The organism is Pseudomonas asuensis (assembly GCF_014646755.1).
Classification (GTDB): domain Bacteria; phylum Pseudomonadota; class Gammaproteobacteria; order Pseudomonadales; family Pseudomonadaceae; genus Chryseomonas; species Chryseomonas asuensis.
Genome location: NZ_BMNW01000013.1, coordinates 1 through 57671, shown reverse-complemented (window position 1 = coordinate 57671; position 57671 = coordinate 1). Strand labels below are relative to the sequence as shown.

The window sequence follows — 57671 nt, the reverse complement described above, 5'->3', positions numbered from 1 at the left end:
GTTGATAAGGGAAAAACACCTGGCCTTACCGCCGAGGAAGAGCAAAACGTCAGTGAGAACCAGCCGCCTCGTGCGGTTGTTCTCCATGAGACGATCAGAAAGCAGGGTGAGCAAGAGCTTGAAAGAAGCAGTAGCGCACTTTTCTGGTCTGCCTTAGGTGCAGGCTTAACCATGGGCCTTTCGCTAATAGCAATGGGTCTCTTGAATTCTCATCTGCCTGAAGGAGAAACGAGCAAAATCATCTCTAGCCTTGGTTATTCGGTAGGCTTCCTGGCTGTCATTCTCGCTCGGCAGCAACTTTTTACTGAAAATACCATTACTGCCGTACTGCCTATAATGACGCAACCGTCATTACATATGTTCAGGCAGTTGCTGAGGTTATGGGGCATTGTATTAACAGGTAACTTGATCGGTACATCGCTGATTTCCTATGTGGTGCTCCACCTCCCGCTATTCGAACCCAGGGTTGACGCTGCTTTTCTGGAAATAGGCCGAAAAGTAATGGAAAACGGTGTGCCTGAAATGTTTTCGAAAGGCATCATTTCCGGCTGGATGATTGCAACCATGGTTTGGATGATTGCTTCGGCAGAACAAGCCAAAATCTGGATTATCATTCTTATTACTTACCTGATGGCCCTAGGCGAGTTTACTCATATTATTGTTGGATCGGCTGAAGTGGCTTATCTGGTGTTTTCTGGGGAGCTTTCATGGGCAGAATTCGGGCTTGTATTCGCTGGACCGACCTTGGCAGGTAATATTGTAGGAGGAACGTTTATTTTTACCCTCCTTAGCCATGCCCAGATACGAAGCGAAACCCCATAAAAAAGGCCCCTCAGGGGCCTTTTTTATTTGTTGTGCTTTTACTCTTCCATCGGAGCCATGGCGGTCGTATTGAAGCCGCCATCGACATATAGAATTTCACCGCTAATACCTGAGGCCAAGTCAGAGCACAGGAAGGCGCCAGCATTACCTACTTCATCAATCGTCACATTACGACGCAGAGGTGTTTGACGCTCATTAGCCGCCAGCATTTTGCGGAAGCTCTTGATGCCCGAGGCCGCCAGCGTGCGAATAGGGCCGGCCGAGATTGCATTGACCCGAGTACCTTCCGGGCCAAGGCTGCCAGCCAGATAACGGACGCCTGCCTCAAGACTGGCCTTGGCCATACCCATAACGTTGTAGTTGGGCATTGTGCGCTCAGCACCCAGGTAAGACAGGGTCAGCAAGCTGCCATTACGGCCTTTCATCATCTCGCGCCCGGCTTTGGCAAGTGCGACAAAGCTATAGGCACTAATGTCGTGAGCGATACGGAAGCCTTCACGGGTAGTCACTTCAGTAAAGTCACCGTCCAGCTGATCGCCCGGCGCAAAGCCAACAGAGTGGACAATGATGTCCAGGCCATCCCACTTCTTGGACAGTTCTGCAAAAACAGCTTCGATGTCTTCGTCTTTGGCAACATCGCAGGGGAAGCACAGATCGGCATTGGAGCCCCAGCCAGCAGCAAACTCTTCAACGCGGGACTTGAGCTTATCGTTCTGATAGGTAAAGGCCAGTTCAGCGCCTTCACGGTGCATCGCAGCAGCGATACCGGAGGCAATGGATAATTTGCTGGCGACGCCTACGATCAGGACGCGCTTACCGGCGAGAAATCCCATGTGTTTTCTTCCTCTTGGTTAATAGGCAGGGGCGGACGATGCAAATGCCGCATCCAATAACTGCCGTGTATACGGGTGCTGAGGTCTTTGGAAGACGTCTTCAGCACTCCCTTGTTCTACAACCTGTCCTGCTTTCATCACCAGTACCTGATGACTTAGCGCTCTTACAACAGCCAGGTCATGGCTGATGAATAGATAGGTCAGATTGTGTTTGGATTGCAGGTCGCGAAGTAGCTCTACGACCTGTCGTTGAACGGTTCGGTCAAGCGCTGAAGTAGGCTCATCCAACAGAATCAACGAGGGTTTTACTATCAGGGCTCGGGCAATGGCGATACGTTGCCGTTGCCCGCCTGAAAATTCGTGAGGATAACGGTGACGGGCCTCGGGATCGAGTCCTACCTCCTGCAATGCCTCGATTATTGCTGCTTCCTGCTCTTGCGCCTTACCAATACGGTGAATCTTAAGGCCTTCTCCTACTATGTCGCCAACAGACATCCGTGGACTCAGACTGCCATAGGGATCCTGAAAAACGACCTGCATCTGACGGCGTAACGGTCGAATTTGGGCAGAGGATAGCTGATCGAGCGCCTGATTGCCGAAGCGTATGCGGCCACGGCTTTCCAATAGACGAAGAATAGCCAGGCCCAGTGTGGTTTTGCCGGACCCGCTTTCACCTACAATACCCAGCGTTTGCCCTTGCCTCACTTCCAGTGAAACATCTTCAACGGCCTTTACATGATCAACCGTTCTACGAAGCAGTCCCTTGCGGATTGGGAACCAGACGCTCAGATGTCCAGTGGCCAATTCTATGGGGGCATGAAGGCTGGGGGCTGGGCTGCCACTCGGTTCTGCTGCCAGCAGTAGTTGTGTGTAAGGGTGCTGAGGATTTTGAAACAGTACCTCGCACGTTTCCTGTTCGACGATGCGCCCGCGCTGCATGACACATATGCGATCGGCGATTTGCCGTACGAGGTTAAGGTCATGACTGATAAGCAGGATGGCCATGCCTAGCCGTTTCTGTAGGTCCTTTAGCAGGTGGAGCACTTTTTGTTGAACAGTGACATCAAGAGCAGTGGTAGGCTCGTCTGCAATAAGCAGATCCGGCTCGCAAGCCAATGCCATGGCGATCATGACGCGTTGGCGTTGACCGCCTGAGAGCTCATGTGGATAGGCCGAAAGACGGCTGGCTGGATCAGGAATTCCCACCAGTTCCAAAAGTTCGACCATCCGTTTGCGTGCAGCGGGACCTCTTAGTCCCTTATGTAACGCCAGTACTTCCCCTATCTGCTTGTCGAGCGTATGAAGAGGGTTGAGCGAGGTCATTGGCTCCTGAAAGATCATGGCAATACGATTTCCCCGTATCCCGTGCAGCTTTCTTTCGGGTAGCTTTAGCAAATCTTCGCCGCCATATAGCGCATGACCGGCGGGGTAGTTGACTATGGACTTTGGCAACAGGCGCAGCAACGAATGGGCAGTTACCGATTTGCCCGAGCCGCTTTCACCCACCAACGCCAATGTTTCGCCAGGATAGATATCAAAAGATACCTGCTCGACTACGCGGGCTGCTTCCTGTCCATTTCTAAACTCAACGCACAGGTCACGTACCTCAAGCAATTTGGTTGTTTGAGCTGAAGGCGCCACGTTATTTTCGGGGATCGAATGCATCGCGTGCTGCCTCACCAATGAATACCAAAAGGCTTAACATCAATGCTAGTGTTGCGAAGGCTGAGATACCTAACCAGGGAGCCTGCAGATTTTCTTTTCCCTGCGCGATCAACTCGCCCAAGGAGGGGGCGCCAGCCGGGAGTCCGAAGCCCAGGAAGTCCAGGGACGTCAAGGTTCCGATCGCTGCCGTAAGCAGAAAGGGGAGAAATGTCATGGTGGCAATCATGGCATTTGGCAGGATGTGATGAAACATGATGGCCGGATCTTTCATGCCGAGCGCGCGTGCAGCCCGCACATACTCTAAATTGCGACCTCGCAGAAACTCCGCCCGAACGACATCCACGAGAGATGTCCACGAAAACAGCAGCATGATGCCTAGCAGCCACCAGAAGTTAGGCTGTACGAAGCTGGACAGGATGATGAGCAGGAATAGAACGGGCAGTCCTGACCATACCTCCAGGAACCGCTGTCCCAGAAGATCGATCCAGCCGCCAAAATACCCTTGCAGTGCACCAACCAGTACTCCGACCAGACTGCTACCGATTGTCAAAATCAGAGCAAACAGGACCGATATACGAAAGCCATAGATGATACGTGCCAGTACGTCTCTTGCCTGATCATCCGTGCCTAGCCAATTTTGCGCTGACGGTGGGGCGGGTGCTGGTACATTGAGATCATAGTTGATGCTGCCATAGCTGAAGGGAATGAGCGGCCATAGTATCCAGGCTGCTTTTTCTTCCATCAGCTTTTCAAAATAGGGGCCCTTATAGTTCGGCTCCAGAGGAAACTCTCCGCCAAAGTCGGTTTCGCTGTAATGGATCATTGCCGGAAAATACCATTGGTCATCAACATGGATGATCAAGGGTTTATCGTTGGCGATAAGCTCGGCGCAAAGACAAAAAGAGAACAGGACGAGAAATAGCCAGAGTGAGTACCAGCCTCGTTTATGGGCTTTGAAACGGCTCCAGCGGCGCTGATTAAGAGGAGAAAGGCGCAGCATCAGTAGTCCCGGCTTTCGAAGTCGATGCGAGGATCGATCAGCATGTACGTAAGGTCGCTAATCAGTTTGGTCACTAACCCGAACAGGGTGAACAGAAAGAGTGTCCCAAATACGACGGGGTAATCCCGATTCATAACCGACTCAAAGCTTAAGAGCCCAAGGCCATCCAGTGAGAAAATCACTTCGATGAGTAGCGAGCCGGTAAAGAATACGCCGAGCAGGGCAGCAGGAACGCCTGATATGACCAAGAGCATGGCATTTCGAAAGACATGCCCATAAAGAACGCGGCGCTCTGTCAGTCCTTTGGCTCGCGCAGTAATGACATACTGCTTATTGATCTCCTCCAGAAAACTGTTCTTGGTCAGTAACGTGAGTGTTGCAAAGCCGCCAATGACGAGGGTGGTTACGGGTAATGCCAAGTGCCAGAAGTAGTCGATGATCTTGCTGCCCAGGCTCAGCTCTTCAAAGTTCGGCGAGGTGAGGCCGCGCAGTGGGAACCATTGCAGATAACTGCCGCCTGCAAACAGTACGATAAGCAGGATGCCGAACAGGAAAGCTGGGATCGCATAGCCGATTACAATGGCTGAGCTGGTCCATACATCGAATGCGCTGCCGTGACGGATAGCTTTGGTAATGCCTAGTGGAATACTGATCAAGTACAGAATCAATGTGCTCCACAAGCCGAGCGAAATCGAGACGGGCAACTTTTCCACGATAAGGTCAGTGACTTTGGCATCTCTGAAAAAGCTTTGACCAAAATCCAGCTGAGCATAGCTTTTTAGCATTAGCCAGAAGCGCTCCGGGGCTGGTTTGTCAAAACCATATTGCTTTTCGAGTTGCTTGATTAGGTCTGCATCCAAGCCTTGAGCACCACGATACTGGGTATTACCGCGCTCTGCAGATTCGCTTCCGCTGCCAGTGATCCGGCTGGTAGCGCCTCCCGCGCTCAGACCCTGCAGGCGTGCCATGGCTTGATCTACGGGGCCACCCGGAGCTGCCTGAATGATGATGAAGTTGATGAGCAAGATGCCGAACAGTGTAGGGATGATCAGCAATAATCGACGCAGGGCATAGGACAGCATCAGGGATTTACCTGCGAAGTTTTGCGGGCAGTATCACTGATTTGCCACCACGTCATCAGCCCGAAATCAGAGTCTGGCTGTTTGGCGGGACGCCCGAAGCGATTCCAATAGGCAACTCGCCAGCGGTTGGTATACCAGTTAGGAACTACGTAGTGTCCCCACAATAGGGCGCGATCTAATGCTTGAGCATGGGTGACAAGCGAGGCGCGGCTATCAGCGCCGATTAGCGCTTCTACAAGGCGATCAATAGCAGGGTCCTTTAACCCGAGCAGGTTTCGGCTTCCTGGATCGTCTGCGCTGACTGAGTGCCAAAAATCACGTTGTTCATTACCAGGAGAGCTGGTTTGTGGCCAGCTGGAAACGGTTATATCGAAGTCGCGTGAGCGAGCACGATTGACGAACTGAGATACATCTACTCGCCGAATATCCATGGTAATGCCGACTTCAGCGAGGTTACGTTTATAGGGTAGTAACACTCTTTCAAAGGCAGGCTGGGCTAGCATGAACTCAAAGCGCAGCGGATTGCCTTGCGCATCGACCATGCGGTCATTTTCAATGTGATAGCCAGCCTCAAGCAGGAGCCGGTAAGCCTCTCTTTGCTGCGGGCGGACAATACCGCTTCCGTCAGTGCGGGAGGGTTCTGGTGCTCTGCTAAATACTTCTGGAGGAAGTTGACTACGCAAGGGTTCCAGGATCTTTAGCTCTTCTGGACTGGGCAGTCCCTTAGCGGCCAGCTCCGAGTTTTCGAAATAACTATTGTTACGGGTATACGCGCCGTAGAACAGCTGACGATTACTCCATTCAAAGTCAAATAATAGGGCGATAGCCTGACGTACCCGCTTGTCTTGAAACATCGGGCGGCGGAGATTGAAGATAAAGGCTTGCATGCCTTGAGGCTGGTGGTTAGGTATTTCTGCCTTGATGATCCTTCCTTCTCGCAAGGCAGGCGTTTCATAGGCTGTTGCCCAGTTCTTCGCAGACATCTCCTGGTTCACATCAAACTGGTTGGCCTTGAAAGCCTCAAGCCCTACATTTTGATCGCGATAATAATCTACAGTGATCGTATCGAAATTGTAGAAACCTTTATTAACAGCAAGATCCTTGCCCCACCAGTCCTTTACTCGCTCCAGACGAAGCGAGCGACCTGCTTGGACACTGGCGATTCGATAGGGGCCACTACCCAACGGGGGCTCTAGGGAGGACTTTCCAAAATCTCGGCTGGTCCACCAGTGCTTAGACAGGACTGGTAGCTGCCCCAGAATGAGGGGCAGCTCTCGATTCTGTGTTGTTGTGAAGTCAAAGCGAACCACTAATGGACTTTCGGCTGTAACGTCTTTCACGTCCGCGTAATAGCTGCGGTAGAGCGGATCGCCTTGGTTGATCAGTGCGTTGAATGTGAATACAACGTCATCAGCAGTAACGGGCGTTCCGTCATTGAAGCGAGCCTGAGGGCGTAGGTAAAAGCGAACATAACTGTTATCAACGGCTCTTTCGATCTTCTCGGCTAATAGCCCATATTCCGTAAAGGCTTCATCCTGAGAGTGAAATGTCAGCGTTTCATAGATCAGGCTGATCTGGCTAGGTGGTGTGCCCTTGTTATTGAAGGGATTTAGCGTATCGAAGCTGCCGAAACCAGAAAGACGCAGGATGCCACCTTTGGGCGCGTCCGGGTTGGTGTAGTCAAAGTGAGTAAAATGCTCTGAGTACTTAGGGGGCTCGCCATACAGCGTTATTGCGTGCTGAGGCGCGCCATACGCAGTACCCAACAGCACCCCTAGCGTGGCAAACAGGAGAGCGCTATAGAACCAGGCGGAAAAACGAAGGGCCATCTTAGCGCTCATTGTTTGTAGTAAGAATTGGCTGGCTTGATCATAAGCTGTACGGCCAGGCAGGACCCTATCTGTAAAGCGTTGGGCCGTAACGGTACCAGTTCGTCTCAGCTTGAAAAAGAGGCGTACGGCAGCCGCCTTTGGCACGCCCAGATCAATCAGTCGAGATACAGGGTCAACGTCTGGCCGGGAGTGAGATTTTTCCCACTCTTGGGATTCCATTGCTGAATATTTTGCAACTGCACATTGAAGTGTTTGGCAATCATATACAGGGAATCACCTGGTTTGACTCGGTAGTACGTTACGTTTTGGCGCGATTTGCTGCTATTGGCCACCTTGGTTGTTTTAATGGGCGCACCGTAGAGCTTGAGCACCTGACCCACCTTGATCCCTTGTTTGCTCAAATCGTTCCAACGTTTCAAATCACTCAGTTGAACCTTGTTATCACGGGCGATGGTCCACAGATTGTCGCCACTTTTAACGCGATAGGTCCGTGTCACTGGCTCTTCAACAAGGGATGCAATGTCTTTTTGGGTGGTTACCGGTGAAATGCTGCCCGTTACACGAGGAATCATTAGCATCTGGCCCGCCACTAAACGACTGGATTTAAGCTTGTTTAGGGACAGAATTTGCTGACTGCTTACGTTGTAACGATTGGCAATAATACCCAGGCTATCACCACGACGTACCTTGTACTCCTGCCATTTTACGATTGCCTCAGAGGATTTGTTTGCTAGATTTTCGAGTAATAACTCGGCCTTTTCGGCTGGAATTAGAAGCTGTTTAGGACCGTCCATGGTAACCCGGCGAGTGTAGGCCGGATTCAGGCGATACAGCTCATCCTCATCAAGGTCAGCGAGTTTTGCGACCTTGGCAAGGTCCAGGTGCTGCTTGATCTTGACGACTTCGAAATACGGTTCGTTGGCAATCGAGTCTAACTGGATACCGTACGATTCCGGGTTCATGATCAGCTGGGAAACAGCTAATAGTTTGGGCACATAGCCCTGTGTTTCCTGTGGCAGTGAGGACAGGTTCCAGTAGTCAGTAGGCAATCCTAGCTTCTGGTTGCGCTCAATAGCACGACCTACAGTGCCTTCACCCGCATTATAAGCCGCCAGTGCAAGCAGCCAGTCCCCATTAAACATGTCGTGCAGCTTGGAAAGATAATCCAGGGCTGCATTGGTGGATGCTGTGATATCTAACCGACCATCGTACCAGCGGGTCTGCTGCAAATTGAAGTAACGGCCTGTAGTTGGAATGAATTGCCAGATCCCGGCCGCTTCGCTGCGCGAAAGAGCAAAAGGATTGAAAGAACTCTCCACAATTGGGAGTAGGGCAAGTTCAAGGGGCATGTGCCGCTCTTCGAGCCTTTCGACGATGTAATGCAGGTATAAACCGCCCCGGTTAGCCGACTTTTCAATGTTGGCCGGGTTACTGACATACCAGAGGCGCTGTTGCTCGATCCGAGGATTTACGCCAATCTCACCCTGTAGCTGAAAACCGCTACGCATGCGATCCCAGATGTCCTTGGGTACCTGATTCTGAGTGCCGAGCTTTATCCACTCTGGCTCTCGCTGCAGGTTAATGTTGCTGCTCAGGCTGTCCTCTGGCAGGTAGCGCTCCTGATCTTTTGGTGCCATTCCCTGACAGCCTGCCAAGAAGACAGCAAGGAAAAGAGCAGAAAGTTTCGCGGTGCGAGCCAGTCCGTCTACGTCGGCATTAAGTGGCGGCTGTGGCGGCATTAGCTGAGTGCATCCCCGGAAAAATTTGCGCGATTCTAGGAATGCCGCTCCGCAGGGTCAAGATTGACTAGTCCTCAGAAATGATCTTTCCAGGCTCGTAACGTCGTGAAAACCTCTACCTCGGAGCGGTTTGGAAAGCCATTTTTTTCATCTGCAGCGCGTTTAACAGAAGGGGTTGAACACCGCATGAATGGGTTGGTGGCAAGCTCTAGCGCAAGGGTAGAGGGGAGCGTCATTTCGCCACGCTCGCGCATGGCCTCAACGTGCTTGTAACGTTCGTTCAGTTCGTTATTGGTCGGTTCTACTGCGCGGGCAAAACGCAAGTTGTTCAGCGTGTATTCATGTGCGCAGTACACTTTTGTATTGGGAGCGAGTTGAGAAAACTTGCGCAATGAGTCATGCATTTGTGCAGGAGTGCCTTCAAATAGTCGGCCACAGCCACCTGCAAACAAGGTATCACCACAGAACAGCAGGGGTTGGGCGCCGGTACGAACGTACGCAATATGCCCCAATGTATGTCCGGGTACGTGTAGAACATGAAAAGGCCTTTCAAAAACCTCCAGGCTGTCACCTTCATTGAGTGCAGTATCAAGGCATGGCACGCCCTCTAATGCCGGGCCATAGACGTGTGCCGAGGTCGCGCTTTTCAACGCCTGTACACCGCCTACATGATCATGGTGATGATGCGTAAGAAGAATGTCTGTAAGCGCCCACTCGGAATGTCGCTCAAGCCATGCCAGGACCGGAGCAGCATCACCTGGATCTACCACTGCACAGCGTTTGGAAGACGGATCCTGCAGCAACCAGATGTAGTTGTCCGAGAAAGCGGGAAGGGCGTCTATCTGTATCATGTGCAGTAACTACCGTTTGATGTGCAAAATTGCATATTAGGCGTTTCTGACTTTCGGATGCGAGTGATAAAACATCGTTGTGCTCTTATCGCTTGTCGGAAGTCTGCAAGCAATCATGAAAAGATACAGTCTTCATGGGTAGAACTGTTTAAAGTCTGCAGATGGCTGTCTGCCGTGAGGAGCGCTTGCTGATTACACCAAGAGCTCTATTTTGGTGCCAGGCCAATATCAAGTAGGCGTTGAAGCTCGGCTGTCTTGAATTCCGGGTGCTCTTGGCAGCGCCTCTGGAGGAAAGCAAATGGTAAATGATGCCTTCGCCCAGGCTGACGAGCGCTGGCTGACGCTGATGCGCTCAGCTCGCCAGTGGCTTGATGGCCCCTTGGGTCAGTTAATGATTGAAGAGGAAGAGCGCCTGCTTTCTGAGGAGTTGAAGCGCCACTTTGGAGGCTATCTGGTCCACTATGGCCCTTCCTTAAGGATTCCTCCGGGCGCTGACCAGTTGCGCCATGGGGTGCGGCTTGGCCCACCGTTGCCGGGTGTCGATATTGCTTGTGAAGAAGGTGCTTGGCCATTGGGTGAGAATGCAGCGGATGTGGTGCTGCTTCAGCATGGGTTGGACTTCTGTTTGTCGCCTCATCGGCTATTGAGGGAAGCGGCCCTTAGTGTAAGGCCTGGGGGGCATCTGCTCATCCTAGGAATCAACCCATGGAGTACGTGGGGGCTCAGGCATTATTTTGCTCGCGATGCGTTTCGTAAGGCGCGCTGCATTGGCGCCAGTCGCGTAGCCGATTGGTTGGCATTGCTTGGATTCGCTTTGGAGAAACGGCGGTTCGGGTGTTATCGTCCGCCGCTTTCTTCGCCTGTCTGGCAGAATCGTTTGTCTTGGTTGGAGCGCAATCGAGAGGGCGAGCCTTTGCCAGGTGCAGGCTTCTATTTATTATCGGCTCGCAAGCTGATGGTAGGGCTACGCCCCTTGCCACAGACCCGTCGTGAACCCCGTGGAAAGCTGATTCCCATGCCGGTTGCCAAGGTGAGCCGTCGCGAAACGAGCGGAACGAATGAGTGACATCGTAGAGATCTACACGGACGGTGCGTGCAAGGGAAACCCCGGCCCTGGTGGATGGGGCGCCTTGCTGGTCTACAAGGGCAACGAGCGTGAGTTATGGGGCGGGGAAGCCGTTACCACTAATAATCGAATGGAACTGATGGCAGCTATTCGGGCCCTTGAAGCGCTCAAGCGCTCTTGTCAGGTGCGAATAGTGACAGACTCCGAGTACGTGATGCGTGGTATCACAGAATGGCTACGCGGCTGGAAAGCGCGTGGCTGGAAGACAGCTGCCAAGCAGCCGGTTAAAAACGCTGATTTGTGGCAGGCACTCGATACCCAGGTGGCTCGACATGAGGTTGAGTGGGAGTGGGTCAGAGGGCATACCGGACATCATGGCAACGAGCGGGCTGACCAGCTGGCTAATCGTGGTGTTGATGAAATCCGCGCCATGCGGACAGTGTGATAGGTGATTAATAGATGCGTAGCGTAGTGCTCGATACGGAAACAACTGGCATGCCCGTTACTGACGGGCATCGGATCATCGAGATTGGTGGGGTCGAGGTTATTGGACGTCGGCTGACGGGTCGCCATTTCCATGTCTATCTAAACCCCGATCGTGAGATTGATGAAGGCGCGATTGCCGTTCACGGTATTACCAGTGAATTCCTGGCAGACAAGCCGCGTTTTCGTGACATCGCAGAAGAGTTCTTCGAATTCATCAAGGGCGCAGAGCTGATCATCCATAACGCTGCGTTCGATATCGGCTTTATTAATAACGAATTCCGCCTCTTGGGTAATCGTCCTGAATGGGCGGAAATTACTGATCACTGTACGGTGCTTGACACCCTCATGATGGCGCGTGGGCGTCACCCAGGGCAGCGTAATAGCCTTGATGCGCTGTGCAAGCGCTACGGTGTCGATAACTCAAACCGTGAGCTGCACGGCGCCTTGCTTGACTCTGAGATCCTGGCGGATGTTTATCTGGCTATGACGGGAGGACAGACTTCCCTTTCATTGGCTGGACAGGGTCAGGAGGGTAGCAGTAATGCCAATGAGGCCAGCCCGATTCGTCGCTTGCCAGCGGACCGCGTCAAGACACGAGTTATCACGGCAAGTGAGGCTGAATTAGCTGATCATGCTGCACGATTGGCGGCTATTGAGAAATCAGCAGGCACACCCGCCTTGTGGGTCCAGATGGAAGAGGGAACCATCGTTCATTGATGACCTCAGGCTCTTGGTGGCTGACACCAGCTACCAAGGCCTATGTCTGGCTTGCTGCACCTTTCACCTGAACAAATCCTGTCAAAAAGCCACTCAGACGTTCAGAAACGGTTGTTTGGCACATCAGTACAAAGATTTCGAATTATCAACTGAACCGTATTGCTTTATGATGTGACTAAAGTCGCAGTATGAGTAGCGGCATATCGCTATTAGGGCAAGGCGGCTTTGTATCCGCTATCTATTGCCGAGAATCGTTCCAGCTTGGAAGAGGAGCAGATGGAAGAGTTCAGCGCGTTCCGTCTTGAGCGTGTCGATAAGGTCGCTCATGTGATTATTAATCGACCCGAAAAGATCAATGCCATGAATGCAGCGTTCTGGCAGGAGATACGTGACCTCTTTCATTGGGCTGATCAGGAACGTTCAGTACGTGCTGTCGTGCTGTCAGGTGCGGGTCCGCATTTTTCCTCTGGTATGGACCTTTCGTTACTTGGCGAGACCGCCGGTCAGCTTGGACGTGACGTAGGCCTCAATTCGGAGTTATTACGCTCCAAGATTCTTGAACTTCAATCGTCCTTCAATGCAGTCGAGCAATGTCGCAAGCCGGTTCTGGCTGCTATCCAGGGGTATTGCCTGGGCGGTGCTGTTGATCTGATAGCTGCATGCGATATGCGCTATGCCACAGCTGAAGCTCAGTTTGCCTTAAAGGAAATTGACCTGGGTATGGTGGCCGATCTAGGTTCCTTGCAACGCCTGCCTCATCTGATTGGTGAAGGTATGTTGCGCGAGCTGGCTTATACAGGACGATCTTTCAGTGGTGAGGAAGCGTTTTCCATGGGGCTGGTCAACCGTGTCTACACGACGGCTGAGCAGATGATGGAAGATGTGTTTCTACTGGCGCAAACGATTGCTGCCAAGTCACCGCTAGCAATACGTGGTACCAAGAAGATGATCGGTTTTATGCGTGATCATCAGGTAGCTGAGGGGTTGGATTACATCGCCACATGGAATGCGGCAATGCTGCAATCAACCGATTTGCGTACCGCATTGGCGGCGCAAATGAGCAGGCAAACTCCGGAGTTTCCGGACTGATGGCAAGCGGATGTAGCGCAGGAGGCGTTTGACGGTATGGTTACCGGAGCTAGAGCATTGAGTCTGGTGCGCGACGAATTGTTCGCGACTATCGATCAGGCGGAACAGAATTTAGAACGTTTCATCATGGAACGGCACTGCAGCAGTCTGCTTCAGCGTGCTGTCGAGTGCATTCATCAGCTTCGTGGCGCCTTGTCCCTTATCGAGTTGGCTGGAGCTGAGCTACTCGCCCACGAAACATTCGAGCTGGTGACAGATATACCGGCGGGTGCTGGCGCAGAACGCGATGATCATCTTATGGCGCTCTGTCATGCCTTGCATGTCTTACGCCGTTATATTGAGCAGTTCCGCAGTCGCTATGAAGAGATGCCGGAATTGTTGCTGCCAGCTATCAATGAGCTGCGGCGCGTGACTGGACAACCAGCGTTACCTGAATGTTATTTCTTTACGGTCCGGCTGGACCTGCCACGCACCCCTGTTTCACAAACAGATGACTTGCCTCTTAAAGAGCAGCAAGGCTTGGCGCGGCGCATGCGACAAATGTATCAGATTGGCCTGTTGGGGTTACTCAAAGAGCAAAATCCGAAGGCAAGCCTCAAGTTGATGGAGCGCGCGCTGGCGCGTCTTGACTATCTGTTGAGTGATCGTGCTGGTGCAAAATTATGCTGGGTTGGCGCAGCTGCCCTCGAAGCCTTCCGCGAAGGCGACCTGCTCCTTCATCGTACTCGAAAGCAATTGTTCTCCCGTCTGGATCGGGAGCTCCGTCAGCTATTGACTGTGCCCGATTACGAGCCACCACGCAGCATTCTCAAAGATCTTTTATATCTCATCGCCTTGTCTGAAAGCACAGGCGTAAGAGCTGAAGAGCTGCGGGAGGCGTTCTCCATTGATACGCTGCCCTATACCGACGCGATGCTTGACAGAGAGTACCGTCGATTGACAGGGCCAAGCCAGGCGGTCATGCATTCCCTGTCGCAAGCGATTCATGAAGAGCTCGCAACCGTTAAAGAGCTGCTGGATCTAGTCGAGCGCCGTGTGGCTGAGCCTGATGCCTATGCCCGGCTCTATATTCAGCTCGGCATCCTCGCGAAGACACTGATCATGGTAGGGCAACCCTCCGCTGGGCAGGCTCTGCAAGCTCACTTGCCCGTGCTTAATCATTGGGCCAGGGGTGAGGATGTGGAACAGGTGCAGCTCGATAATCTGGCCGATGCCATTTTGTATGTAGAAAGCCTGGTTTCCTGCTTTGAACGTGAAACCAGTAAGGAAACGTGCCCAGTGCTTGCATCGCCAGGGCAGGAGGGCGAGTCGTTTGGAAACCATTTGCTAAACGAGGCGCAAGTGCTGCTATTGGCCGAAGCCAAGGCAGGGCTCGCCAACGCAAAGCAATCTATCTCTGCGTATTTGGATGCCAGAGGTGAGGCCATACATCTGGCCAACGTTCCGGCATGCCTGCATAACGTAAGAGGCGCCTTGCTATTCCTTGAGCACACCCGTGCAGCGGAGCTGACGGGTATTTGTGCTCAGTATGTTCAAGCGCATATGGTGAATAATTTGAACATGCCGGCTGCTTCGTTACTCGAAGTACTAGCGGATGCATTAAGCAGTATCGAATTCTTCCTCGAAAGCGGTGCTATGGCATCCCGTTCTGGCCAGCCCGATATTCTCGAGTTGGCTGCCGATAGTGTAAGTGCCCTGGGGTGGAGGCCTGTTGCCGCAGCATGAGTCGTTGGGAGCCGGGTTGCCTGGACCTGTCAGGCAGTGTTGATAGCTTGATTATTATCCATAGTCCAATGGGTTTTCTTACCCGGGAAGAGAGTGTGCTCTTTCCGCAGGACGCTCCTTTTTTAGACAAGCTGACGGCGTCTGGTATTTACGGGCTTGGCTATTTTGATGGGCAAGCCATTGCCCTGCACGAAGTCGAGTCTGCGTCGGACATTCCCGGTCATGAATGGCAGCCTCTCCGCCCTCTGATGCTCAAGTCCGAGTACGACGTATTCAAGATGCTGGGTTATGCCGCACAGATTGGTACGTGGGCAAATGATCATCGTTATTGTGGCCGTTGTGCTACGCCTACTGTAATCATCAAAGGGCAGCGTGGACTTAATTGTCCGGCTTGTGGGTTAACTCAGTATCCTCGCTTATCGCCTAGTATCATTGTGCTGATTACTCGGGACGATGAGGTATTGCTGGCGCGCTCTCCGCGCTTTGCACCAGGCGTCTACAGTACCTTGGCTGGGTTCGTCGAGCCGGGTGAAACCATCGAGGCTTGTGTGGCGCGTGAGGTCAAAGAGGAAGTGGCGGTCGACGTTAAGAACCTTCACTATCTAGGTAGCCAGAGTTGGCCCTTTCCTCACTCGCTGATGCTGGGCTTTCATGCCGAATATGCCGGCGGCGACATTGTTTGCCAGCCGGAAGAAATCGAAGATGCCCAGTGGTTCAGGTTGGATAACCTACCGCAGCTGCCTGCCAAGCAGTCGATCGCGCGTTTTCTTATAGAACTTTATATTGCTCGCAAGCTAGGCATGCCCGAACCAGTGTTGCCAGACTAAACGCGCCGTCAATGCGAGTACTACCAGAATGAATAAGGGGCGAATGAATTTCGCTCCCCCGGCTATGGCTGTATGGGCTCCCAGATAAGCACCAAACATCAGCGAAATGCCCATGGTTAACCCAAGCATCCAGATGACCTGACCAAGACAGATAAAGACTGCCAAGGCTACGCCATTGCTGACAAAGTTCATTGTGCGTGCCACGCCGCTAGCCCTGACCAGGTCAATCCGGTAGAGGATAAGCGTGCTAATGGTCCAGAAGGCCCCCGTACCTGGACCGATCAAGCCATCATAAAACCCTAGGCCCAGCCCCTGTGGCCACTGCCGCTTTTGAAGGATTGGCGCGTCTGCATCAAGCGGAGCATCGGGAAGGCGGCCAAACAGCAGATATATACCGCATCCGAATACGGCGAGGGGTAATAACCGATCCAGCCAGTGAGCCGGAAGATAATGCGCACCAACCGCTCCGATGGCTGCACCTAGCGCTGTAGCGCTCAGCGCATGTTTCCATTTGATGGGAGCAAACAGTTTCTTGCGATAAAACGTGTAAGCCGCTGTTGCGCTGCCAAACGTTGAACTTAGTTTATTGGTGCCCAATACAAGGTGTGGTGGTACGCCCGCCAGCAGTAGGGCAGGAACTGTTAACAGGCCGCCTCCGCCTGCAATGGCATCGATAAAGCCGGCCAGGAATGCAACGGCGGCCAGGACAAGGAGGGTGAGGGGCTCAAGGGCAAAATCATAAGGCATGGTTACAGCTCGACAAGACCGCCGTCTCGGCGGGGCGGGCCGTATAGTGCCTAATAATGGAAAGGTTAGAAAGCCTAACTCGCTAAGCCAGCAAGCCTCCGTCTACGTTAAGAATCGTACCTGTGGTATAGCTTGATGCCTCGCTGGCGAAATAAAGCACTGCGCCAGCCATCTCATCAGGCTGGGCAACACGCTTGAGCGGTATTTGCTGAAGCGCCAGATTAAGGATGGATGGGTTAGTGACCAGTGCTGATGCAAAACGGGTATCGGTAAGACCGGGGAGTAACGCATTGCAGCGAATACCGAACGTGGCACACTCCTTGGCAAAGACTTTAGTCAGGTTGATAACCGCCGCCTTGGTGATTGAGTACACACCCTGCATAAGACCCGGAGAAACGCCATTGACAGAGGCTACATTGATGATGCTTCCACCTTTACCACTCTGGCGCATCAATTTTCCTGCCTCGATAGACATGAATAAATATCCGCGGATATTCACATCGACCGTTTTTTGAAAAGCCTCTGCATCTGTATCGAGAATATGCCCGAACTGCGGATTGATAGCAGCGTTGTTGACGAGGATATCCAGAGAGCCGAAGCGCTCGCCGATCTGGGCGAATGTCTGTTTGATCTGGTCCAGGTTGCCAATGTGACAAGGCATGACGGTTGCTTGGCCGCCTGCCTCGATAATGCTATCTGCAACGGCCTGACAGCCTTCGACTTTACGGCTGGAGATGATGACATGAGCGCCCTGCGCTGCAAGCAAGTGAGCAATGGCTGCGCCAATACCACGGCTTGCGCCAGAGATAAATGCTATCTTGCCGGTAAGATCGAACGCAGCGCTCATATCATTTTCTCCTGCAAGAAAGCCGGAGAATGCTCCGGCTTGATCCCTTAGTTAGGGAACAATTCACTCAGTTTCATAGCCAGCATCATGTTGCCTTCGGCGCGAACCTTACCGGCCATAAACGCCTGCATCCCGTCTGTCTCGCCAGTGACAATACCTTTGAGCGTGTCAGTGTTCATGATAAGGGTGCAGTCTGGTTCGTCAGCATTACCAGCTTTAACGTCACACGTTTGATCTTTCACAATCAGGTGATAATTATCACCATCTTCGATGTCAAACTGATAGGTGAGGTCAAGGCCAGTAGCAGCATCGGGATTGAACTTGTTTTTCAGATTTTCGATGATGTCGGAGCTGCTCATATGCGCAATCCTTAGGGTCGTATGTGAATGCGGACGTGTCCGCGGTTAGCCCAGCCGCTTATCGGCGGCAATGAATCGAGAGTAGGGTGGCCCGTGGTTACTGTCAATGGAAAATCATACGGTTGTTTGAATGCGCTATAGTTGCTTCGGTGTCTTGTTGGCTGGCAAGCGTAGCCATGAGTATGCTTATCGGATCAAGAGTCGTGGATGAGCTAAAGGCTTATCGACAGTAAGGAGAGCACGTGGATTTTTTTGCGGATTACGCCAGTTTTTTAATCAAGACCGTTACAGTTGTCATTGCCATCCTGGCAGTGCTGATTTTTATCGCAGCGCTGCGTAGCAAAGGCAAGCGAGCCTCAGGTGGACACCTTGAGGTGCAAAAGCTGAATGATTTCTACAAGTCATTACGGCTGCGGCTGCAACAAAGCGTCCTTGATAAAGACCGCTTTAAGGCACTGCGTAAAGAAGAAGCCAAGGCTGATAAAGCCAGTCGAAAGAAGGGTGATGCCAAAAACCATGTTTATGTGTTGAATTTCGATGGTGATATTAAGGCATCCGCGACCGAGCAGCTGCGCCATGAGGTGACAGCAATATTGACACTGGCGACATCCAAGGATGAGGTAGTTGTTCGCCTGGAGAGCGGTGGGGGTATGGTACATGGCTACGGGTTGGCTGCTTCACAACTCGCGCGTATTCGCCAGGCCGGTGTTCCACTGACCATTTGTGTAGACAAGGTCGCCGCCAGTGGCGGATACATGATGGCCTGTATTGGCGATCGTATCCTGAGTGCTCCGTTTGCGATCCTCGGCTCTATTGGCGTTGTCGCTCAGCTACCTAATGTCCATAAGTTGCTGAAAAAGCATGACGTCGATTATGAAGTTCTTACGGCAGGTGAGTACAAGCGCACGCTGACTGTATTTGGTGAAAACACCGAAAAAGGCCGTGAGAAATTTCAGGAAGACCTGGAGACCACTCACGAACTCTTCAAGAATTTTGTGAATCGGTATCGGCCACAATTGATCATGGATGAAGTAGCCACTGGTGAAGTATGGCTGGGTGAATCAGCCCTGGGTAAGCGCTTGGTTGATGAGCTTAAAACCAGCGACGAGTATTTGTGTGAACGATCGAAAGTGGCAGAGCTTTTCCAGGTTCGTTTTATTGAAAGAAAGACATTGCCTGAGCGAGTAGGTCTGTTTGCCAGCATAACGATTGATCGTCTGGTGACGACCTGGTGGGGAAAATTCACCCAGCACCGCCCTTGGCAGTAAGGCAAGGGGTCTCTTCTAGCATTACGATAAGGAGAAGGTAGGTGGATACTTTTAAAGCGCTCTGGGTTACGGAAGGTCCTCATGGGGCTTTCCGGCAGGATGTTATCCAGCGCCGTATCGATGAACTGCCCGCTGGCGAGGTGCTGATCAAGGTCTGTTATTCCTCGCTCAACTATAAAGATGCCCTGTCAGCCATTGGTAATCGTGGCGTTACGCGTCGCTATCCTCATACGCCAGGTATCGATGCGGCGGGTATTGTGATTGAGTCACAGGCGGGTGAGCTTAAGGAAGGCGATGAAGTAATTGTGACGGGGTATGACCTCGGCATGAATACGCCAGGCGGCTTTGGGCAGTACATCCGTGTCCCGGCAGCCTGGGCAATCAAGCGGCCTGAGGCGTTGTCACTGCGTGAAGCCATGACGCTAGGGACGGCAGGTCTGACGGCGGGGCTGTGTATCGACAAGCTCGAACGTGTTGGCCTTGTACCTGAGGCGGGCACCATTCTGGTAACAGGTGCCTGTGGTGGTGTAGGCAGTCTTGCCGTTAAGCTGCTTAGTAAGCTCGGATATCGAGTAGCAGCCTCAACAGGAAAACTGGAGCAGGCAGAATTTCTGCATCATCTGGGGGCTCAACAAATTCTGGACCGTGCAACGGTGCTGGACGGCATTGAAAAGCCTCTCTTGAAGGAACAGTGGGCTGGCGCAGTCGATACCGTAGGCGGCGACATACTTTTCAATATTGTGAAGTCTCTAAGCTACGGGGCTAGTGTGGCCTGCTGCGGGCTGACTGCCGGTAGTGGTTTCAAGGCATCAGTCTTTCCGTTCATTCTACGTGGCGTCAATCTACTGGGTGTAGATTCAGTCGAATTGCCCTTATCCGTAAAGGCAGTCATGTGGGAAAAGCTTTCGGCTGAGTGGAGGCTGGAAGGGCTGGATGAGATTACCCGTGAAGTGCCGCTGGATGATTTGCCAAACACCATCAACCAGATGCTGGCAGGCAAGATGATCGGCCGGGCGCTCGTCAATCTGAACTGAGTAATCAATAAAAAGCCCCGCAGATGCGGGGCTTTTGGATCAAGCCAGGCGCCGTCGGAAAAGCGGTTGAGGCTGATCTGCTCCCGTCTGGTATGTAACCGTGAAGTCGTTCAGGCCTGCCAGGGCTGCTTCCGGATCACGGTCTGCCCGGATGACGTAAGCATCAAAGCCGCAGCGCTGCATGAAGTACAACTGATCCTGAAGTACATCGCCAATGGCGCGAATCTCGCCTTTGTAACCGAACCGCTCGCGCAGCAGGCGTGCGTAGCTAAAGCCGCGGCCGTCAGTAAAGGCAGGAAAGTTAATGGCGATTACCTGAAAGTGCTCCAAAGAGTCGGCAATGCTTTCGGGCTCTTCATCACTGTCCAGCCAGACGCCAAGTCTGCCATCGCGTGTCGTCAGGGCATGACCATGCTCAAGCCAGAGCGCAACTGGAATAATGACGTTATCGGTATTCGGGATTTCTTCAAATGTCGTTTCCTTTGGCAGCAGGTGCCAGTTATCGGTAACGATCTCGCGTCCCTTAATGATTTTTTGCATAGACGCGCTCCTTGAAAGGCTCAATGCCGATACGGCGATAGGTATCGATAAAACGTTCATCTTCAGTGCGCTGACCGACATAGACGTTGATGATCTTCTCGATTACATCCGGCATTTCTTCCTGCGCGAAAGAGGGGCCCAGAATCTTGGCCAAGCTCGCGTCACGACCAGCATAGCCGCCGAGCGATACCTGATAGAACTCCTCGCCTTTTTTATCGACGCCCAGAATACCGATGTGGCCTACATGGTGGTGCCCACAGGCGTTCATGCAGCCGGAGATATTCAGGTCGATGTCACCAATGTCAAACAGGTAGTCCAGATCATCGAAGCGGCGCTGAATCGACTCGGCTACTGGAATGGACTTCGCGTTGGCCAATGAGCAGAAGTCACCACCCGGGCAGCAGATCATATCTGTCAGAAGACCCACATTTGGCGTTGCAAACCCGTTTTCGCGTAACTCGTTCCACAGCGTGAACAGTTGGTCCTGCCGGACATCCGCGAGAATGATATTTTGCGTATGGGAGGTGCGCAGCTCGCCAAAGCTATAACGGTCTGCCAAGTCAGCAACGGCATCAAGCTGTTTGTCGGTAATATCGCCGGGCGCTGTTCCGATAGGCTTGAGGGAGAGCGTCACCGCTATATAACCCGGCTTCTTGTGCGGGAAGGTATTGCGGGTTCTCCAACGGGCAAAGCCTGGATGCTCGGCCTCCAGCTTTGCTAAGGCTTCGCTCTGATCTTCCAGTGCTTCATAGGCTGGGTCGACAAAGAACTTCGATACACGCTCGACTTCCGCTTCGATCAGCATGCTCGGGCCGTCCTTCAGGTAAGCCCATTCAGCTTCAACCTTTTCAGCAAAGACGTTTTCTCCCAGCGCCTTGACCAAAATCTTGATGCGTGCCTTGAACTTGTTGTCCCGGCGGCCATAGCGGTTGTAGACGCGAAGAATTGCTTCCAGATAGGTCAGCAGGTGCTGCCAGGGCAGGAAGTCCTTGATGAATGCACCAACGTAGGGAGTACGACCCTGTCCGCCACCTACCAATACACGGAAGCCTAGCTCGCCCGCTTCATTCTTGACGGCTTCAAGACCAATATCATGAACTTCGATGGCTGCACGGTCCATCTTGGCGCCGTTGACCGCAATCTTGAACTTGCGTGGCAGATGAGCGAATTCAGGGTGGAAGGTCGACCACTGACGGATGATTTCACACCAAGGACGTGGATCAACTAGCTCGTCCGCCGCCACACCGGCGAACTGGTCGGTTGTCGTGTTACGAATACAGTTGCCGCTGGTCTGGATTGCGTGCATCTGCACAGTAGCCAGTTCAGCCAGGATGTCCGGTATCTCTTCAAGCTCGGGCCAGTTGAACTGGAAGTTCTGGCGCGTGCTGACATGAGCATAACCCTTGTCATAGTCCCGGGCGATCTGTGCCAGCTTACGAACTTGCTTGGTATTGAGCAGGCCGTATGGTACTGCGATACGCAGCATGGGGGCATAGCGCTGGATGTACAGGCCATTTTGCAGGCGGAGTGGGCGATACTCTTCGCCTGAAAGCTCACCAGCCAGATAGCGGCGGGTCTGATCGCGGAACTGCTTGACGCGTTCCTCGACGATCTTCTGGTCGTATTCGTCGTATACGTACATTAAAAATCCTGCTCAGGCTAAGGCTGTGCGCGCACGACTGCGCGTTCTTATCAGATGTGCCAACGATAACAGTCCCCGTATATGCTTAAAAGTGATGTTTTTTTATATAAAAATCGATTTGGGCGATAAGAGGCTTTTCGAGGGGGCACAGCAAAGCAGCGCCTCTCACGTGTACTGGGATAAGCGCTGCTTTGTAAAAAACGATGGGCTAGTTGAACTGGCTTTTAAACCAGTCCCATACCCCAAAGGAGAAGTTGGGGAAGATGTCGATATTCAGTGCTGACTTGATGAGATACAGGACCACCAAGCCTACAGCGAGGCTAAACAGCAGAAAAACAGCAATCACAAAAGCTTTAGCCATCTGCGACAGCTCATGCTGACGCCGGGACAGATCACGGCGGTTACGGCCGACCAGAAATACGCAATAGTAACGCCACCGCCACATCTTGAACGTGGCGCGAAGATCAACCGCGTGTTTTCCCCATTGACGGGCCCCAAATGCAACCTTGAGCGCCTGAAGCTGCTCCTCGGTAAATGACTCTTTCAGGTCGCTGGGCAAGCGCTCCTTCAGGCCTTGAACGAAGGGGTCTTGATGGATATCGATATCCGGCATCGTACAGATCCTTTTTGCGTCTGCAGCGCCAAGGGCGGCAGAGGCCTTATGAGCTAACAGGTTTCCTTCCTGCGCAGGACGCGTACATGTCTATCTCATCATGCCGGCTGATGAAGCGCTTTGCCTGGAACGACCGCCGTCTTATATGGCCCTGTCGTAATAGGTGTGCGTTCCGGTAAGTGCTGCTATGGCCTGAATGTAATGGCTTACATGGGCCGGAATAACCAAGCCCTTGACCATTGTCAGGTTACGCAATGTCGGATAGATCAGTACATCGTCCCAGCTAAGGGTGTTACCGTTGTCGGCCGGTAGGGGCAGAACCTTTAGCCCTGCAAGCATTTTTTCTACGGCTTTCTTGTGGAGGAGCGTTTCTCCAAGAGCCTGCTCGAATAAGCGTTCAATCATCTTTTCCTTGCGTACCCGAAAATAGTCGCGCGCCGATTGGGTTGCGAATTCTGGTAGGCCAATGGCTATGCTGCGTAGAAACAGCAGGCAATACGGCGAGGCATGCGCTGTCGATGCATTCGAGAGTGGCGGTAATGTCGGTTTTAGGGCGGAGGACCTGCTCTGGGCTACCAAGCTCATCCAGCTTTTGAGCAATATCGAGACTTTCACCCATGCGGCTACCATCTTCGAGCTGGAGGATAGGTACCCTCTTTGCACCGATCAGTTCGAAGTAGGTAGCCTCGTCGTCATTAGGCAAATAGACCTTCTTATGCTCGACTTGCTTGCAATTGGCAACCATGTCGGCACGGACGCAAAAAGGGCATGACAGAGTTTCATGGGCATCCTTGTTATTGAGGGTCTGCCTGAGGTAGGCAGGCCTCAGGCAAAGGAGGTCCATGTGTAAAACGGTACGATAATGCCGTCAAGGACAGGGATTAGCGCACCCGCTTGATAAGTCGCTTGCTATCAAGGGGCTGTACGGCGCGCGCCCTAAGTTGGCCGCACCCACCCTCGATATCCTGTCCGGCAGAATTACGCACCTTGGTCAATACACCGCGACTGTGCAGATAGCGGACGATTTCAACGATACAGTCGCCGTTTGGGCGCTGGTAATCGTCGTCGTCCAGGCTGTTATAGGGAATCATATTCATGACGGCATACTTGCCCTTCAGCAAGCGCAGAATACCCTCCAGTTCGTCCTGGTTATCATTGATGCCAGCCAGAAGCGTCCATTGATACTGAATGGGGTAGCCAATTTGGCGAGCATAGGCTTCGCCAAGCTCTACCAGCTCCTCTGGATCTATACGGGGCGCTTTGGGTAGCAGCTGCTGCCTGAGGTCGGCACGAGTGGTATGCAGCGAAAGGGCTAGAGCTGGCCGTACGGTTTGCTGAGGCAGGCGCTCAAATACGCGCATGTCTCCAACGGTTGAAAAGACGAGATTCTTGTGACCGATACCGCCATCTGTACCGAGCAGGTCAATCGCTTCCAGTACGTTATCCAGATTATGGGCCGGTTCGCCCATGCCCATGAAAACCACTTTTTTCACCGGCCGAAAACGACGTGCCAATGCTACTTGGGCCACGATTTCGGCACTGCCTACCTGACGCAGTAGGCCGCTCTTACCCGTCATGCAGAATACGCAGCCGACTGCGCAACCCACTTGTGTCGAGACGCACAAGCCGTCCCGAGGCAACAGTACGCTTTCCACCATCTGTCCATCGGCCAGCTCTACCAGCAGGCGAGCCGAGCCATCGGCAGCAGGGTGCTCCGACTTCAATCGAGCAAGCCCTTCAAGTGTATGGGCAAGCTCAGGTAGGCCTTCACGAACGGTCAGCGGCAGGAAGTTTTCCGTTTGCTGGTGTCGAGTACCGGTGTCGAGTGGCAGGCCTCTCAGCCAGGCACGGCTGACCCGTCCGATATGCATGGGTTTAGCGCCGAGATCGGCAAGGCGGTTTTGAACGTCGTGAATTCGCATGGATAGACTAATGGTTTGTAAGGGGAGTACGGTCCTGTGGGCTTATCAGCCTCTGAGCCGCAACGTCAGACCCTTCAGGAAATTTCTTAATAACTGGTCGCCACAGGTGCGGTAGTTGCTGTGTCCAAACTTGCGAAATACGGCATTGAGTTCTGGCTTGGTGATGATGAAATTAACAGACTGCAATATCTGCAGAATGTCTTCTTCCCGCAGCTCAAATGCGACACGCAGCTTTTTCATCACCAGGTTATTGGTGACTGGCAGCTCAAGTGGAAGAGCGGGGCGGTTGTCATCTTTGCCCCGCAGATGGAAAACCAGACCATCCAGAAAACTGGCCATCAGCGCGTCAGGACAGAGCTCGAACCCGGCTTCATCGTCTCGCTTGAGAAAGGCTGCGATTTCATGGAGACCAACAGTTCTGCCAGCCAGTTGAAAGATATCCGCAACCTCTTGGTCGCTGATGTCTAGCATGTAGCGAACACTACGTAATACATCATTATTGAGCATGCAGGTGACCCCGAAAGCAAGCGTAAGGAGAATACATTAAAGGGCTGTCAGAAGCGTTCCTGAGTGGAGAGGTAGCGCCATTGGCCCTGGGGCAACTTACCCATCGAAACGCCGCCTATTCGTAGCCGCTTCATGCTTACTACCTTTAGCCCAACGCTTTCACAGAGACGCTGAATGATCCCTGGCGCAGGATTCTTCATGGCGAAGCGCAGGCGTGTTTCGTTCTGCCAGCTGACCTTGCAGGCAGGAAGTGTCTGGCCTTTATGGGTATGGCCACGCTTGAGTCTTTCCAGTCCATTCTGAGCCAGGTCACCGCTGACTTCTACGACATATTCCTGCTCAAGCTTGGCGGCATCGTCTGTCAGTTTGCGCAACGTCCGCCAGTCCTGGCTGTAAACGGCCAGCCCCTCGGCGCCGGGCTGTAGCGCAAGCCCTGCTTTCAACCGAGCGAAATGCCCCTTGAGTACGGGACGTTCCGCTGGGTCTTCCGCCCAGTGCGTTTCACGGCTAAGCAGGTGTCTGTCAGCGTCAGGCATGCTGCCCGCGGGTTGATACACCAGAAACGTCACCGGCTCCAGTGGCGTAGCGGAGGCACCAGGTAACAGCGCAACAGTTTCTGAGTGAACCTGGAATTGCGGCTCATCGACAACGTTGCCATCGACTGTAACCCACCCCCCCTCGATATACAGCTCTGCCTCACGGCGCGAGCAGCCCAGCAGTTCAATGAGGCGTTTGGAAAGGCGAATGGAGTCAGTCATGAGGGAGGCAAACGTCAGAAAAGAAGACTAGTTTACCTGGGATGCACGAAAAGGGCGGGACTTATCCGACCCGCCCTGATCTTATGCCGCTATCTGGTAAACGGCTGCCCGTTGATGGTGACATTCTGTGCAGTCAGACCCTCGACGTGCTCAAGCACCCCAATGCCATCTGCTTTCTGGAAGTGAACATCCACCAGTCGCAGGTCTTTTATGGGGGCCCGCTCAAAGCCACGAACCTGAAAGACCTGATCGGCACGCTGGCAGACAAGATTGCGAATCTCGATATCGCGCACTGTGGGGTCGAACTTACCGGCGTCGCCTTCCTCGTAGTGGAAGTCTATAACGATCGCATTTTGGACCTCACCGATGGTGATATCCCGGTAGCGAATATGCTCGATTACTCCGCCGCGTATGGAGTTGGTCTTGAAGCGGATACCGCGCTCCAGATCAGGGCTGCTCATGCTGCAGTGCTCGACAAAGATGTTGCGCGCGCCACCCGAGATCTCACTGCCAATCACGACGCCGCCATGTCCTGCCTCCATCTTGCAGTTAGCAATGACGATATTCTCGGCAGGCCGGTTGATGCGGCGTCCATCCGCATTGCGGCCGGACTTGATGGCAATGCAGTCATCACCCGTATTGAAGAAGCAGTTCTCGATCACCACGTTGCGGCAGGACTCAGGGTCACAGCCATCCGAGTTTGGCCCCAGGCTTTCCAGATGTACGCCACGGACGGTCACGTTTTCGCACAGTACAGGATTCAGGAGCCAGAAGGGCGCACGTACGATACGCACATCTTCAATCAGCACGTTCTCGCACAGATAAGGCTGCACGAAGGGTGGGCGGAAGTAATACCCCTCGGCATACATTCGCTGCTCAGGCGGTACGCCAGCTTCCACATCTCTCATAAGTGCGTTACGGCCAGCATCCTGGGAAGGATAGCCCTCAACACCCCATTCCTTGTTGCCTTTCCAGGGCCACCATGTAGTACGGTCGGCTTGGCCGTCCAGCTCACCTTTACCGGTAATGGCAATGTTCTTCTGACGGTATGCGTAGATCAGAGGGGAGTAACCCATCAGCTCCATGCCTTCCCAGCGGGTGAACACCGCAGGCAAATAAGCCTTGGGATCGGTGATGAAGCGAATCTTCGCGCCTTCCTCAATATGCAGGTTGATGTTGGACTTGAGGTGAATAGGCCCGGTCAGATAATCGCCCGCAGTCACCAGAACCCGGCCACCACCGGCAGCGGAACAGGCTTCTATTGCCGCTGCAAAGGCCTTGGAGTTATCGGTTCGACCATCACCTACCGCGCCATAACGGCGGATATCAAAGTCTACCTTTGGAAAGCGGGGGATGGTGGTCTTGCGGCGGATCGCATCGGCCATGGCCCAGTCATTGTTCTGGCTAGACCCTCCTGACCCAAACAATGAACACCCTTGAAGATTGATCAGCGCGAGGCCAGCAGCCCCTCCTGCCATGGACGTCAAGACATGACGACGACTAAACATGCTCACTCAGCAATTCCTTATTCGAGTTGTTTGCTCTAGGTGATGCCGCAGCGTGCGGCCCTTCCACTATAGACGCAATCGAAGCGGCGCGAGACCATAAGGCTACTAAGGTCGGTAGTGAAATGGGCGCATGGTTTGCCAGGCGAGCCAAGTGAGTACAAGACCAGCCTTGCAAATTACTCAGGCAAAAAAGGTATGTCGTGCAGGTTTTATCCTCGCTGCACAACATGCTTAAAGTTAAGCGTCGGTAAGGAAAGCGATTCACGCAAAAAGGCAGGGCGCAGATCTAAATCATGAAGGGCTGCCCTGGGAAACCATCGAAACTCCAGCCGAGCTCCAGCCTCAATGCTGTTATGGCTACGTGATGTATCAAGAAGGGCAGAGTGGCTATGAGGCTGTGCCCGGAAGTACAAGCCGATTTCATGATTTGGCTGGTTTAGGTCATCAAAGAAATTTTCAACCAAATAAAGTAGCTCACCACAGACGACAGGCTCATCAAGCTCCTCCATCATTTCGCGAACAAGTGTGGCTTGGGCGTTTTCGCCTGGCTCAACCCGCCCTCCAGGTAAGGTCCAGAATGAGTCGCTCTCGGCTCGGTGTAGCAGAATATAGCCATCGTGCTCCAGCACAGCCGCTGCGCGTACTTGGAAGCGGTAGCCGTCAATATCGACAGAGATCATGAGTCATCGCTTTTATCGGGTAAGAGCAAGGCATGGTATCTGGTAACAGTAAGCAGTTCAGGCTTGACCCAGCTGTTTGGCTGCTTTGGCCATAGGAGCCAGAGCTGTCACCTGCTGATGAGGCTTGAGAATCTTGTTTGCAGCTATCAGGTTCTTGGCTGGAAGAGTCAATCCTGACTCAAAAGGGCTCAGCACAAACGTCGTGATCAATGCGGTCATCAGCCCGACCGTACGCGCCTTGGGATCAAGGCTACGGCAGAGCTTGTGAACGCGCACGGTGTAGAGCAACACAGGTGGAAGCGTGACAAGTGTAAGCAGAACTGACGCCTGCATATCGTGCTTTTCCCACTGCAACGTGAAGAACACACACATAACCACAAACCACACAACATGCATCACATAGGTATGAATCAGGCCGGTACGGGCCTTGGCAAGGTCAAGAACAAGCTGATCTTTCGAAGGGGGCATCAGCGCTCCTTGTCATCTTGGCTCTCCTATTGAGGCGGAGCGTTTCCTGGGCGATATAAAGCCTGAGTGAAGGAGAGGGCTTCGATGCCTCTTGCCATGAACACGACCTGGAGGCGCGCTGCTTAGTAGGTTTACGGTATAGGGTATGGATGACAGATTTTTAAACGTTCAGCCAGCAAGGCATCTAGCGTACGGTTTTGAGCGTCCGTGGCGATACGGGTCAGAATGGCCATCCCGCACGATAGGCCCCTAAAGGCCGGATTTACTTCCACAGCGCCCATTCTTACGATGACCCGCTTCGGATATGATGCGCGCCCCTCAACGCTGTACTCAAATCAGGTCATCATGCCCGGCAACGCCCTCTATACCGACCTGTCGGGTTACTACGATCTCATGTGCGCCGATATCAACTATCAGGCGCAAAGCCACTGTGTTCATCGGTTGCATCAGTTATTCGGGAATGGCGGACACAGGCACCTCGACCTTGCCTGCGGAACAGGGCCGCATGTTCGGCATTTTATTGATGCTGGCTATCAAAGTGCGGGGCTCGACATCAATCAGCCCATGCTGGATAGAGCATCCACTCGCTGCCCCGAAGCTCAGTTTTCCTTGCAAGACATGTGCGGCTTCACGATAGAGGAGCCGGTCGACCTCATTACCTGCTTTTTGTATTCCATTCATTACAGCGCAAGTGTTGAAAGGCTGAAGGCCTGTATTGCCAGCGTATATAGTGCACTGGCCAATCATGGCATCTTCTGCTTCAACGCGGTCGACAAGAACACCATCGATAACAACTCATTTGTATCGCACACCGCCAATCACCCTGAAGGTTTATTCAACTTCAGTTCGTGCTGGAATTATGGTGGGGAGGGCGAGCGACAGTCGTTGAAACTTTGCATTGAAAAAACGACAGCACATGAGCGCCAGGTATGGCACGACGAACACCCTATGGTGGCTGTAAGTTTTGACGAGTTACAGACGCTATTGCAGCCGTATTTTGAGGTTCATGTTCTGGAACATGATTATGAGAAGATCATCCCTTGGGATGGGGCTTCTGGGAATGCGATTTTTGTTTGTGTAAAGACTTAACGATGTATGAGATAGCGGCCATTCATGACAGGGAATTGTTGTGTGGTTGAGACAGTACAAAAGCCTATGCTTTTGCTCAGCGTTAGCGGTTAGATGCTAACTTTATTCAAATCTGAATAGCCTAAGAGATGGGCTTTAGCCCGCGCAGTGAGCGAAGCGAACGATTGAACCAATTGTTATGCTCTGCACCATAGTTAAAACCAATGTTTCTTCATGGCAGAAAGAAACTCGTTGCTGATCTGAAAGCCAGAAGCAGACCCGATTACCGAGTCAATTCCGCAGCTAGGACATAAAGCCGTACCCCCATCATCTATCCAGTCTTCAATGTTCCTGTAGTCGAAGATATCAAGGCAGTAAAAGCAGCCGCAAACCCTGCTATCTCTAAGCTCCTCACGATGATGGATGGAATGCTTATGGGCTTCCTTTATATCCAGTAAATTAAACATGTTTGGCTGAAATGGGGCATAGTTCTACGGAATGGTTAGGCATCGTTGCTTGGCCTAAAGAGGGTGCCGCCATTGCTATGACGCTCGGGTAGACCGAAGAGGCGACGGTCAAAGAATTGAGGAAAACGTTCTTCAGCCTTCGTAAAGTGGTGCTCATCAACAATCACACCTCCTAGATGAAGCCTGTACGCTGCCTTCATTAACAGTTCCTCTCTATACTGTTCATCTGCATTAACGACGACGCTTCCCATAAGTAGAAGGTCGACTTCGTTTCTACGCCACATCGACACCTTGACTCGAGCTTGTTTAACCGGTTCGTGCTCGAAAAGGTAGAGAAGAAAAGCAGGCTCGCCTTCCTCTGAAAGAGGTAACTCAACTTCGATTTCTGACGCACTGGCCTCACGGAGGTCAAGTTCGAACGAATGTGTGCAGATCCTCGGCTCCCACTCACTCCTGACCGTTGACCTCATGCGGCTGAGCTGAGAGCTCTATGCTCCACGAAACCCGCCAACTGTCCTGACCACTGCCGATGTAAGCAGTTAGATTCGCCTCGGCGATAGGGAAAACTTGGTCCGCGATCTGAATGATATCCATGCTTGAGATCCTTGATGCCTAACGCTTAGCTAACCGGCGAAATAAGAGCGTAGCGAGTGTCTTATCCGATAGAGCTATTTGTTAGTCGCATTTGAGAAGTCATTTAGCAGTCCTTGAAAATCTCCCCACTCTTTGTCTTGGTAGAATTTAATTTCAATTGGGTAACGAGGGTGGTTATTTAAAGCCTGATTAAATGCTTCCAAAAATTGTTCTTGATCATGAATATAGTAAACCAACTCTTTGAGATTGTTTCCGGTTCGGCTGTAAGCGTGTTGAAGAATTCCAGCTCGTTCAATTCTGTCCTCGATTGTATCTTCGAGAGCGATCATTTTTTGATTTTCAGCTTCTAGTGGCATTCCATGGTTCGAGCTGCCGTCATATTTCCATGAAATAACAGTCAGCCATCCGAGTTGACTTCGTATCCTCTCGGCAGGTAGCTCATTAATGAATTTATATATAACAGGGAAACCTTTTTCATAGACTCTACCAATGATTCCCTTTTCTTCTTCTTTCCCAACACTTGCAGCCATGAGTAATAGTAATCCTAAAAATGAGGTCTGATATTTTTGTGTGTCTAATGTTTGGTTAAGGTGCGGGCTTAAATCGTACCAGTTCGCGAGGCGAATGGTTTGAACCATTTGTTAACCTACTGTTACTTCTCATTGACTGATAATGCAATAAGAAATGAGGCAAAGACGGTAAGCAAAAGCATTAATAAGGCGGCCCATTCAAAACGATTAAAATTCTTAAATGGAAAAAATAGCCCTGGCCGCTTATTCCCAACCCTTCGGAAATGGTAACCAATAAGAAGATTCACACCTGCGATCCATATAACCGCAGCAAAGACTAAAATAGCTAAACTAACCGGAGAATTTGCACTAATAATTTTTTCTAGCAAGGGTAATACATCAAGTTCAGAGGTTTGCGCCATAGAAGAGTTAGCCTAACGGACAGGTTAAGGCGCGCGCGGGCGCGCCAGAGTAAACGAAGCGAACGAACTTGAACCGTTTGTTAGGTTTCATTGTAAGCCTCGCTTTGACCCTATGTGCTTTGCCCCTGTGTCTATCAAGAAGAACGCAGAAATAGGTAGCGATAGCCAAAATAGAATTGGGCCCCAGCACATGCCGAAACCTAGCCAAGGTAGAAGATCAAAGCCACCTACAGAGCACGGGGCTAGGTTTTTGATGTTTCCTTGGCAGTCAAAGTGATGGTAGAAGAAAATTCCTAGCTTCCAAAGTGCAAAGAAAATTACCGGTGGTGTTGCTGCAGCGATATATTTGGACATCCATGTCATTTTGAGACCTAACGTTTGGTTAAGGGGCGGGCTTTAGCCCTTCCCAGTGAGCGAAGCGAACGATTTGAACCACTAGTTAGACGTTACACTTCTACTTGGACGAACGGGAAATAAGTTCGAAACTCAGTAAGAATTGCATGGTTATCATGTAGTGAATTCAAAGCTCGATCCCTGCTCGGGCCGTCAAATACTTCACGATTGCGGAGATATGCAATTCCGAAGATTGCTTCATCCTCCTGCTTTGTAAAGCTACGACCAGGGCTGAAGCCTATTGAGTTGTAGATATGAAAGCGAGGTGCGTCAAAAGTTGTTAGTTCCGCTATGTAGTCTGGATATGATTCTGCTGACTTCAGAACCATGAAAGCCCACTGCTGCAATTCTTCAGTGTTGATTGCATCACTAAAATAACAATTCAAGACAAAGGCGATAGTCGATGAATTATCGCGTGTAAGTCCATTCATGATCTAGGTCTAACGTTTGGTTAGGGGGCGGGCTTTAGCCCGTCCCAGTGAGCGAAGCGAACGACTTGAACCGCTTGTTAGGCCATTGCATGACGCATAACGCTAAGTAGCGCTGGAACGAGAATGGATTTTGCAATGGCAATGTAACCGAAAACTAACATGTAGGCAGCAAAACGCCCAAGCACGCCCCAACTTGAAAATAAGGGCCGATTTTTGCTGGGGAGGACGATGATCAACAGCATAGGAAGGCCAACGATGCTAGACGCAAAAAACACTATCGCGAAATCAACATTAAAAAACGCTGCTGCGACCGTAAAGGCAATGCAGCCTGCAATAATCCAGTGAGTCAGATAATTTTTTCTTTCGAGTGGAATATTAAGTTTCAGAGGACCTGTGTTCATGGTACTAGCCTAACGTTTGGTTAAGGGGCTGGCTTTAGCCAGTCCCAGCGAACGAAGTAAGCGGCTTGAACCGCTTGTTAGGTGCTATTTTTTCTTGGCCGCTGCGAGTATGAGACCGCTAATTACAGTGCCTGCAAACGTTAGTACCGTTTTTCCAATAACTTTCAGTCCGTCTGTAGCTGTTTCTGTGCACGACGGGCATAGTTCGTGATCGTATACCTGTGTTCCTTTTGCATAATCTTGGCAGCCCGGAGATCGGCACAGAAATACAAATTCATGGCATTGCGGGCACCGGCACTTGTCTCGCCTAACTGTATTATCTTCTACTAATATTGCTGCCACGTTTTCTTTGCAAAACGGGCACGTTCCTTTCTGCTTTGTTTTAGCGTCCAATACCGATTCCATTTTCATTCCTGACTGCTGGATGGCCTAACTATTATTAGATGTCATGTGACGGATAACACGCTGGACGCGTTTGACGGATAACCTTCCTTGTTATCTTCATTCTTCCTGTCTAGGGTGGACGTTTCCGAGGAGCACTGACTGTATAAAGGAGTTATACGTCATGGAAGGGAAGCCACGACTGCTGGATCAAGTGCGAGAGCAAATCAGGCTCAAACATTACTCGATCCGAACAGAGCGCGTCTATTGCGAGTGGGTCAAGCGATTCATTCGTTTTCATGGTTATCGACATCCGGTCGAAATGGGAGCACCGGAGGTTGAGTCGTTTTTATCTCATCTGGCTGTCAATAAAGATGTGGCTGCGTCGACCCAGAATCAGACGCTGGCTGCGCTTCTGTTTCTTTATAAAGAAGTATTACGGCAGGACTTGCCCTGGCTGGGTAAAGTTGTGCGAGCTAAAAAGCCAAGTCGTTTACCTGTAGTGTTATCAATAGAAGAAATGCAGAAGATTCTGGCGAATCTGAAGGACGAGCCGTGGCTTATTTCAAGCTTGCTGTATGGCACAGGGATGCGGTTGATGGAGGCCGTCAGGCTGCGCGTCAAGGACATCGATTTTGGTCGGCGCGAAATTCTTATCCGTGATGGAAAAGGCCAGAAGGACAGGGTTGCAGTGTTACCCCTGCGCTTGATTGAGCCGCTCAAGGCGCAACGTTCTCATGTGAGACATCTTCATCAGCATGAGGTGATACAAGGACGCGGTGATGTGTATCTGCCCGATGCCTTGGCGCGCATACCCTAAAGCACCTTGGGAGTGGGGCTGGCAATACGTGTTTCCGGCTTCTGGCTTATCGGTTGATCCCCGCAGTGGCGCCGTTAGACGTCATCACTTCAATGAGCAGAGACTTCAGCGTGGCTTCAAGCGTGCTGTTCAGGTGGCAGGCATTGTTAAGCTGGCTACGCCCCATACATTGCGGCACAGTTTCGCAACGCATCTGCTGGAGAGTGGCCAGGATATTCGGACGGTGCAGGAGCTGCTGGGCCACGCCGATGTAAAAACCACCATGATTTATACCCACGTGCTTAATCGCGGTGGGCTGGCCGTCTTGAGTCCATTGGATCGGGTTTAAAAGATTCCTTTATTCGTCTTCTGCGTCAACGCCAACGGCTTCGAAACAGACGAGACGATGCTCTTCTATCAGCCAGCTGTTTGTTGCCGCGTCGTGCTCGGCCTCCATTACGCTGTTGTAGCTGAACTGCCAGCGCTTGCGTTCACGTCCGTCCAGCGCCTCGATGTTCAGGACGATCTCTTCGCTTTCAAAGGACTCGTCCGCTTCGGCGGCAGCATCGGCCTGGTCGAGAAGGTCATCGTTCAGGGTGAAGTTGGCTGCATGAAGCCCGTCGATTTCGAGCATGTCAGCGAGTTCGAGTTGGTCGAGCAGGTAGGGCGTTTCGGTGGTCATGGGCAGGTACGAGTGTCAAAAAAGAGAAGGGGGTGGGTTAGCCAGCGGCATAACCCACCTTATAGGGTCGTTAATTATCGTAGCCCAGATTAGGGGCTAGCCAACGTTCGGTTACGGCAAGATCCTGGCCTTTACGCTGGGTGTAGCTTTCCACCTGATCCTTGTCGATCTTGCCAACGGCAAAGTACTGCGCTTCAGGGTGGGCGAAGTACCAGCCGCTCACTGCGGCGGCGGGGAACATGGCGTAGTGTTCGGTCAGAAACACACCGCTGCGGCCCGCCTGGTTGAACTGCGCTTCGGGGTCGAGCAGGGCGAAGAGCGTGGCTTTTTCGGTGTGGTCCGGGCAGGCCGGGTAGCCAGGAGCAGGACGGATGCCCTTGTAGCGCTCCTTGATGAGTTCCTCGTTAGAGAGTTGCTCGTCACTGGCGTAACCCCAATGCTCTTTACGCACACGCTCGTGCAGCCACTCGGCGCAGGCTTCGGCCAGGCGGTCGGCCAGCGCCTTAACCATGATGGCGTTGTAATCGTCACCCTTGGCTTCGTAGCTCTTTGCCAATTCTTCTGCGCCGATACCGGCGGTAGTAATAAAGCCGCCCATATAGTCGGTTACGCCGCTTTCCTTGGGCGCCACGAAGTCAGCCAGGGAGAAGTTGGGCTTGCCGTCCGGCTTGATGGTCTGCTGGCGCAGATGATGCAGTGTTGCCAGAGTTTCACCGGAGTCGTTGTAGACTTCCAGATCATCATGATGGACCTGATTGGCCGGCCAGAAGCCGAACACGGCGCGTGCCTTGATGAGCTTTTCATCAATCAGCTTTTTCAGCATGGCTTGGGCGTCATTGAACAACGCGGTAGCGGCTTCGCCCACGATTTCGTCTGTCAGGATGCGCGGATATTTACCGGCGAGATCCCAGGAGATGAAGAAGGGCGTCCAGTCGATGTATTCGGCAAGCACAGCAAGGTCGATATCATCCAGCACCTTGACCCCGGTAAAGCTAGGTTTGGGTGCCTGATAGCCTAGCCAGTTGAATTGCGGCTTGTTGGCGACTGACTTCTCATAGCTCAGGCGCTCAATGCGTGCGCTGCGGTTGGCGGTGCGTTCACGGACTTCAGCATAGTCGATGCGAGTTTTCTCGACAAAGCCCGCCTTGAGCTCCTTGGAAAGTAGCTGGGTGGCTACACCCACGGCACGGGACGCGTCGGTCACATAGACCACGGCGTCATTCTTGTACTGCGGCTCGATCTTGACGGCCGTATGGGCTTTGGATGTTGTGGCGCCGCCAATCATCAGTGGGAGTTTGAAGCCCTGTCGCTGCATCTCCTTGGCAACATGAACCATCTCATCCAGCGATGGCGTAATTAGGCCGGAGAGGCCAATAATGTCGCACTTTTGCTCGATAGCGGTTTGCAGGATCTTCTCTGCTGGCACCATCACGCCCAGGTCAACAATGTCGTAGCCGTTACAGCCCAGCACCACGCCTACGATGTTCTTGCCGATATCGTGAACGTCGCCTTTTACCGTAGCCATGAGGATTTTGCCTTTGGCTTCAGGTTTGTCACCTTTTTCCGCTTCGATGAAAGGGATCAGGTGTGCTACGGCCTGCTTCATCACGCGGGCGGACTTGACCACCTGGGGCAGGAACATTTTGCCAGAGCCGAATAGATCACCAACGACGTTCATGCCAGACATCAGCGGGCCTTCGATCACTTCGATAGGGCGTGTGCACTGCTGGCGGGCTTCCTCGGTGTCTTCGACGATAAAGGTGGTGATGCCTTTGACCAGGGCATGTTCAAGGCGCTTGTCTACCGGGTAGCTGCGCCATTCTTCGGTTTCGACTTCCTTGACTGAGCCGTCACCCTTGTACTTATCCGCAATGGCTAGTAGAGCCTCTGTACCATTGGGGGTGCGATTGAGAACGACATCCTCAACTTTGTCGCGCAGCTCCTTGGGGATTTCGTCGTAGATTTCCAGCTGACCGGCGTTAACGATACCCATCGTCAGGCCATTTTTGATGGCGTAATACAGGAAGACAGAGTGGATGGCTTCGCGCACCGGGTTGTTACCGCGGAACGAGAAGGAGACGTTGGATACACCGCCGGATGTAAGTGCGTAGGGCAGATTGTCTCGAATGAAGGCACACGCGTTGATAAAGTCTACGGCGTAGTTGTTGTGCTCTTCGATGCCGGTTGCGACCGCAAAAATATTTGGGTCGAAAATGATGTCTTCCGGCGGGAAGCCTACCTGATTGACCAGGATATCGTAGGAGCGTGCACAGATCTCGTTCTTGCGTGCTTCGGTATCAGCCTGACCATCCTCATCAAAGGCCATCACAACCACGGCCGCGCCGTAGCGCTTGCACAGCGTAGCGTGATGGATAAACGCGTCGACACCTTCTTTCATGGAGATGGAGTTGACGATGCCTTTGCCTTGGATGCACTTGAGACCCGCCTCGATCACTTCCCATTTGGAGGAGTCGATCATGATCGGCACACGGGAGATATCCGGCTCGGAGGCAATCAGATTCAGAAAGGTGACCATGGCCGCCTTTGAGTCCAGCATCCCTTCATCCATGTTGATGTCGATTACCTGAGCGCCAGCTTCTACCTGCTGGCGGGCAACATCCAGAGCTTCTGCGTAGTTCTCTTCACGGATCAGGCGGGCAAATTTGGCAGACCCGGTGATGTTGGTTCGCTCGCCCACGTTTACAAAGAGGGAGCTGCGGTCGATGGTGAACGGCTCAAGGCCGGACAGGCGGCACGCGCGCGGAATATCTGGAAGGGCTCGCGGCGGATATTTTGCTACGGCTTCGGCAATCGCCTGAATATGGCCCGGCGTGGTGCCGCAGCAGCCACCCACAATGTTCAGGAAGCCGCTGGCGGCGAACTCTTCAACGACTGCCGCCATTTGCGCAGGAGTTTCATCATATTCACCAAACGCATTGGGCAAGCCCGCATTCGGATGTGCTGAAACGTGGGTTTCAGCTTTGGCGGCCAGCTCTTCTAGATAGGGGCGGAGTTCTTTCGCGCCTAGCGCGCAGTTGAGGCCGACCGAGATAGGCTTGGCATGGCGGACCGAGTTCCAGAAGGCTTCGGTGGTCTGGCCGGACAGGGTACGGCCAGAAGCATCGGTAATTGTGCCGGAGATCATGATCGGCAATTCAAAGCCGACCTCCTCGAATACACCTTGTACCGCAAAAATCGCCGCTTTGGCGTTTAGGGTATCAAAGATGGTTTCGATCAGGATCAGATCGGCGCCGCCTTCGATGAGCCCACGGGTAGCCTCGGTATAGTTCTCTACCAGCTCGTCAAACGTTACGTTCCGGTAGCCGGGGTTGTTTACATCTGGGGAAATAGAGCAGGTACGGCTGGTTGGACCAAGAACGCCTGCGACAAAACGTGGTTTATCTGGCGTTTCAGCGGTCTTTGCGTCAGCAACTTGACGTGCTAGTCGTGCACCCTCGACGTTTAGTTCATAAACCAGTGCTTCCATGCCGTAGTCAGCCTGGGAAACACGTGTGGCATTGAACGTGTTGGTTTCAAGGATATCGGCTCCGGCATCCAGGTAGGCCTTTTCAATCGCCTGGATGACATCAGGGCGGCTCAGGAGCAGCAGGTCATTATTGCCTTTGACATCACTTGGCCAGTCCGCAAAGCGCTGCCCCCGGTAATCGGCTTCTTCCAGCCGGTAACTCTGGATCATAGTACCCATACCGCCGTCCAGAATAAGAATGCGCTCCTTGAGTGCGGTTTGCAGAGCAGAGAGGCGTGCGGCGCGATCGATCATGGGCAGGTATCCAGATTACAGCGACAAAAAACTGATGATAGCAAAGCTGTCAGGTGGCACGAAGGCTGCTTTAGTCATCTGATATATGAGCTATCTTCAAGTAATGACGCTTCCCTTTTTAATGAGTATCGATTGTGACTGCGACCCCGCTACTGGTTTGTGATGATTCTGCCATGGCACGAAAGCAGCTGATTCGTGCATTGCCTTCTGAATGGTCTGTCGACATAACACAGGCGACTAATGGGAGCGAGGCACTCAGTGTGCTGCGTCAGGGGCAGGTCAAGGTGATGTTGTTGGACCTGACCATGCCGGTCATGGATGGTTATCAGACATTGCAGGCGATGCGGGCTGAAAATATCAACTGCAGCGTGATTGTGGTCTCGGGTGACGTTCAGGAAGAGGCCATACGTCGTGTGTTGGAATTGGGAGCGCTTGCTTTTCTGAAGAAGCCAGCCGATGCCGAACAGCTCAAGGCGCTGTTGCTCAAGCATGATTTGCTCACATCTGCACCGAACAGGGACGCTGCTATAGAGGATCGTCCTGATCCGGAGGTCAACTTTCGCGATGCCTTCCGCGAAGTAGTCAACGTTTCCATTGGCCGTGCGGCAGCCCTGTTGGCCAAGGTACTCAACGTTTTCGTGCAGCTCCCGGTTCCCAACGTCAATATTCTGGAGGTCGGTGAATTGCATATGGCGCTGGCTGATGTGCAGCGCGGCAGCCGGGTTACGGCGGTCTGCCAAGGGTTCATTGGTAACGGCATTTCAGGAGAGGCCCTGTTGATCTTCCATGATTCGGAAGTCAAGGACATGGTGACATTGCTCCGTGGTGGCAGTACGCAAAACAATGATCAGATGGAAATGCTACTCGACTTGGCGAGTATTCTGATCGGCGCCTGCTTGAGCGGTCTGTCGGAGCAAATAGACGTTCGTTTCTCTCAGGGTCATCCCATGATCCTTGGGCAGCATACTGCGCTTGAGAGCCTGATCCAGATCAACCGTCAGCGTTGGAAAAAAACCCTGGCTGTTGAGGTGAGCTACAGCCTTGAGGGGCATGATATACATTTTGATTTGCTGCTGCTGTTTACCGAGGACTCGGTCAAGCGGCTTACTAATAAAATCAATTACATGATGGATTGATACATGGCGATCGAACTCGACGATCTTCACTGGATGCTGGATATCGTGCAGCACATCGATGTTGGTGTGTTGGTGATCAATCGCAAGTATGAAGTGGAAGTCTGGAACAGTTTCATGGAAAACCATTCGGGGATCGTTCCGAGTGATGCGCAGGGCAAGCCGGTCTTTTCACTTTTTCCCGAAATGGATGAAGACTGGTTCCGTTACAAGGTAGAAGGCGTGGCCATGTTGGGAACGCCAATGTTTACTATCTGGGAACAGCGGCCCTATCTGGTCAAGTTCAAGACTTACCAGCCCATCACAGGGCTGGAAGACTATATGTACCAGAATGTCACTATTCTGCCTCTGCGCGACACGCGGGGCGGGGTGGGCTACATCGGCATCATTATTTACGACGTGACGCGGGTAGCGACCAATACGCGCCAGCTTCAGTCGGTCAATGGCCAGTTGGAGCAGTTGTCACGAACGGACCGGCTGACCGGGTTGTTTAATCGTGGCTATTGGGATGAATGCCTGAAGCATGAGTTTGCGCGTCATTTGCGTTATCGCTGCAATGTCGGGCTGGTGATTCTTGATATTGATCATTTCAAGAAGATCAATGACACCTATGGTCATCCGGGAGGCGATAAGGTCATCCAGGCGTTGGCCAACCTGATTAATGGTCATATTCGGGCAACTGACAGAGCAGGGCGTTATGGTGGGGAGGAGTTCGTCATTCTGATGCCCGACACGCCTTATAGCGGTGCTCAAATCTTCGCAGAGCGCTTACGCCAGCAGGCAGAGCAGTTGAAGGTAGAGCATGAGGGTAAGGTCATTACCTTTACGATCAGCTTGGGGATTGCTGATTTGAGTCAGCCTGTAGAAAGCCATGAGGTCTTGCTGGAGCGTGCCGATCAGGCGCTTTACCAGTCCAAGCGTAATGGTCGCAATCAGGTAACGGTCTATTCCGGCGCTTGAGTCGAGCAATAAAAAAGCCCGCGGTTCAAGGCGGGCTTTTTGTTAGTGCTTTAATCAATCCAAACCTTGTAGTAACCCTGCCATATCGTCGGCATGTTCTTCTTCCTGGGCAAGAATGTCTTCGAAGATGCGTCGTGTGGTTGGATCTTTATCGCCAATGTATTGCACGATCTCGCGGTAGGTGTCGATGGCGATGCGCTCGGCAATCAGGTCTTCTTTGATCATGTCGCGCAGATCATGGCCTTCGGCATACTGCGCATGGGAGCGGGTAAGCAGGCCTTCCGGGTTGAAATCAGGCTCGCCACCCAATTGTACGATACGCTCGGCCAGGCGATCAGCGTGCTCCTGCTCCTGGGTAGCATGCTCTTGAAATTCGGCCGCTGCAACACTGGCTTTGATGCCAGTAGCCATGAAGTAATGGCGCTTGTAACGCAGCGTGCACACAATCTCGGTGGCAAGTGAGTCATTAAGAAGTTTGATGATGGTATCGCGGTCAGCGCTATACCCTTCAGTTACCGGGCCGTCTTCAATATGTTGGCGGGCCCGTTGGCGAATAGTTTCTATATCAGTTAGAAAAGGTTGGCTGGTCAGCATGGGGCATTCCTCTTAAGCTTCACGGTCCATCTAGGGTGGCCCTCTGGTGGGGCCTGCCCAGATGTGATTCCCCTGCCTGGTAAAAGTTTTGTCCATGATTTGGCGACCAGCCGGACTTGAAAGAATCCGGCAAAGGTGCCATTTATCCTACTAAACTAGTAAGTCTTTAACCGTGACCCGCTCTGGCGTACACTGCGCCCAGGTAAGCGAGGAGTAGAAATGAGCGCTATCACCATTACTGAAGCCGCCCAGGATTACCTGGCTGGCCTGCTTGAAAAGCAAAACACTCCCGGTATCGGCATTCGTGTTTTCATCACGCAGCCGGGAACCCAATACGCCGAGACCTGTATCGCCTACTGCAAGCCAGGCGAGCAGAAGCCGGAAGATACGTCGTTTGACTTGAAAGATTTTACCGCCTGGATCGATGCGATCAGCGAGCCCTTCCTGGAAGATGCAATCGTGGACTATGCGCAGGATCGCATGGGTGGTCAGCTGACCATCAAGGCGCCTAATGCCAAAGTGCCGATGATCAGTGAAGACAGCCCGATCAACGAACGTATCAACTATTACCTCCAGACTGAAATCAATCCCGGCTTGGCCAGCCATGGTGGTATGGTGAGTCTTGTTGATGTAGTGGAAGACGGCATTGCCGTATTGCGTTTTGGCGGTGGTTGCCAGGGTTGCGGTCAGGTTGACCTGACATTGAAGGATGGTGTCGAGCGCACCCTGATTGAGCGCATTCCAGACCTGAAAGGCGTTCGTGACGTAACGGACCATACCAATCGCGAAAACGCCTATTACTGATAGGTTTTTGCGAAAAGAAAAGGCGGCCTATGGGCCGCCTTTTTTGTTTCAGGCTTTGATCAGTGAGGGGCGTAGATCTGATCAAACACGCCGCCATCAGCAAAGTGTGTTTTTTGCACGGTGCGCCAGTCACCAAACAATTGCTCGACCGAGAAAAAGTCTACCTTTGGAAAGCGGTCCTGGTACTGGGCCAGAACTGCAGCATTACGCGGGCGTAGATAGTTATCAGCTGCGATGCGCTGGCCTTCGTCCGACCAGAGATACATGAGATAACCCTCAGCTACTTCGCGTGAGCCTTTCTTGTCGACAACTTTGTCGACTACCGTGACAGGCGGCTCAGCCTCGGCTGATACGCTTGGGTAGATCACTTCGAAATTGCCGCGACCGAATTCACGCGCGATCATTTCTGCTTCGTTTTCAAACGTCAGCAGAACATCACCAATCTGGTTTTGCATGAACGTTGTAGTGGCAGCACGGCCGCCGGTATCCAATACGGGGACATGCTTGAACAGCTCGCCTACGAACGCTTTGGCCTTGGCTTCATCGCCCCCGGTTTTCATTACGTAACCCCAGGCAGAAAGGTAAGAGTAACGTCCATTACCCGTAACCTTGGGGTTTGGGATGATGACTTCAGTGCCGTCCTTGACCAGGTCGGGCCAGTCCTTGATGCCCTTGGGATTACCCTTGCGAACGATAAAGACAGTCGCAGAGGTAAAAGGGGCGCTGTTGTTAGGCAGGCGCTCGGCCCAGTTCTTGGGAATCAACCCGCCATTGTCGGCCAGGGCATTGATATCCGTTGCCTGGTTCATGGTAATGACATCTGCCGGTAAGCCATCGATCACCGCGCGAGCCTGTTTGCTTGAGCCACCATGAGACATCTGAATGGTTATGTTCTGGTCATGCGTTTCCTTCCAGTGCTTCTGGAAGGCAGGGTTATATTCCTTATAAAAATCACGCATCACGTCATAGGAAACGTTTAGCAAGGGCGCCGCCTGCGCTGCGCCTCCCAGGAATAGACCTGCAGCCAGCAGTGGAGCGAACAGATGTTTCTTCATGGTATTTCTCTTATCGATTGTTAGCAGAGCGTCCCGCTCTAAAAGGCGTGCATTATTCCGGTATTACGGCTCGTTTATAAAGCGAGTTTCCACAACGGCTGCAAAATGAGGCCTGGGCTTCATGAAGCTCCTTGCCGCAGGTTCCGCATGGTTTAAGAATGCTGTTCTCGCCCCGAATGGCATTGGAAAGCTCAGCGGTAAAGATACCGGTGGGTACTGCAATGATCGAGTAGCCACTGATCATGACGATGCTGGCGATGGCCTGACCTAGAGCAGTTTGCGGAACCATGTCGCCAAATCCTACGGTTGTCAGCGTCACGATCGCCCAATAGATACTTTTGGGAATGCTGGTGTAGCCATTTTCCGGTCCTTCCACTACGTACATCAGTGAGCCGAATAGCGTCACCATCGTCAGAACACTGAGCAGGAAGACAATGATCTTTTGCCGACTACCTCTTAATGCCGTCACCAGAAAGTTGGCCTGATTCAGGTACTGACGCAACTTTAGAATCCTGAATATCCTGAGCAGGCGCAGGATACGGATCACCAGCAAGTATTGAGCGCTAGGCACAAAGAGCGCAATAAAGCTGGGCAGTATCGCCAGCAAGTCCACTATGCCGAAAAAGCTGAAGGCATACTTCGCAGGCTTTCGTGCGCTGTATAGCCTTAACAGGTATTCGATGGTGAACAGGAAGGTAAACGCCCATTCACACAGGGACAATATTTCGTCGTATTTAGCATGGATCTCCGCCACGCTATCAAGCATGACCACCACCAGGCTGGCCAGGATGGTAAACAGGAGGGCTTCATCGAACCAGCGTCCCGGAACGGTATTGGAATGGAAGATGATAATCTCCAGACGTCGGCGCAGGCGCTGAGCGTCGGCCATGGCATAGACTCCTTCTAATGTTAAAATCACGCCCTTGTGTCTTCTCGCCATGCGGGTAATGAAGGCACGCGAAGGAAGGGCACATGCGGCTAAAATCCATCAAGTTAGCGGGCTTCAAATCATTTGTAGACCCAACAACCGTTAATTTCCCCAGCAATATGTCGGCAGTTATAGGGCCGAACGGATGCGGCAAATCGAACATTATCGATGCCGTGCGCTGGGTCATGGGCGAAAGCTCAGCAAAGAACCTGCGCGGCGAGTCGATGACGGATGTCATCTTTAACGGCTCGAACAGCCGTAAACCGGTTACTCAAGCCTCGATCGAGTTAGTTTTCGATAATTCGGACAATTCTCTGGTCGGTGAGTATGCCAGCTACGCGGAAATATCCATTCGCCGGCGGGTAACTCGAGACGCGCAGAATACCTATTTTCTCAACGGCACCAAATGCCGTCGTCGTGACATTACCGATATCTTCCTGGGTACAGGGCTTGGACCACGCAGTTATTCGATCATTGAGCAGGGGATGATCTCCAAGCTGATCGAGGCGCGCCCTGAAGATTTGCGCAACTACATCGAAGAAGCGGCCGGAATCTCTAAGTACAAGGAGCGCCGTCGCGAAACGGAAAGCCGTATCCGCCGTACACAAGAGAACCTGGCGCGCCTGACGGACCTGCGCGAAGAGCTTGAGCGGCAGCTTGAGCGCTTGCATCGGCAGGCTCAGGCGGCTGAAAAGTATCAGGAATACAAGGCCGAAGAGCGTCAGCTTCGTGCTCAATTGGGAGCGCTTCGCTGGCGTGATCTTGATGTGCTGGTGCAGCAGCGTGAGCGGGTGATTGGCAACCAGGAGGTAACGCTTGAGGCACTGGTCGCCGAGCAGCGCAGTGCTGATGCCAGTATCGAGCGGCTGCGGGACAGCCATCATGAGTTGTCCGAACGTTTCAATCAGGTGCAGGGTCGCTTCTATTCGGTTGGCGGGGATATCGCCCGAGTCGAGCAAAGTATCCAGCATGGACAGCAGCGTTTGCGTCAGCTACAGGATGATCTGCGGGAAGCTGAGCGCTCCCGTGAGGAAACGGCTGCGCATCTAGGCAATGATCAGACCTTGCTCACTACATTGGCTGAAGAGCTGGCCATGCTTGAGCCTGAGCAAGAGATCAGTGCCGCCGCTGCTGAGGAGTCTGCTATTGCGCTGGAAGCGTCCGAGCACGCTATGCAGACCTGGCAGCAGCAGTGGGATGGCTTCAACCAACACAGCGCAGCCCCCCAGCGTGAGGCTGATGTTCAGCAGTCTCGTATTCGACATCTGGAGCAGAGCTTGGAACGCCTCATGGAGCGTGAGCGACGGCTGCGTGACGAGCTGGCGCAACTGGCATCTGATCCTGAAGACGCGGCATTGCTTGAATTGGGCGAAGAGCTGGCAGGCATCGAGCTGATTCTTGAGGACCTTGCACAGGAAGAGACGGATGTTGGTGAGCAGCTTGTTGCTGGCCGAGAGCAATTGCAGGCAGTGACTACCCGCCGAGCCACGGCGCAAGGTGAACTGCAACGACTGGAGGGGCGCATCGCCTCTCTGGAGGCCCTGCAGCAGGCTGCGCTTAACCCGGGAGAGGGTGCAAGCAACTGGATGCGCCTGCATGATTTACATAAGCGTAGCCGCCTGGCTGAGGGCATTCGGGTTGAGTCAGGCTGGGAGAGAGCTATCGAGACAGTTCTGGGGGCCGATTTGCAGGCCGTTTGCCTGGATGACTTGTCAGGTCTCGATCTGTCTGCATTCGAGCAGGGTGAATTACGGCTGGTTACGCCTGAAAGGTCCACGCCCCTCAAACCTGGGAGCTTGCTGGAAAAAGTCGAAGCGTCTCATGATCTCTCGCCTTGGTTGGGCAATGTTTTTCCTGTGGAAACGCTTGAGGAGGCATTGGCACAACGTGAGGGACTCGTTGACGGGCAGAGCCTGATCAGTCGCGAGGGGTATTGGGTCTCTCGCCATTTCCTGCGGGTGCAGCGTTCTAGTGAGACGGAAAGCGGTGTGTTGGCGCGTGGGCAAGAGCTTAAACGCTTGCATGCAATGCGTGAGCAGCTTGAGCAGCAATTGACTGACAGCCAGAGAGCATACGAAGACGCGCAGGAGCACCTGGCAACGTTGGAGCGCAACCGGGAGACGGTGCGCCGCCGCATACAGGAGGAGGGTCGCCGCCAAGGTGAGGTTAAGGCACAACTGTCGGCACGGCAGGCTAAAGCCGAGCAGCTTGGTCTGCGCCGGCGGAGGCTTGAAGACGAGCGGGCCGAGATGGCGGAGCAGCGTGCGATCGAGACCGGGCAGATCGGCGAGGCGCGGTTGAGTCTTCAGGATGCTCTTGATGCCATGGCAGCCGATAACGAGCGTCGGGAGGAGCTGATTGCTCAGCGAGACATGTTGCGCGAGCGATTGGATCGTATGCGTCAGGAAGCCAGGCAGCACAAGGAGCAGGCTCATCAGTTAGCCGTAAGGCTGGGATCACTCAGGGCACAGCATGACTCTACACAGCAGGCACTTGAGCGTCTTCTATTGCAGGCGGCAAGGCTTGACGAGCGCCGCGAGCAGCTCAGCCTTAATCTGGAGGAAGGTTCCGCACCGATTGAGGAGCTCAGGCTGAAGCTTGAGGAGTTGCTTGAGCGCCGCATGAGCGTTGACGAAGAGCTAAGGACCGCGCGGATGGCTCTGGAAGAGGCGGATCGGGAGCTGCGAGAATCCGAGCGGCGCCGAACGCAAGCTGAGCAGCAGGCGCAAGTATTGCGCAGTCAGATAGAGCAACAACGGCTTGAATGGCAAGGGTTATCTGTACGCCGAAAAACCCTTCAAGAGCAACTGCTTGAGGATGGCTACGACCTGCAAACCGTTGTGGATACCTTGCCTGAAGACGCCACTGAGTCTGCCTGGGAAGCGCAGCTAGAAGCGCTTACGGCGCGTATTCAGCGCCTGGGCGCTATTAACCTGGCCGCTATTGAGGAGTATCAGCAGCAGTCCGAGCGCAAGCGTTACCTGGATGCGCAAAATGATGATCTTGTCGAAGCATTGGATACCCTTGAAAGTGTGATTCGCAAGATTGATCGCGAAACTCGCAATCGTTTCAAGGAAACGTTCGACCAGATCAATAGTGGCCTTCAGGCATTGTTTCCAAAAGTTTTTGGGGGCGGGCATGCTTATCTGGAACTTACGGGAGAAGATTTACTCGATACCGGGGTTGCGATCATGGCGCGCCCACCAGGCAAGAAGAACAGCACGATTCATCTCTTGTCCGGTGGTGAGAAGGCATTGACGGCAATCGCATTGGTTTTTGCGATTTTCCAGCTTAATCCTGCGCCATTCTGCATGCTTGACGAAGTAGATGCGCCTCTGGACGACGCCAATGTTGGCCGTTACGCACGGCTGGTAAAGGAAATGTCCGAAAAAGTGCAATTCATCTATATCACACACAACAAGATCGCCATGGAAATGGCCGATCAGCTGATGGGCGTGACGATGCACGAACCGGGCTGCTCGCGTTTGGTGGCCGTTGATGTCGAAGAAGCTGTTGCTTTGGCTGAAGCTTGATACGACAGACGGTGTAAAGTTAGTGGCGGGCGTGCTAGTTTATGCCCGTTTTTGGGCGTTTGGCATTTTGCTATACATCGGCAAGTGGCGAGCGTGAAGTTGATTTTTGACAGAGGTATGCGTCTTACATGGATATCGGTCTGCGCGAATGGCTGATCATCATCGGCATTATCGTAATCGCCGGCATACTTTTCGATGGCTGGCGACGGATGAGCGGGAAAGGGAAACTCAAGTTTCGCCTGGACAACAATCTCTCCGGCCAGTCCGATGAGGGCGGTAGTTCAGAGCTACTGGGGCCGTCTCGTGTAATCGAACATAAGGAGCCGTCTTTTGACAGCGAGGAGGAAACCCCTCGCCCAAGTCGCACCTCTCGCAAGCGTCGCGAGGAAGCGGTTACAGAGGATCTGGAGCTAGGCGGTGCTGAGCCTCAGTTCAGCGCATTGGCTGATGACGATGAAATGCCGACTCAGGGCAAGAACAAGGCGCGCAAGGATGTGGGTGACGCCGAGCCTGATCTGTCTGCAATGGAGGAGCCGCGCAAAGAGCGTAAGGAGCTACCTCCCGTCGACGAAGTATTGGTCATCAACGTGATTTCACGTGATGAGAATGGCTTCCGCGGCCCGGCCCTGCTACAGAATATCCTGGAAAGCGGCCTTCGTTTTGGTGACATGGATATCTTTCATCGTCACGAAAGCATGTCAGGTAATGGTGAAGTGCTTTTCTCCATGGCCAATGCCGTACGGCCCGGTACGTTCGATCTGGACAATATCGATAACTTCCGTACGCCAGCAGTAAGCTTCTTTCTGGGGCTCCCTGGTCCGCGGCATCCCAAGCAGGCTTTTGAGGTCATGGTGGCTGCGGCTCGTAAACTGGCCTCCGAACTCAACGGCGAGTTGAAGGATGAGCAGCGCAGCGTAATGACGGCGCAGACCATTGAGCACTATCGCCAGCGCATTATCGACTTCGAGCGTAGGAGTCTGACTCAGAAACGCTGAGCTAATTTCAAAGTCGATTAAAGAGCAGCGTATGCTGCTCTTTTTGTTTCTGCCTGTTGCTGGACATGGCGTCCAGCCTTGGTGCTAGAGAGAGAACAGCATGACCCAAGCCCAAGATGCCGCCGAGCGGATCGCTTCTTTGCGCAGCGAAATCGATGCGCACAATTACCGTTACTACGTCCTGGATGAGCCCAGTGTTCCAGATGCCGAATATGATCGACTGTTTCGTGAGCTGAAAGCGCTTGAAGCAGAGCATCCTGAGCTGATTACCCCCGACTCTCCTACGCAGCGGGTGAGCGGCTCGGCATTGTCGGCTTTTGGTACGATTCGCCATGAAGTGCCCATGTTAAGCCTGGGTAATGCCTTTGAAGAAAAGGACCTCCTGGACTTTGACCGCCGCGTACGTGACGGCCTGGCTGATGACATCGGGGCTACAGGTAATGATCTGTTAAGTCAGGCAGCGGACGTCGAATACACCTGTGAGCCCAAGCTTGATGGTCTGGCGGTGAGCCTGCTATATGAGCAAGGTGTGCTTGTGCGCGGAGCCACTCGGGGTGACGGCACGACAGGGGAGGACATAACGGCCAATGTGCGTACGATCCGCAACGTCCCGCTCCGGCTTCAGGGGAGTGGTTGGCCGGACGTACTGGAGGTGCGGGGAGAGGTGTTCATGTCCAAAGCGGGCTTTGAGGCGCTGAATGAGCGCGCCATGGAAGCCGGTGGAAAGACATTTGCAAACCCGCGTAATGCTGCGGCAGGTAGCTTGCGCCAACTTGACTCCAGCATTACAGCCAAGCGTCCGCTTGAGTTTTGCTGCTATGGGTATGGGCGCGTGGAGGGCGGCACGCTGCCAGCTACCCAGTATGAAATTTTGCAGTCAGTTCGCAAATGGGGCGTGCCGATCAGTAAAGAGCTGAAGCTGGTAAAAGGCGCTCAAGCCTGTCGTGATTACTATCACGACATTGGTGAACGACGTGATGGGCTTGCCTATGAAATTGATGGCGTCGTATTCAAAGTCAACCGTATCGACTGGCAGAAAGAGCTGGGCTTCCGGGCAAGGGAGCCGCGCTGGGCAATTGCTCACAAGTTTCCCGCTCGTGAGGAGCTGACAGAGCTTACTAATGTCGAATTCCAGGTGGGGCGTACTGGCGCTATTACACCTGTGGCTCGTCTCAAGCCTGTTCAGGTTGGGGGTGTTACTGTCACCAATGCAACCTTGCATAATATGGACGAGGTTGAACGGCTGGGAGTAATGATTGGCGATACAGTCATCATTCGTCGTGCGGGTGATGTGATTCCTCAGGTCATGCAGGTGGTGCTAGAACGTCGTCCAGCAGATGCACGTTCGATTGCCGTGCCGACGCATTGTCCTGTCTGTGGCTCCGAGGTAGAGCGTACCCAGCTCGTCAAGCGAGGCAAGGGGCGGGAATCGGTTAGCGTGGGCGCTGTTTATCGCTGTGTGGGCCGTCTGGTCTGTCAGGCGCAGCTCAAACAATCCATTATTCATTTTGCATCACGCCGCGCCATGGAAATCGATGGGCTGGGTGACAAGATTATCGAGCAGTTGGTTGACCGTGGCATGGTTAAGTCACCGGCTGACCTATACGCCTTGACCTATGAGCAGGTCATTCAACTGGAAGGATTTGCAGAGGTATCGACCAATAACCTGCTCAACGCCATTGCAAACAGCCGCACGCCCGCACTGGCACGCTTCGTCTTTGCTCTGGGTATCCCTGACGTAGGAGAGGAAACGGCCAAGCTACTGGCGCGTACGCTCGGAAGTCTGGAACGTATCCAACGAGCCTTGCCGGAAGTCTTGATCTACCTTCCAGACATTGGTCATGAAGTGGCTTATGAAATCCATAACTTTTTCGAAGAAGAGCACAACCAAAACGTTATTGGCGATTTGCTGCGCAATGGTGTGCAGGTTCAGGAGGAAGGTGAGTTACATCCTGAGTTTGCTGGCTACGCCACGTTTGCAGATTTCATTGAAAAGTTAGGCATTCCTTATGTGGCGGCAACAGGCGCTAAGAACCTAGCCAATCATTTCAAAACGCTCGACGCCCTGATTACCGCCGATTGGCTGGACCTAAGCGCCATGAAAGGCTTGAACGAAAGGGCCAAGAACGCCGTGCGTGACTTCTTTGGTCAGGCCGAACATGCAGAGCGTGCTCGAGCTATCGAGGCGCAGCTGCGCGAATTCGGCATGCACTGGGAGAGCGAGCGATCAGAAGTGGAGGGGTTGCCTCTGGCTGGCCAGACATGGGTGCTTACAGGAACACTTGAGGCAATGAGTCGAGACGTAGCCAAAGAAAAGCTGGAGGCGCTGGGCGCTAAGGTATCTGGGTCGGTCTCTGCCAAGACAACGTGTGTTGTAGCGGGCCCGGGAGCGGGATCAAAACTAGCAAAGGCAACGGAGCTGGGAGTTTCGGTCCTGGATGAGCAGGCACTGCTGGACCGCTTGGCCAGTCTGGGCATCAACTAAAATACAGTGGCGCCATTCTTTTGGATGGCGTTATTGGATTAGTTATCTGCTAAATGACTGAAAAGCTTGTAAGTTCTGCTCAAGTGAGTAGAATGATGCGCCTCACCTATTGGTGACGTTCGTTATGGTGGTCCTACCGGTCCCCCCGCAACGATCAACCGTGAACCCGGTCAGGTCCGGAAGGAAGCAGCCGTAGCGGTGACATCGTGTGCCGGGGTGTGGCTGGTGGGGCCACCTCCATTCTCTAAGCGCTCATGCTTATCTCTCTTTTAATCTTCTCCATTTCGATGCTCATGCAGTCGGATTTTGTCGTTTCTGAACAACAGTCTTTTGCTATGAAGGCACTTTGATACCGTTCATCCGTCTGTCACAATTTTTCACGCTTAAAATGGAATTAATCAACGTATTTCATTTCTACAGCGTGACGTAGGTCCTAGTTGTACTGTAGCTCTTGCTCGTATGCGTTGTTTTGACCTGCTTGCCAAAGAATATTGTTCAGCGTGCATCCAATAGTCCTTTCTACAAAAAGGATGAGGAAAGGGCTGCAATAATAAAATTCAAAGGATGAGCAAAGAAAATGGAAAGCATCCAGACATCATTATCCCCGGAAGAGCCTGTTTCATTCGTATCCATTATTCAAAAGACCGTGCAGGAGGCATGGGCTGTGATTTATGCACATGGAGGAATCATTTCGGAATTCAGCAGCGAGCAGGAAGCTAAATGCGAAGCAGAGCAATGGGGCGGGGTGTGTTTCCGTCTTAACGTCTGACATTTCTTTCAAGTTGTGCGGCTGCATAGCAGCTGCACAACTATGCGCAGTCATCCCCTTCTTATTTTCCTCTTTTCAGCTTCCTCGTCTAATCATATGATGATTAGAACGCTTCATATCAATAACAATACGTCTTTGCGTTGATCGAGCATCGACCTTCAACAGTCGCTAAGATGCTCATGGATCAAGGCGGGCGAGGGCGAGGTCTGAATGTCGAATAATTTTCACGCATCAGCCGTAGATAAATTGGGTAGTTTGATTGCTTCTGGGCAGTTCAAGCCTGGAGATGCGCTGAAAGTTGAAGCGGATCTGGGTGAGGAGCTAGGTGTCAGTCGCACGGTGGTACGCGAAGCGATCAAGACGCTTGTTGCCAAAGGGATGATTGAAGTAGGGCCCAAGGTGGGAAGCCGAGTGTTGCCTCTTAACCGGTGGAATCTCTTTGATCCTCAGGTGGTGGCCTGGTTAAGCCGCAGAGGCTTGCCGGAAAATTTCGTCAAGGACCTTCTCGATTTGCGCCGTGCTATCGAGCCGGTAGCGGTGCGTTGGGCATGCGAGCGTGCAACGCCAGAACAGATCAGGCGCGTACAGGCGGCATATATAGCATTGGAGGCCTCGCTTTCAGGCGGGGATTACAACAGTGCGGACCAGCATTTCCATGAATGCGTCCTGGCGGCAAGTCACAACCAGTTCATTGAGCAAATGGTGCCAGCGTTAGGTGCCTTGCTTGCTGTTTCTTTCCAGATTTCCTCAGTCGATCCTTCAGAGCTGCAGCGGACGCTGCCTTTACACAAAGAGCTGGCAGACGCTATTGCTGCGCGGGACGCTTCTCGTGGCGTCTGGGCGTGCATGACATTGATCGACAAGGCTGCTGTCACGATATCTAAATACACTCAGGCTAGTGGTTAGTGTGAGTTGTATGCATTCATAACTACAAATAAGGATGCTCTATGGAATGGCAACCCGTTATATCCCACCGCTTTAAACTGGCCGAAGGTCCTTTTTGGGACCAGCACACTCAGGCTTTGCACTGGGTAGATATTGTGGGCAAGAAAGCGTGTCGCCTGGAGGGAGAACGCTATTCGGAATGGCAGGTAGCCGAGCCGGTTTCGGCCTTTATCCCGACGATACGTGGCGATGCGTTGCTAACCATGGTCAGTGGGGTTCATCGTCTCGACCTTGATTCGCCTCAATACGCGCCTTCGCTTTCTCTGTTCTGCGTACCCGATCCCGTCGAGGGAAACCGTGCCAATGAGGCGCGCTGTGATGCAGCGGGAAATCTGTGGTTAGGCAGCATGCAGAACAATATCGGTGAGCAGGGCGAAGATCTGCCGATTACACGCCGCTCGGGTGGGTTATTTCATATTGGACCTGATGCAAAGGTCACTCGTCTGGCCAGCGATATTGGCATCGCCAACACGCTACTCTGGAGTGCAGAGGGTGATTGTGTTTACACCGCTGATACGCTGGAGAGTGTGATATACCGTCATACTATTGGCGCTGACGGTCTTGGGGAGCGGGCGATTTGGGCGCAGGCGCATGAGCGTGGACACCCCGATGGCTCTGCCATGGATTCGGATGGATATATCTGGAACGCACGCTGGGATGGCCACTGCCTGATTCGGTTTGCTCCAGATGGCTGCGTCGACACCATTATAGAATTGCCTGTATCCCGGCCTACCAGCTGTGTGTTTGGCGGGGCTGATCTCAAGACGCTCTATGTCACAAGTGCTGCAGGTGATCAGCCTCTGGACGGCTCGGTGCTCTGCGCTCGTGTCGAGGTGGCCGGAGTGCCATGTCATCGCTTTATGGGTTGACGCTATACGACTTGACTTGTGATCCAGCACTCCTCTTTTGTTCCGATTGTTCAAGGAGGAGTTGCAGTCGTTTGAGTCCAATCATATTATGATATGACTGTTTCGACTGATCTACGCCGATAGGTCAGGCGTCAGCACAATTTGATGCAATACACGCTAGCTATTCAATAAAAATAAGGAGGTAGCTATGTTTCGTGGCCGTGGGATTTCTTCCCTGGTGAAATCTGCCCTGGCAGCTAGTGCGCTGGGTTTGTCGCTATCAGCGGCGTCGTTTGCTCATGCCGAAGAAGTAAAGATCGGTTTTCTCGTCAAGCAACCTGAAGAGCCTTGGTTCCAGACCGAATGGGCTTTTGCTGAAAAGGCTGCGAAAGACAAAGGCTTTACCCTCCTCAAAATTGCCGTTCCTGACGGTGAAAAAACGCTCTCTGCAATTGACAGCCTGGCGGCCAACGGAGCCAAGGGCTTTGTGATCTGTCCGCCTGATGTCTCCCTTGGCCCGGCAATCGTCGCCAAGTCAAAAATCAATGGCCTGAAAGTCATGGCTGTAGATGACCGTTTCGTGGGCTCTGATGGCAAGTTCATGGAAGATGTGCCTTATCTAGGCATGGCTGCTTTCGATGTAGGCCGCCAGCAAGGCGAGGCTATGGCTACAGAGGCCAAGAAGCGCAACTGGCAGTGGGAAGACACCTATGCAGTGGTCAATACATTTAATGAGCTGGACACCGCTAAACAGCGTACTGACGGCTCTGTAAAGGCATTGCGTGATGCAGGGTTACCGGAAGACCACATCATCTTTGCACCGCAGAAAACCTTGGATGTCCCCGGCAGTATGGATGCCACCAGTTCTGCACTCGTTAAGCTTCCTGGCAGTGCCAAACATCTGATCGTAGGTGGTATGAACGACAACACGGTGCTGGGCGGTGTGAGGGCGACAGAAAGTGCAGGCTTCAAGGCTGAAAACGTTATCGGAATCGGCATCAATGGGACTGACGCCATTGGCGAATTGAAGAAGCCTAACAGTGGATTCTTCGGCTCCATGCTGCCAAGCCCGCATGAAGAGGGTTATCAGACAGCGACCATGATGTATGAGTGGGTGACGACCGGCAAGGAACCGCCCAAGTACACCGCCATGGACAAGGTTACGCTGATTACCCGAGAAAACTTCCAACAGGAACTCGAGAAAATCGGGCTCTGGAAATAACCGTCTCCTGCGTTATCCGGTCCGCCTGACGGACTCCTTGCAACCTTGCGACGCCTGCATGGTGTCGCTTTAGGAGGTGATATGGAAGCATTACAGCAGTCGGTGCAGGGTGAAAGCCTTGCGTTCCAGGGCATTGTTAAGACGTTTCCTGGCGTCAAGGCGCTGTCCGACATCAACTTTACGGCTCGACCCGGCTCCGTGCACGCTCTGATGGGCGAGAACGGCGCTGGTAAGTCAACCTTGCTCAAGATCTTGGGCGGCTACTACCAACCCAGCAGCGGTCACCTGCGTATTGGTGATCGCGATATGGTTTTCAAAAACACGGCAGACAGCATTCGTAATGGCGTAGCCGTGATTCACCAGGAACTTCAACTCGTTCCTGAAATGACAGTGGCTGAGAACTTGTTTCTAGGGCATTTGCCTGCTCGTTACGGCATTGTTAACCGTGGCCGTTTGCGCCAACAGGCGTTGCAGCTGCTTAAGGGATTAGCAGAAGAAATTGATCCCAATACGCGTGTTGGGCGTTTGTCCCTAGGTCAGCGCCAATTGGTCGAGATTGCCAAGTCCCTGTCTCGCGGCGCCCATGTAATTGCTTTTGATGAGCCCACCAGTAGCCTTTCTGCTCGTGAAACCGAGCGGCTGATGGCGATCATTGCGCGTCTGCGCGATGAAGGCAAAGTCATCCTTTATGTTTCGCATCGTATGGAAGAGGTCTTCCATATCTGTGATGCCGTCACGATCTTCAAGGATGGCCGTCATGTGCGTACGTTCGAGCACATGAGCGAAACCACACCTGATCAGCTGATCACCTGCATGGTGGGGCGAAGTCTGGATGATATCTACGATTATCGTCCCCGCGAAAAAGGCGAAGCCTGCTTGAACGTATCTGACCTGATGGGGCATGGCTTGCAAAAGCCAGTCAGCTTTGAGGTTTGCCAGGGCGAAATTCTGGGGCTCTTCGGGCTGGTGGGAGCAGGGCGTACCGAATTGCTTCGCCTGCTGTCGGGCCTGGAGCGGCACAGTGCCGGCGTGCTCAGACTCAAGGGTGATGAGCTGACGCTGCGCAATCCACGCGATGCCATTGCGGCGGGCATCCTGCTTTGCCCGGAAGATCGCAAGAAGGAAGGGATCGTTCCATTGGGGAGCGTGGCTGAAAACATCAACATCAGCGCACGTCCACGGCATGCATCCTGGGGCTGCCTGCTCCAGGGCCGCTGGGAAAAGGAAAACGCTGAAAAGCAGATCCGCGCGTTGAATGTGAAAACACCTACGCCTTATCAGAAGATCAAAAACCTTTCCGGTGGTAACCAGCAGAAGGCCATTCTAGGGCGCTGGCTATCCATGCCCATGAAGGTGCTGCTGCTGGACGAGCCTACTCGCGGTATCGATATCGGCGCGAAGTCCGAGATCTACCAGATCATTCATTCGCTGGCGGCCAAGGGTATCGCGGTGATTGTTGTATCAAGCGATCTCATGGAAGTGATGGGGATTGCGGATCGCATCATGGTCATGAGTGAAGGTGCTGTAACGGGTGAGCTGGCACGTGCCGAGGCAACTGAAGAGCGCCTGTTGGAACTTGCATTGCCCCGGACCCGCGCCTGATAAGTAACAAGCCTGCGTTGCCTTGAAGGCTTCGAAATACAAAAATAATTGAGGTGTTCCATGTCCACGCAAAACAACGCCTTAGCGGTACCACGCCGCAGCTTTGATACTCGCCGCTTTATTGATGACTGGGCGATGATGCTGGCAGCTCTGGCAATCTTTGTACTCTGTACCTTGTTTATCGATAACTTTCTTTCGCCGCTCAACATGCGAGGGCTGGGGCTGGCAATTTCCACAACGGGTATCGTCGCCTGCACCATGTTGTTCTGTCTGGCCTCTGGGCATTTTGACCTGTCTGTAGGCTCGGTCATTGCCTGTGCGGGTGTCGTCGCAGCGGTAGTAATGCGCGAATTCAATAGCGTGGCGTTAGGGGTAACCGCTGCGCTGGCAATGGGATTGTGCGTAGGGCTCATCAATGGACTGGTCATTGCCAAACTCAAGATCAATGCCTTGATCACAACCTTGGCGACTATGCAGATTGTGCGCGGGCTGGGCTACATCTTTTCCAACGGCAAGGCCGTAGGTGTCATGGAAGAGAAGTTCTTTATCTTTGGTAATGGCCAGATGTTTGGTGTTCCGGTGCCAATTCTGATCACGCTGGTATGCATCCTGTTCTTTGGCTGGTTGCTCAACTACACCACGTTTGGGCGCAACACGTTGGCCATCGGTGGCAATGAAGAAGCAGCGTTGCTGGCAGGTGTACATGTTGATCGCACCAAGATCATCATTTTTGCCATGCAGGGGGTCATCGGAGCATTGGCAGGGGTAGTCCTGGCCTCCCGTATGACCTCCGGTCAGCCAATGATAGGGCAGGGGTTCGAGCTTACGGTGATCTCAGCGTGTGTGCTGGGCGGTGTATCGCTGGCCGGTGGTATCGGCATGATCCGTCACGTCATTGCCGGTGTGTTAATCCTGGCGGTGATCGAGAATGCGATGAATCTCAAGAATATCGACACGTTCTACCAATACGTTATCCGAGGAACGATCCTGCTGCTGGCTGTTGTGATCGACCGCTTCAAGCAGCGCTGATACCTGACGAAGACCTCTCGGCACATGCTTTGTCGTGTGCCGATGGGGCCGCTTTTGCCTGTGACTTGGCCTATCCCATATAGTAAGAGACATCCATCATGTCCACGAAAAAAACCACCCTGCGCTCGGCCCAGTGGTTTGGCAATGCCGACAAGAACGGCTTTATGTACCGCAGCTGGATGAAGAACCAGGGTATCCCGGACCATGAGTTTCA

At 52.8% G+C, this 57671-nt stretch carries 54 protein-coding genes, 1 other RNA gene and 1 pseudogene (1 of these 56 running past the window's edge); 24 read left to right on the top strand and 32 right to left on the bottom strand.

What is annotated here, in order from left to right; translation table 11 throughout:
- Window positions 1-822, top strand: partial view of a formate/nitrite transporter family protein gene (locus IEX86_RS21380; protein ID WP_229685440.1) — the 3' portion only. It extends 9 nt beyond the left edge of the window; only the last 822 of its 831 coding nucleotides appear in the window; the start codon falls outside the window, past its left edge; its stop codon occupies window positions 820-822.
- 38 nt (window positions 823-860) lie between these two features.
- Here the strand turns inward: IEX86_RS21380 and fabI are convergent, their stop codons facing one another.
- From fabI to gloB, 7 genes are all read right to left on the bottom strand, one after another.
- On the bottom strand, window positions 861-1655 hold the full coding sequence (gene fabI / locus IEX86_RS21375; protein ID WP_188868173.1) for an enoyl-ACP reductase FabI: 795 nt from the start codon (window positions 1653-1655) through the stop codon (window positions 861-863).
- 18 nt (window positions 1656-1673) lie between these two features.
- A complete protein-coding gene (locus IEX86_RS21370) occupies window positions 1674-3320 on the bottom strand; it encodes an ABC transporter ATP-binding protein (RefSeq protein WP_188868172.1) in 1647 nt (548 codons plus the stop codon).
- Entirely contained in the window at window positions 3298-4317 is a 1020-nt protein-coding gene (locus IEX86_RS21365; protein ID WP_188868221.1) for an ABC transporter permease, read from the bottom strand. The genes IEX86_RS21370 and IEX86_RS21365 overlap by 23 nt, the downstream gene beginning before the upstream one ends.
- A gap of 2 nt (window positions 4318-4319) precedes the next feature.
- A complete protein-coding gene (locus IEX86_RS21360; RefSeq protein ID WP_188868171.1) occupies window positions 4320-5402 on the bottom strand; it encodes a microcin C ABC transporter permease YejB in 1083 nt (360 codons plus the stop codon).
- Window positions 5402-7231 carry an extracellular solute-binding protein gene (locus IEX86_RS21355; RefSeq protein WP_188868170.1) on the bottom strand — a complete coding sequence of 610 codons (1830 nt, stop codon included), beginning with the start codon at window positions 7229-7231 and terminating at the stop codon, window positions 5402-5404. Before IEX86_RS21355 ends, IEX86_RS21360 begins: the two co-directional genes overlap by 1 nt.
- A gap of 158 nt (window positions 7232-7389) precedes the next feature.
- Window positions 7390-8973 carry a LysM peptidoglycan-binding domain-containing protein gene (locus IEX86_RS21350; protein ID WP_188868169.1) on the bottom strand — a complete coding sequence of 528 codons (1584 nt, stop codon included), beginning with the start codon at window positions 8971-8973 and terminating at the stop codon, window positions 7390-7392.
- A gap of 74 nt (window positions 8974-9047) precedes the next feature.
- Entirely contained in the window at window positions 9048-9824 is a 777-nt protein-coding gene (gene gloB, locus IEX86_RS21345; RefSeq protein WP_188868168.1) for a hydroxyacylglutathione hydrolase, read from the bottom strand.
- A gap of 298 nt (window positions 9825-10122) precedes the next feature.
- Here gloB and IEX86_RS21340 point away from each other — a divergent pair, with 298 nt between their 5' ends.
- From IEX86_RS21340 to nudC, 6 genes are all read left to right on the top strand, one after another.
- Window positions 10123-10890, top strand: coding sequence for a methyltransferase domain-containing protein (locus tag IEX86_RS21340; RefSeq protein ID WP_188868167.1), 768 nt, complete (start codon window positions 10123-10125; stop codon window positions 10888-10890).
- Entirely contained in the window at window positions 10883-11335 is a 453-nt protein-coding gene (gene rnhA, locus IEX86_RS21335; protein ID WP_188868166.1) for a ribonuclease HI, read from the top strand. The genes IEX86_RS21340 and rnhA overlap by 8 nt, the downstream gene beginning before the upstream one ends.
- A 14-nt stretch (window positions 11336-11349) precedes the next feature.
- On the top strand, window positions 11350-12093 hold the full coding sequence (gene dnaQ / locus IEX86_RS21330; RefSeq protein WP_188868165.1) for a DNA polymerase III subunit epsilon: 744 nt from the start codon (window positions 11350-11352) through the stop codon (window positions 12091-12093).
- A gap of 276 nt (window positions 12094-12369) precedes the next feature.
- Window positions 12370-13182 (top strand): crotonase/enoyl-CoA hydratase family protein, encoded by an 813-nt coding sequence (locus IEX86_RS21325; protein WP_188868220.1) that lies wholly within the window; start codon window positions 12370-12372, stop codon window positions 13180-13182.
- 36 nt (window positions 13183-13218) lie between these two features.
- The gene (locus IEX86_RS21320) at window positions 13219-14907 is read left to right on the top strand and encodes a FimL-related protein (protein WP_188868164.1); all 1689 of its coding nucleotides are present in this window, start codon (window positions 13219-13221) and stop codon (window positions 14905-14907) included.
- Window positions 14904-15734 carry an NAD(+) diphosphatase gene (nudC, locus tag IEX86_RS21315; RefSeq protein ID WP_188868163.1) on the top strand — a complete coding sequence of 277 codons (831 nt, stop codon included), beginning with the start codon at window positions 14904-14906 and terminating at the stop codon, window positions 15732-15734. Before IEX86_RS21320 ends, nudC begins: the two co-directional genes overlap by 4 nt.
- On the opposite strand, the gene IEX86_RS21310 is transcribed toward nudC, so the two are convergent.
- The 3 genes from IEX86_RS21310 to IEX86_RS21300 form a co-directional block, all read right to left on the bottom strand.
- Window positions 15702-16481 carry a TSUP family transporter gene (locus tag IEX86_RS21310; protein ID WP_188868162.1) on the bottom strand — a complete coding sequence of 260 codons (780 nt, stop codon included), beginning with the start codon at window positions 16479-16481 and terminating at the stop codon, window positions 15702-15704. The genes nudC and IEX86_RS21310 overlap by 33 nt on opposite strands.
- 82 nt (window positions 16482-16563) lie before the next feature.
- Window positions 16564-17328, bottom strand: coding sequence for an SDR family oxidoreductase (locus IEX86_RS21305; RefSeq protein ID WP_188868161.1), 765 nt, complete (start codon window positions 17326-17328; stop codon window positions 16564-16566).
- Window positions 17329-17375: 47 nt separating this feature from the next.
- The gene (locus tag IEX86_RS21300) at window positions 17376-17687 is read right to left on the bottom strand and encodes an SCP2 sterol-binding domain-containing protein (protein ID WP_188868160.1); all 312 of its coding nucleotides are present in this window, start codon (window positions 17685-17687) and stop codon (window positions 17376-17378) included.
- Window positions 17688-17929: 242 nt separating this feature from the next.
- Here IEX86_RS21300 and sohB point away from each other — a divergent pair, with 242 nt between their 5' ends.
- Both sohB and IEX86_RS21290 read left to right on the top strand, forming a co-directional pair.
- The gene (gene sohB / locus IEX86_RS21295; RefSeq protein WP_188868159.1) at window positions 17930-18955 is read left to right on the top strand and encodes a protease SohB; all 1026 of its coding nucleotides are present in this window, start codon (window positions 17930-17932) and stop codon (window positions 18953-18955) included.
- Window positions 18956-18996: 41 nt separating this feature from the next.
- Window positions 18997-19989 (top strand): YhdH/YhfP family quinone oxidoreductase, encoded by a 993-nt coding sequence (locus tag IEX86_RS21290; protein WP_188868158.1) that lies wholly within the window; start codon window positions 18997-18999, stop codon window positions 19987-19989.
- A gap of 39 nt (window positions 19990-20028) precedes the next feature.
- On the opposite strand, the gene IEX86_RS21285 is transcribed toward IEX86_RS21290, so the two are convergent.
- The 11 genes from IEX86_RS21285 to IEX86_RS21240 form a co-directional block, all read right to left on the bottom strand.
- Window positions 20029-20529, bottom strand: coding sequence for a DUF934 domain-containing protein (locus IEX86_RS21285; protein WP_188868157.1), 501 nt, complete (start codon window positions 20527-20529; stop codon window positions 20029-20031).
- A complete protein-coding gene (locus IEX86_RS21280; RefSeq protein ID WP_188868156.1) occupies window positions 20513-22171 on the bottom strand; it encodes a nitrite/sulfite reductase in 1659 nt (552 codons plus the stop codon). Before IEX86_RS21280 ends, IEX86_RS21285 begins: the two co-directional genes overlap by 17 nt.
- 208 nt (window positions 22172-22379) lie before the next feature.
- Window positions 22380-22784 carry a 3-phosphoshikimate 1-carboxyvinyltransferase gene (locus IEX86_RS21275; protein WP_188868155.1) on the bottom strand — a complete coding sequence of 135 codons (405 nt, stop codon included), beginning with the start codon at window positions 22782-22784 and terminating at the stop codon, window positions 22380-22382.
- 141 nt (window positions 22785-22925) lie between these two features.
- A complete protein-coding gene (locus tag IEX86_RS25145; RefSeq protein WP_229685442.1) occupies window positions 22926-23252 on the bottom strand; it encodes a glutathione S-transferase family protein in 327 nt (108 codons plus the stop codon).
- Entirely contained in the window at window positions 23182-23628 is a 447-nt protein-coding gene (locus tag IEX86_RS25140) for a glutathione S-transferase N-terminal domain-containing protein (protein ID WP_268239879.1), read from the bottom strand. The genes IEX86_RS25145 and IEX86_RS25140 overlap by 71 nt, the downstream gene beginning before the upstream one ends.
- Before the next feature lie 37 nt (window positions 23629-23665).
- Window positions 23666-24706, bottom strand: coding sequence for an RNA methyltransferase (locus IEX86_RS21265; protein WP_188868154.1), 1041 nt, complete (start codon window positions 24704-24706; stop codon window positions 23666-23668).
- 45 nt (window positions 24707-24751) lie between these two features.
- Window positions 24752-25213, bottom strand: coding sequence for a YehS family protein (locus IEX86_RS21260; RefSeq protein ID WP_188868153.1), 462 nt, complete (start codon window positions 25211-25213; stop codon window positions 24752-24754).
- Between the two features lie 47 nt (window positions 25214-25260).
- Window positions 25261-25971, bottom strand: coding sequence for an rRNA pseudouridine synthase (locus IEX86_RS21255; protein ID WP_188868152.1), 711 nt, complete (start codon window positions 25969-25971; stop codon window positions 25261-25263).
- An 89-nt stretch (window positions 25972-26060) separates the two neighbouring features.
- Complete coding sequence (locus tag IEX86_RS21250) at window positions 26061-27479, bottom strand: glycoside hydrolase family 28 protein (protein WP_229685441.1); 1419 nt, start codon at window positions 27477-27479, stop codon at window positions 26061-26063.
- A gap of 209 nt (window positions 27480-27688) precedes the next feature.
- Window positions 27689-28159, bottom strand: a complete 471-nt coding sequence (locus tag IEX86_RS21245) for an NUDIX hydrolase (RefSeq protein ID WP_188868151.1) — start codon at window positions 28157-28159, stop codon at window positions 27689-27691.
- Between the two features lie 57 nt (window positions 28160-28216).
- Window positions 28217-28627, bottom strand: coding sequence for a hypothetical protein (locus IEX86_RS21240; RefSeq protein WP_188868150.1), 411 nt, complete (start codon window positions 28625-28627; stop codon window positions 28217-28219).
- 345 nt (window positions 28628-28972) lie between these two features.
- Here IEX86_RS21240 and IEX86_RS21235 point away from each other — a divergent pair, with 345 nt between their 5' ends.
- Complete coding sequence (locus tag IEX86_RS21235; protein ID WP_188868218.1) at window positions 28973-29716, top strand: class I SAM-dependent DNA methyltransferase; 744 nt, start codon at window positions 28973-28975, stop codon at window positions 29714-29716.
- 481 nt (window positions 29717-30197) lie between these two features.
- Here the strand turns inward: IEX86_RS21235 and IEX86_RS21230 are convergent, their stop codons facing one another.
- The 6 genes from IEX86_RS21230 to IEX86_RS21205 all read right to left on the bottom strand — a co-directional run bounded on the left by IEX86_RS21230 (window position 30198) and on the right by IEX86_RS21205 (window position 32912).
- Window positions 30198-30362, bottom strand: a complete 165-nt coding sequence (locus IEX86_RS21230; protein ID WP_188868149.1) for a hypothetical protein — start codon at window positions 30360-30362, stop codon at window positions 30198-30200.
- 247 nt (window positions 30363-30609) lie between these two features.
- Complete coding sequence (locus tag IEX86_RS21225) at window positions 30610-30756, bottom strand: hypothetical protein (protein ID WP_188868148.1); 147 nt, start codon at window positions 30754-30756, stop codon at window positions 30610-30612.
- A gap of 74 nt (window positions 30757-30830) precedes the next feature.
- On the bottom strand, window positions 30831-31394 hold the full coding sequence (locus tag IEX86_RS21220; RefSeq protein ID WP_229685438.1) for a DUF695 domain-containing protein: 564 nt from the start codon (window positions 31392-31394) through the stop codon (window positions 30831-30833).
- 14 nt (window positions 31395-31408) lie between these two features.
- Window positions 31409-31687 carry a hypothetical protein gene (locus IEX86_RS21215; RefSeq protein WP_188868147.1) on the bottom strand — a complete coding sequence of 93 codons (279 nt, stop codon included), beginning with the start codon at window positions 31685-31687 and terminating at the stop codon, window positions 31409-31411.
- 446 nt (window positions 31688-32133) lie between these two features.
- Window positions 32134-32511, bottom strand: coding sequence for a hypothetical protein (locus IEX86_RS21210; protein ID WP_188868146.1), 378 nt, complete (start codon window positions 32509-32511; stop codon window positions 32134-32136).
- 77 nt (window positions 32512-32588) lie between these two features.
- The gene (locus tag IEX86_RS21205) at window positions 32589-32912 is read right to left on the bottom strand and encodes a hypothetical protein (protein WP_188868145.1); all 324 of its coding nucleotides are present in this window, start codon (window positions 32910-32912) and stop codon (window positions 32589-32591) included.
- A 565-nt stretch (window positions 32913-33477) separates the two neighbouring features.
- Here IEX86_RS21205 and IEX86_RS21200 point away from each other — a divergent pair.
- Window positions 33478-34441: pseudogene (locus IEX86_RS21200) on the top strand (integron integrase).
- 9 nt (window positions 34442-34450) lie between these two features.
- On the opposite strand, the gene IEX86_RS21195 reads toward IEX86_RS21200, so the two are convergent.
- Together IEX86_RS21195 and metH are read right to left on the bottom strand one after the other, a co-directional pair.
- Window positions 34451-34774, bottom strand: a complete 324-nt coding sequence (locus IEX86_RS21195; protein ID WP_188868144.1) for a DUF5629 family protein — start codon at window positions 34772-34774, stop codon at window positions 34451-34453.
- A gap of 70 nt (window positions 34775-34844) precedes the next feature.
- Window positions 34845-38555, bottom strand: a complete 3711-nt coding sequence (metH, locus tag IEX86_RS21190) for a methionine synthase (protein WP_188868143.1) — start codon at window positions 38553-38555, stop codon at window positions 34845-34847.
- Between the two features lie 173 nt (window positions 38556-38728).
- On the opposite strand from metH, the gene IEX86_RS21185 reads away from it, so the two are divergent.
- Window positions 38729-39691, top strand: coding sequence for a response regulator (locus IEX86_RS21185; RefSeq protein ID WP_229685437.1), 963 nt, complete (start codon window positions 38729-38731; stop codon window positions 39689-39691).
- Window positions 39692-39694: 3 nt separating this feature from the next.
- Window positions 39695-40648: a GGDEF domain-containing protein gene (locus tag IEX86_RS21180; protein WP_188868141.1), complete on the top strand. Its 954-nt coding sequence runs from the start codon at window positions 39695-39697 to the stop codon at window positions 40646-40648.
- Window positions 40649-40702: 54 nt separating this feature from the next.
- Here the strand turns inward: IEX86_RS21180 and IEX86_RS21175 are convergent, their stop codons facing one another.
- The gene (locus tag IEX86_RS21175) at window positions 40703-41242 is read right to left on the bottom strand and encodes a ferritin-like domain-containing protein (RefSeq protein WP_188868140.1); all 540 of its coding nucleotides are present in this window, start codon (window positions 41240-41242) and stop codon (window positions 40703-40705) included.
- Between the two features lie 219 nt (window positions 41243-41461).
- On the opposite strand from IEX86_RS21175, the gene nfuA reads away from it, so the two are divergent.
- A complete protein-coding gene (gene nfuA, locus IEX86_RS21170; RefSeq protein ID WP_188868139.1) occupies window positions 41462-42046 on the top strand; it encodes a Fe-S biogenesis protein NfuA in 585 nt (194 codons plus the stop codon).
- A 59-nt stretch (window positions 42047-42105) separates the two neighbouring features.
- On the opposite strand, the gene IEX86_RS21165 is transcribed toward nfuA, so the two are convergent.
- Together IEX86_RS21165 and IEX86_RS21160 are read right to left on the bottom strand one after the other, a co-directional pair.
- Complete coding sequence (locus IEX86_RS21165; RefSeq protein WP_188868138.1) at window positions 42106-43101, bottom strand: sulfate ABC transporter substrate-binding protein; 996 nt, start codon at window positions 43099-43101, stop codon at window positions 42106-42108.
- Between the two features lie 52 nt (window positions 43102-43153).
- Window positions 43154-43990 (bottom strand): ion transporter, encoded by an 837-nt coding sequence (locus tag IEX86_RS21160; RefSeq protein WP_188868137.1) that lies wholly within the window; start codon window positions 43988-43990, stop codon window positions 43154-43156.
- 83 nt (window positions 43991-44073) lie between these two features.
- Between IEX86_RS21160 and smc the strand changes: the two genes are divergently transcribed.
- From smc to araH, 10 genes are all read left to right on the top strand, one after another.
- Window positions 44074-47562, top strand: a complete 3489-nt coding sequence (smc, locus tag IEX86_RS21155; RefSeq protein WP_188868136.1) for a chromosome segregation protein SMC — start codon at window positions 44074-44076, stop codon at window positions 47560-47562.
- Window positions 47563-47690: 128 nt separating this feature from the next.
- Complete coding sequence (gene zipA, locus IEX86_RS21150; RefSeq protein ID WP_188868135.1) at window positions 47691-48557, top strand: cell division protein ZipA; 867 nt, start codon at window positions 47691-47693, stop codon at window positions 48555-48557.
- A gap of 100 nt (window positions 48558-48657) precedes the next feature.
- Window positions 48658-51042, top strand: coding sequence for an NAD-dependent DNA ligase LigA (ligA, locus tag IEX86_RS21145; RefSeq protein WP_188868134.1), 2385 nt, complete (start codon window positions 48658-48660; stop codon window positions 51040-51042).
- Between the two features lie 134 nt (window positions 51043-51176).
- An RNA gene (gene ffs, locus IEX86_RS21140) (signal recognition particle sRNA small type) lies at window positions 51177-51273 on the top strand.
- A 346-nt stretch (window positions 51274-51619) separates the two neighbouring features.
- The gene (locus tag IEX86_RS21135; RefSeq protein ID WP_188868133.1) at window positions 51620-51811 is read left to right on the top strand and encodes a hypothetical protein; all 192 of its coding nucleotides are present in this window, start codon (window positions 51620-51622) and stop codon (window positions 51809-51811) included.
- 210 nt (window positions 51812-52021) lie between these two features.
- On the top strand, window positions 52022-52717 hold the full coding sequence (locus IEX86_RS21130) for a FadR/GntR family transcriptional regulator (RefSeq protein WP_188868132.1): 696 nt from the start codon (window positions 52022-52024) through the stop codon (window positions 52715-52717).
- 41 nt (window positions 52718-52758) lie between these two features.
- Entirely contained in the window at window positions 52759-53625 is an 867-nt protein-coding gene (locus tag IEX86_RS21125; protein ID WP_188868131.1) for an SMP-30/gluconolactonase/LRE family protein, read from the top strand.
- 187 nt (window positions 53626-53812) lie between these two features.
- The gene (locus tag IEX86_RS21120) at window positions 53813-54826 is read left to right on the top strand and encodes a substrate-binding domain-containing protein (RefSeq protein ID WP_188868130.1); all 1014 of its coding nucleotides are present in this window, start codon (window positions 53813-53815) and stop codon (window positions 54824-54826) included.
- Window positions 54827-54907: 81 nt separating this feature from the next.
- Entirely contained in the window at window positions 54908-56428 is a 1521-nt protein-coding gene (gene araG / locus IEX86_RS21115) for an L-arabinose ABC transporter ATP-binding protein AraG (RefSeq protein WP_188868129.1), read from the top strand.
- 60 nt (window positions 56429-56488) lie between these two features.
- Window positions 56489-57457, top strand: a complete 969-nt coding sequence (araH, locus tag IEX86_RS21110) for an L-arabinose ABC transporter permease AraH (protein WP_188868128.1) — start codon at window positions 56489-56491, stop codon at window positions 57455-57457.
- Window positions 57458-57671: the final 214 nt, after the last annotated feature.

Coding starts and splice junctions, on each gene's coding strand:
- IEX86_RS21325 (WP_188868220.1), top strand. CDS start 12,370: ATGGAAGAGTTCAGCGCGTTCCGTCTTGAGCGTGTCGATAAGGTCGCT.
- ligA (WP_188868134.1), top strand. CDS start 48,658: ATGACCCAAGCCCAAGATGCCGCCGAGCGGATCGCTTCTTTGCGCAGC.
- IEX86_RS21305 (WP_188868161.1), bottom strand. CDS start 17,328: ATGAGCGCTGCGTTCGATCTTACCGGCAAGATAGCATTTATCTCTGGC.
- IEX86_RS25140 (WP_268239879.1), bottom strand. CDS start 23,628: ATGGACCTCCTTTGCCTGAGGCCTGCCTACCTCAGGCAGACCCTCAAT.
- IEX86_RS21260 (WP_188868153.1), bottom strand. CDS start 25,213: ATGCTCAATAATGATGTATTACGTAGTGTTCGCTACATGCTAGACATC.
- IEX86_RS21360 (WP_188868171.1), bottom strand. CDS start 5,402: ATGCTGTCCTATGCCCTGCGTCGATTATTGCTGATCATCCCTACACTG.
- IEX86_RS21275 (WP_188868155.1), bottom strand. CDS start 22,784: ATGCCGGATATCGATATCCATCAAGACCCCTTCGTTCAAGGCCTGAAG.
- IEX86_RS21240 (WP_188868150.1), bottom strand. CDS start 28,627: ATGCCCCCTTCGAAAGATCAGCTTGTTCTTGACCTTGCCAAGGCCCGT.
- IEX86_RS21120 (WP_188868130.1), top strand. CDS start 53,813: ATGTTTCGTGGCCGTGGGATTTCTTCCCTGGTGAAATCTGCCCTGGCA.
- fabI (WP_188868173.1), bottom strand. CDS start 1,655: ATGGGATTTCTCGCCGGTAAGCGCGTCCTGATCGTAGGCGTCGCCAGC.
- IEX86_RS21175 (WP_188868140.1), bottom strand. CDS start 41,242: ATGCTGACCAGCCAACCTTTTCTAACTGATATAGAAACTATTCGCCAA.
- dnaQ (WP_188868165.1), top strand. CDS start 11,350: ATGCGTAGCGTAGTGCTCGATACGGAAACAACTGGCATGCCCGTTACT.
- araH (WP_188868128.1), top strand. CDS start 56,489: ATGTCCACGCAAAACAACGCCTTAGCGGTACCACGCCGCAGCTTTGAT.
- zipA (WP_188868135.1), top strand. CDS start 47,691: ATGGATATCGGTCTGCGCGAATGGCTGATCATCATCGGCATTATCGTA.
- IEX86_RS21180 (WP_188868141.1), top strand. CDS start 39,695: ATGGCGATCGAACTCGACGATCTTCACTGGATGCTGGATATCGTGCAG.
- IEX86_RS21195 (WP_188868144.1), bottom strand. CDS start 34,774: ATGACCACCGAAACGCCCTACCTGCTCGACCAACTCGAACTCGCTGAC.
- IEX86_RS21235 (WP_188868218.1), top strand. CDS start 28,973: ATGCCCGGCAACGCCCTCTATACCGACCTGTCGGGTTACTACGATCTC.
- IEX86_RS21285 (WP_188868157.1), bottom strand. CDS start 20,529: ATGCAAAAAATCATTAAGGGACGCGAGATCGTTACCGATAACTGGCAC.
- IEX86_RS21280 (WP_188868156.1), bottom strand. CDS start 22,171: ATGTACGTATACGACGAATACGACCAGAAGATCGTCGAGGAACGCGTC.
- araG (WP_188868129.1), top strand. CDS start 54,908: ATGGAAGCATTACAGCAGTCGGTGCAGGGTGAAAGCCTTGCGTTCCAG.
- gloB (WP_188868168.1), bottom strand. CDS start 9,824: ATGATACAGATAGACGCCCTTCCCGCTTTCTCGGACAACTACATCTGG.
- IEX86_RS21340 (WP_188868167.1), top strand. CDS start 10,123: ATGGTAAATGATGCCTTCGCCCAGGCTGACGAGCGCTGGCTGACGCTG.
- IEX86_RS21215 (WP_188868147.1), bottom strand. CDS start 31,687: ATGGCGCAAACCTCTGAACTTGATGTATTACCCTTGCTAGAAAAAATT.
- IEX86_RS21230 (WP_188868149.1), bottom strand. CDS start 30,362: ATGAAGGCAGCGTACAGGCTTCATCTAGGAGGTGTGATTGTTGATGAG.
- IEX86_RS21160 (WP_188868137.1), bottom strand. CDS start 43,990: ATGGCCGACGCTCAGCGCCTGCGCCGACGTCTGGAGATTATCATCTTC.
- IEX86_RS21310 (WP_188868162.1), bottom strand. CDS start 16,481: ATGCCTTATGATTTTGCCCTTGAGCCCCTCACCCTCCTTGTCCTGGCC.
- nfuA (WP_188868139.1), top strand. CDS start 41,462: ATGAGCGCTATCACCATTACTGAAGCCGCCCAGGATTACCTGGCTGGC.
- IEX86_RS21220 (WP_229685438.1), bottom strand. CDS start 31,394: ATGGTTCAAACCATTCGCCTCGCGAACTGGTACGATTTAAGCCCGCAC.
- IEX86_RS21245 (WP_188868151.1), bottom strand. CDS start 28,159: ATGATCTCTGTCGATATTGACGGCTACCGCTTCCAAGTACGCGCAGCG.
- IEX86_RS21250 (WP_229685441.1), bottom strand. CDS start 27,479: ATGTTTAGTCGTCGTCATGTCTTGACGTCCATGGCAGGAGGGGCTGCT.
- IEX86_RS21225 (WP_188868148.1), bottom strand. CDS start 30,756: ATGGATATCATTCAGATCGCGGACCAAGTTTTCCCTATCGCCGAGGCG.
- IEX86_RS21135 (WP_188868133.1), top strand. CDS start 51,620: ATGGAAAGCATCCAGACATCATTATCCCCGGAAGAGCCTGTTTCATTC.
- IEX86_RS21265 (WP_188868154.1), bottom strand. CDS start 24,706: ATGCGAATTCACGACGTTCAAAACCGCCTTGCCGATCTCGGCGCTAAA.
- IEX86_RS21255 (WP_188868152.1), bottom strand. CDS start 25,971: ATGACTGACTCCATTCGCCTTTCCAAACGCCTCATTGAACTGCTGGGC.
- IEX86_RS21130 (WP_188868132.1), top strand. CDS start 52,022: ATGTCGAATAATTTTCACGCATCAGCCGTAGATAAATTGGGTAGTTTG.
- IEX86_RS21205 (WP_188868145.1), bottom strand. CDS start 32,912: ATGAACACAGGTCCTCTGAAACTTAATATTCCACTCGAAAGAAAAAAT.
- IEX86_RS21165 (WP_188868138.1), bottom strand. CDS start 43,101: ATGAAGAAACATCTGTTCGCTCCACTGCTGGCTGCAGGTCTATTCCTG.
- IEX86_RS21370 (WP_188868172.1), bottom strand. CDS start 3,320: ATGCATTCGATCCCCGAAAATAACGTGGCGCCTTCAGCTCAAACAACC.
- smc (WP_188868136.1), top strand. CDS start 44,074: ATGCGGCTAAAATCCATCAAGTTAGCGGGCTTCAAATCATTTGTAGAC.
- IEX86_RS21320 (WP_188868164.1), top strand. CDS start 13,219: ATGGTTACCGGAGCTAGAGCATTGAGTCTGGTGCGCGACGAATTGTTC.
- rnhA (WP_188868166.1), top strand. CDS start 10,883: ATGAGTGACATCGTAGAGATCTACACGGACGGTGCGTGCAAGGGAAAC.
- IEX86_RS21125 (WP_188868131.1), top strand. CDS start 52,759: ATGGAATGGCAACCCGTTATATCCCACCGCTTTAAACTGGCCGAAGGT.
- metH (WP_188868143.1), bottom strand. CDS start 38,555: ATGATCGATCGCGCCGCACGCCTCTCTGCTCTGCAAACCGCACTCAAG.
- IEX86_RS21350 (WP_188868169.1), bottom strand. CDS start 8,973: ATGCCGCCACAGCCGCCACTTAATGCCGACGTAGACGGACTGGCTCGC.
- IEX86_RS21210 (WP_188868146.1), bottom strand. CDS start 32,511: ATGAATGGACTTACACGCGATAATTCATCGACTATCGCCTTTGTCTTG.
- IEX86_RS21355 (WP_188868170.1), bottom strand. CDS start 7,231: ATGGCCCTTCGTTTTTCCGCCTGGTTCTATAGCGCTCTCCTGTTTGCC.
- nudC (WP_188868163.1), top strand. CDS start 14,904: ATGAGTCGTTGGGAGCCGGGTTGCCTGGACCTGTCAGGCAGTGTTGAT.
- IEX86_RS21185 (WP_229685437.1), top strand. CDS start 38,729: ATGGCACGAAAGCAGCTGATTCGTGCATTGCCTTCTGAATGGTCTGTC.
- IEX86_RS21300 (WP_188868160.1), bottom strand. CDS start 17,687: ATGAGCAGCTCCGACATCATCGAAAATCTGAAAAACAAGTTCAATCCC.